42 protein-coding genes, 1 tRNA gene and 5 pseudogenes (1 of these 48 running past the window's edge) are annotated in these 57,671 nt (G+C 69.6%); 23 read left to right on the top strand and 25 right to left on the bottom strand.

The features are described 5' to 3' along the window. From AB0N06_RS21190 to AB0N06_RS21155, 8 genes and pseudogenes are all read right to left on the bottom strand, one after another. Nucleotides 1-325: the beginning of an SDR family oxidoreductase gene (locus AB0N06_RS21190; RefSeq protein ID WP_366136219.1), read on the bottom strand. The gene continues 431 nt to the left of window position 1, outside the view; only the first 325 of its 756 coding nucleotides appear in the window; it begins with the start codon at nt 323-325; its stop codon lies beyond the left edge, outside the window. 131 nt (nt 326-456) lie between these two features. After that, nucleotides 457-1,305: pseudogene (locus AB0N06_RS21185) on the bottom strand (fumarylacetoacetate hydrolase family protein); the annotation flags it as partial. Nucleotides 1,306-1,379: 74 nt separating this feature from the next. Beyond that, the gene (locus tag AB0N06_RS21180) at nt 1,380-1,703 is read right to left on the bottom strand and encodes an L-rhamnose mutarotase (RefSeq protein ID WP_366136218.1); all 324 of its coding nucleotides are present in this window, start codon (nt 1,701-1,703) and stop codon (nt 1,380-1,382) included. Next, nucleotides 1,700-3,244 carry a sugar ABC transporter ATP-binding protein gene (locus tag AB0N06_RS21175; RefSeq protein ID WP_366136217.1) on the bottom strand — a complete coding sequence of 515 codons (1,545 nt, stop codon included), beginning with the start codon at nt 3,242-3,244 and terminating at the stop codon, nt 1,700-1,702. The genes AB0N06_RS21180 and AB0N06_RS21175 overlap by 4 nt, the downstream gene beginning before the upstream one ends. Beyond that, nucleotides 3,241-4,317, bottom strand: coding sequence for an ABC transporter permease (locus AB0N06_RS21170; RefSeq protein ID WP_366136216.1), 1,077 nt, complete (start codon nt 4,315-4,317; stop codon nt 3,241-3,243). Before AB0N06_RS21170 ends, AB0N06_RS21175 begins: the two co-directional genes overlap by 4 nt. After that, the gene (locus AB0N06_RS21165; RefSeq protein WP_366136215.1) at nt 4,314-5,390 is read right to left on the bottom strand and encodes an ABC transporter permease; all 1,077 of its coding nucleotides are present in this window, start codon (nt 5,388-5,390) and stop codon (nt 4,314-4,316) included. Before AB0N06_RS21165 ends, AB0N06_RS21170 begins: the two co-directional genes overlap by 4 nt. Next, nucleotides 5,387-6,475, bottom strand: a complete 1,089-nt coding sequence (locus AB0N06_RS21160; RefSeq protein ID WP_366136214.1) for a mandelate racemase/muconate lactonizing enzyme family protein — start codon at nt 6,473-6,475, stop codon at nt 5,387-5,389. Before AB0N06_RS21160 ends, AB0N06_RS21165 begins: the two co-directional genes overlap by 4 nt. A gap of 38 nt (nt 6,476-6,513) precedes the next feature. Next, nucleotides 6,514-7,602, bottom strand: coding sequence for a substrate-binding domain-containing protein (locus tag AB0N06_RS21155; RefSeq protein ID WP_366136213.1), 1,089 nt, complete (start codon nt 7,600-7,602; stop codon nt 6,514-6,516). Between the two features lie 318 nt (nt 7,603-7,920). Here AB0N06_RS21155 and AB0N06_RS21150 point away from each other — a divergent pair, with 318 nt between their 5' ends. Further along, nucleotides 7,921-8,634 (top strand): GntR family transcriptional regulator, encoded by a 714-nt coding sequence (locus AB0N06_RS21150; protein ID WP_366136212.1) that lies wholly within the window; start codon nt 7,921-7,923, stop codon nt 8,632-8,634. Nucleotides 8,635-8,736: 102 nt separating this feature from the next. Here AB0N06_RS21150 and AB0N06_RS21145 read toward each other — a convergent pair whose 3' ends face one another. The 5 genes from AB0N06_RS21145 to AB0N06_RS21125 all read right to left on the bottom strand — a co-directional run bounded on the left by AB0N06_RS21145 (nt 8,737) and on the right by AB0N06_RS21125 (nt 18,263). Next, complete coding sequence (locus AB0N06_RS21145; protein ID WP_366136211.1) at nt 8,737-12,468, bottom strand: S8 family serine peptidase; 3,732 nt, start codon at nt 12,466-12,468, stop codon at nt 8,737-8,739. Between the two features lie 380 nt (nt 12,469-12,848). Next, nucleotides 12,849-13,148, bottom strand: a complete 300-nt coding sequence (locus AB0N06_RS21140) for a LuxR C-terminal-related transcriptional regulator (protein ID WP_366136210.1) — start codon at nt 13,146-13,148, stop codon at nt 12,849-12,851. A gap of 213 nt (nt 13,149-13,361) precedes the next feature. After that, complete coding sequence (locus tag AB0N06_RS21135) at nt 13,362-15,212, bottom strand: alpha-L-fucosidase (protein ID WP_366136231.1); 1,851 nt, start codon at nt 15,210-15,212, stop codon at nt 13,362-13,364. A gap of 133 nt (nt 15,213-15,345) precedes the next feature. Beyond that, the gene (locus tag AB0N06_RS21130) at nt 15,346-16,950 is read right to left on the bottom strand and encodes a right-handed parallel beta-helix repeat-containing protein (protein ID WP_366136209.1); all 1,605 of its coding nucleotides are present in this window, start codon (nt 16,948-16,950) and stop codon (nt 15,346-15,348) included. Between the two features lie 89 nt (nt 16,951-17,039). Beyond that, nucleotides 17,040-18,263 (bottom strand): glycoside hydrolase family protein, encoded by a 1,224-nt coding sequence (locus AB0N06_RS21125; protein WP_366136208.1) that lies wholly within the window; start codon nt 18,261-18,263, stop codon nt 17,040-17,042. Between the two features lie 667 nt (nt 18,264-18,930). Between AB0N06_RS21125 and AB0N06_RS21120 the strand changes: the two genes are divergently transcribed. The 6 genes and pseudogenes from AB0N06_RS21120 (at nt 18,931) to AB0N06_RS21095 (ending at nt 26,278) form a co-directional block, all read left to right on the top strand. Further along, entirely contained in the window at nt 18,931-19,860 is a 930-nt protein-coding gene (locus AB0N06_RS21120) for a MurR/RpiR family transcriptional regulator (protein ID WP_366136207.1), read from the top strand. Nucleotides 19,861-19,862: 2 nt separating this feature from the next. Further along, nucleotides 19,863-20,786, top strand: a complete 924-nt coding sequence (locus AB0N06_RS21115) for an N-acetylmuramic acid 6-phosphate etherase (RefSeq protein ID WP_366136206.1) — start codon at nt 19,863-19,865, stop codon at nt 20,784-20,786. Further along, nucleotides 20,783-21,796 (top strand): BadF/BadG/BcrA/BcrD ATPase family protein, encoded by a 1,014-nt coding sequence (locus AB0N06_RS21110; protein WP_366136205.1) that lies wholly within the window; start codon nt 20,783-20,785, stop codon nt 21,794-21,796. The genes AB0N06_RS21115 and AB0N06_RS21110 overlap by 4 nt, the downstream gene beginning before the upstream one ends. Nucleotides 21,797-22,118: 322 nt before the next feature. Next, nucleotides 22,119-24,422, top strand: coding sequence for a beta-N-acetylglucosaminidase domain-containing protein (locus AB0N06_RS21105; RefSeq protein WP_366136204.1), 2,304 nt, complete (start codon nt 22,119-22,121; stop codon nt 24,420-24,422). A 194-nt stretch (nt 24,423-24,616) separates the two neighbouring features. Beyond that, nucleotides 24,617-24,703 (top strand): annotated as a pseudogene (locus tag AB0N06_RS21100) (cysteine hydrolase); the annotation flags it as partial. 285 nt (nt 24,704-24,988) lie between these two features. Further along, nucleotides 24,989-26,278, top strand: a complete 1,290-nt coding sequence (locus tag AB0N06_RS21095) for a phosphodiester glycosidase family protein (protein ID WP_366136203.1) — start codon at nt 24,989-24,991, stop codon at nt 26,276-26,278. A 242-nt stretch (nt 26,279-26,520) separates the two neighbouring features. On the opposite strand, the gene AB0N06_RS21090 is transcribed toward AB0N06_RS21095, so the two are convergent. Beyond that, entirely contained in the window at nt 26,521-27,675 is a 1,155-nt protein-coding gene (locus AB0N06_RS21090; protein WP_366136202.1) for a PP2C family protein-serine/threonine phosphatase, read from the bottom strand. A 173-nt stretch (nt 27,676-27,848) separates the two neighbouring features. On the opposite strand from AB0N06_RS21090, the pseudogene AB0N06_RS21085 reads away from it, so the two are divergent. After that, nucleotides 27,849-27,990, top strand: a pseudogene (locus AB0N06_RS21085) (tetrahydrofolate dehydrogenase/cyclohydrolase catalytic domain-containing protein); the annotation flags it as partial. Between the two features lie 169 nt (nt 27,991-28,159). On the opposite strand, the gene AB0N06_RS21080 reads toward AB0N06_RS21085, so the two are convergent. Both AB0N06_RS21080 and AB0N06_RS21075 read right to left on the bottom strand, forming a co-directional pair. After that, nucleotides 28,160-28,366: a hypothetical protein gene (locus AB0N06_RS21080; protein ID WP_366136201.1), complete on the bottom strand. Its 207-nt coding sequence runs from the start codon at nt 28,364-28,366 to the stop codon at nt 28,160-28,162. 105 nt (nt 28,367-28,471) lie between these two features. Then, nucleotides 28,472-29,440, bottom strand: coding sequence for a winged helix-turn-helix domain-containing protein (locus AB0N06_RS21075; RefSeq protein WP_366136229.1), 969 nt, complete (start codon nt 29,438-29,440; stop codon nt 28,472-28,474). A 58-nt stretch (nt 29,441-29,498) separates the two neighbouring features. On the opposite strand from AB0N06_RS21075, the gene AB0N06_RS21070 reads away from it, so the two are divergent. After that, nucleotides 29,499-30,731 carry an MFS transporter gene (locus tag AB0N06_RS21070; RefSeq protein WP_366136199.1) on the top strand — a complete coding sequence of 411 codons (1,233 nt, stop codon included), beginning with the start codon at nt 29,499-29,501 and terminating at the stop codon, nt 30,729-30,731. Nucleotides 30,732-30,949: 218 nt separating this feature from the next. On the opposite strand, the gene AB0N06_RS21065 is transcribed toward AB0N06_RS21070, so the two are convergent. Beyond that, nucleotides 30,950-33,388, bottom strand: a complete 2,439-nt coding sequence (locus AB0N06_RS21065) for a SpoIIE family protein phosphatase (protein WP_366136198.1) — start codon at nt 33,386-33,388, stop codon at nt 30,950-30,952. Between the two features lie 202 nt (nt 33,389-33,590). Here AB0N06_RS21065 and AB0N06_RS21060 point away from each other — a divergent pair, with 202 nt between their 5' ends. Further along, the gene (locus AB0N06_RS21060) at nt 33,591-33,821 is read left to right on the top strand and encodes a hypothetical protein (RefSeq protein ID WP_366136197.1); all 231 of its coding nucleotides are present in this window, start codon (nt 33,591-33,593) and stop codon (nt 33,819-33,821) included. 453 nt (nt 33,822-34,274) lie between these two features. Here the strand turns inward: AB0N06_RS21060 and AB0N06_RS21055 are convergent, their stop codons facing one another. After that, entirely contained in the window at nt 34,275-35,261 is a 987-nt protein-coding gene (locus tag AB0N06_RS21055; protein WP_366136196.1) for an AMP-binding protein, read from the bottom strand. Nucleotides 35,262-35,288: 27 nt separating this feature from the next. Between AB0N06_RS21055 and AB0N06_RS21050 the strand changes: the two are divergent. The 8 genes and pseudogenes from AB0N06_RS21050 to AB0N06_RS21015 all read left to right on the top strand — a co-directional run. Next, a pseudogene (locus AB0N06_RS21050) lies at nt 35,289-35,420 on the top strand (acetaldehyde dehydrogenase (acetylating)); the annotation flags it as partial. Between the two features lie 148 nt (nt 35,421-35,568). Next, nucleotides 35,569-35,706, top strand: a complete 138-nt coding sequence (locus AB0N06_RS21045; protein ID WP_366136236.1) for a hypothetical protein — start codon at nt 35,569-35,571, stop codon at nt 35,704-35,706. Then, a complete protein-coding gene (locus AB0N06_RS21040) occupies nt 35,703-36,485 on the top strand; it encodes a crotonase/enoyl-CoA hydratase family protein (protein WP_366136195.1) in 783 nt (260 codons plus the stop codon). The genes AB0N06_RS21045 and AB0N06_RS21040 overlap by 4 nt, the downstream gene beginning before the upstream one ends. A gap of 48 nt (nt 36,486-36,533) precedes the next feature. Beyond that, nucleotides 36,534-37,577: a S66 peptidase family protein gene (locus AB0N06_RS21035; RefSeq protein ID WP_366136194.1), complete on the top strand. Its 1,044-nt coding sequence runs from the start codon at nt 36,534-36,536 to the stop codon at nt 37,575-37,577. A gap of 232 nt (nt 37,578-37,809) precedes the next feature. Next, a complete protein-coding gene (locus AB0N06_RS21030; protein ID WP_366136193.1) occupies nt 37,810-38,535 on the top strand; it encodes an FCD domain-containing protein in 726 nt (241 codons plus the stop codon). 137 nt (nt 38,536-38,672) lie between these two features. Then, nucleotides 38,673-39,440 carry a (Fe-S)-binding protein gene (locus AB0N06_RS21025; protein ID WP_366136192.1) on the top strand — a complete coding sequence of 256 codons (768 nt, stop codon included), beginning with the start codon at nt 38,673-38,675 and terminating at the stop codon, nt 39,438-39,440. Beyond that, nucleotides 39,437-40,975 carry a lactate utilization protein B gene (locus AB0N06_RS21020; protein ID WP_366136191.1) on the top strand — a complete coding sequence of 513 codons (1,539 nt, stop codon included), beginning with the start codon at nt 39,437-39,439 and terminating at the stop codon, nt 40,973-40,975. The genes AB0N06_RS21025 and AB0N06_RS21020 overlap by 4 nt, the downstream gene beginning before the upstream one ends. Then, a complete protein-coding gene (locus AB0N06_RS21015) occupies nt 40,972-41,604 on the top strand; it encodes an LUD domain-containing protein (RefSeq protein WP_366136190.1) in 633 nt (210 codons plus the stop codon). The genes AB0N06_RS21020 and AB0N06_RS21015 overlap by 4 nt, the downstream gene beginning before the upstream one ends. Before the next feature lie 150 nt (nt 41,605-41,754). Here AB0N06_RS21015 and AB0N06_RS21010 read toward each other — a convergent pair whose 3' ends face one another. Beyond that, complete coding sequence (locus AB0N06_RS21010) at nt 41,755-43,284, bottom strand: amino acid permease (protein WP_366136189.1); 1,530 nt, start codon at nt 43,282-43,284, stop codon at nt 41,755-41,757. A gap of 81 nt (nt 43,285-43,365) precedes the next feature. Then, a complete protein-coding gene (locus AB0N06_RS21005; RefSeq protein ID WP_366136188.1) occupies nt 43,366-44,373 on the bottom strand; it encodes a hypothetical protein in 1,008 nt (335 codons plus the stop codon). Nucleotides 44,374-44,758: 385 nt separating this feature from the next. Here AB0N06_RS21005 and AB0N06_RS21000 point away from each other — a divergent pair, with 385 nt between their 5' ends. After that, the gene (locus tag AB0N06_RS21000) at nt 44,759-46,192 is read left to right on the top strand and encodes an FGGY family carbohydrate kinase (protein ID WP_366136187.1); all 1,434 of its coding nucleotides are present in this window, start codon (nt 44,759-44,761) and stop codon (nt 46,190-46,192) included. A 501-nt stretch (nt 46,193-46,693) separates the two neighbouring features. On the opposite strand, the gene AB0N06_RS20995 is transcribed toward AB0N06_RS21000, so the two are convergent. Continuing rightward, nucleotides 46,694-47,080 carry a hypothetical protein gene (locus AB0N06_RS20995; protein ID WP_366136186.1) on the bottom strand — a complete coding sequence of 129 codons (387 nt, stop codon included), beginning with the start codon at nt 47,078-47,080 and terminating at the stop codon, nt 46,694-46,696. Nucleotides 47,081-47,162: 82 nt separating this feature from the next. Next, on the bottom strand, nt 47,163-47,657 hold the full coding sequence (locus tag AB0N06_RS20990; RefSeq protein WP_366136185.1) for a DUF309 domain-containing protein: 495 nt from the start codon (nt 47,655-47,657) through the stop codon (nt 47,163-47,165). Between the two features lie 107 nt (nt 47,658-47,764). On the opposite strand from AB0N06_RS20990, the gene AB0N06_RS20985 reads away from it, so the two are divergent. Further along, on the top strand, nt 47,765-50,389 hold the full coding sequence (locus AB0N06_RS20985; RefSeq protein ID WP_366136184.1) for an AAA family ATPase: 2,625 nt from the start codon (nt 47,765-47,767) through the stop codon (nt 50,387-50,389). A gap of 50 nt (nt 50,390-50,439) precedes the next feature. Further along, a tRNA-Pro gene (locus AB0N06_RS20980) sits at nt 50,440-50,513 on the top strand. 97 nt (nt 50,514-50,610) lie between these two features. On the opposite strand, the gene AB0N06_RS20975 is transcribed toward AB0N06_RS20980, so the two are convergent. Together AB0N06_RS20975 and AB0N06_RS20970 are read right to left on the bottom strand one after the other, a co-directional pair. After that, nucleotides 50,611-51,108: an integrase core domain-containing protein gene (locus tag AB0N06_RS20975; protein ID WP_366136183.1), complete on the bottom strand. Its 498-nt coding sequence runs from the start codon at nt 51,106-51,108 to the stop codon at nt 50,611-50,613. A 64-nt stretch (nt 51,109-51,172) separates the two neighbouring features. After that, nucleotides 51,173-53,419, bottom strand: a complete 2,247-nt coding sequence (locus AB0N06_RS20970) for a glycosyl hydrolase (RefSeq protein WP_366136182.1) — start codon at nt 53,417-53,419, stop codon at nt 51,173-51,175. A gap of 368 nt (nt 53,420-53,787) precedes the next feature. On the opposite strand from AB0N06_RS20970, the pseudogene AB0N06_RS20965 reads away from it, so the two are divergent. Continuing rightward, nucleotides 53,788-53,952: pseudogene (locus AB0N06_RS20965) on the top strand (IS1380 family transposase); the annotation flags it as partial. Between the two features lie 302 nt (nt 53,953-54,254). Beyond that, complete coding sequence (locus tag AB0N06_RS20960; RefSeq protein ID WP_366136181.1) at nt 54,255-56,120, top strand: CocE/NonD family hydrolase; 1,866 nt, start codon at nt 54,255-54,257, stop codon at nt 56,118-56,120. Between the two features lie 448 nt (nt 56,121-56,568). Here the strand turns inward: AB0N06_RS20960 and AB0N06_RS20955 are convergent, their stop codons facing one another. Next, entirely contained in the window at nt 56,569-57,573 is a 1,005-nt protein-coding gene (locus AB0N06_RS20955) for an aldehyde dehydrogenase family protein (RefSeq protein ID WP_366136180.1), read from the bottom strand. Nucleotides 57,574-57,671: the final 98 nt, after the last annotated feature.

Here is a 57,671-nt window from a genome sequence, read left to right as displayed (position 1 = left end):
CCATACCCAGGACGTTCACGTCGAGGACCCGGTGCCACTGGGCGTCGTCGTTGTCCTCGACCGTGCCCACGGCACCGATGCCGGCGTTGTTGACCAGGATGTCGATGCCGCCGAGGCCGGCGGCCGCGGCAGCGACGGCGGACCGTACGGAGGGGTCGTCGGACACGTCCGCGGTGTACCCGCGCAGGGGCTTGTCCAGCCCTGACGCATCGAGGTCGAGCACGGCGACGTCTGCGCCGTGTGCCGCGAGCAGGTCGGCGGTGGCCTTTCCGATGCCGGACGCGCCACCGGTCACCAGGGCCCGGAGCCCGGTCAGTTCGTTCATGGGTTGGTCCTCTTCTCCTCTTCGGCGACGTCGGTGAGGCCGGTGGCCCAGGAAGCGTCGTCCGGCCCGAGCCAGCGCAGCTGGCTGTCGCCGTTCAAGGCACGGCTGACCGATCCCGGATCGGCGCACACCGCGTCCTCGAACGTCTGCCGCTGGCTGCCGAGTCCGTCGATCTCCAGCTCCACCGTGTCGCCGGCGCGCAGGTAGGGGGTGTCCGGCAGACCGAGGGCCACACCGGCCGGTGTTCCGGTGTTGATGACGTCGCCGGGCTCCAGCACCATGAACCGGCTCAGGTACTGGACGAGGTACGCCACGGGAAAGACCATGTTCTTGGTGGTGCCGTTCTGCCTCGGCACGCCGTTGACACTCAGGCGCATGCCGAGCGCCTGCGGGTCCGGTACCTCGTCGGCCGTGACGAGCCAGGGGCCGAGCGGGTTGAAGGTCTCACACGACTTGCCCAGGTCCCACTGAGGGGACAGTTCGAGCTGGAAGGCCCGTTCGGACACGTCGTTGCTGATCGCGAAGCCCGCGATCACGCCGACGGTGTCGGCGGGGCTCTCCAGGTAGCGGGCCCGGCGGCCGATCACCACCGCGAGTTCCACCTCCCAGTCGGTCTTCTCCGAGCCGCGCGGCACGAGCACGGTGTCGTGGGGGCCGACGACGGTGCCGGGGTCCTTCATGAACACCACCGGCCGCTCCGGTACGGGGGCCCCGGTCTCCTCGGCGTGGTCGCGGTAGTTGAGGCCGATGCACACCACCTTGCCGGGACGGGCGACCGGTGCGCCGATGCGCAGTCCAGTGGGGTCCAGGACAGGCAGCGTGCCGGCCCGGAGGGCCGTTCGGACCCGGTCGACGCCGTCGGCGGCCAGGAACGCGCCGTCGATGTCGTCGGTCAGGCCGGTGAGATCGTAGGTGCGTCCGTCGTCGGCGAGGACGGACGGGCGCTCGTGGCCCGGGGCGCCGAGGCGCATCAGTTTCACGTGGTTCTCCTTGCGGTCGCGGTGCTGGGACACCGCGGGGGTGGGTCGGGGTCTTCTACGGGCGTCCCGGCGGCCTACTCCATGAGGAAGACCTGCTCCATGGAGGCCCACCACTCGCCGGGCGCGGCTTCGTCGACGGGCTGCTGGCAGGGGGCGGTGAGCTGCCACCAGTCCTGGGTGGCCGGGTCGGCCGCCATCAGGGCCAGGTCCGCCGCCAAGTCGTCGCCGTGGTACTCGAAATAGCTGAACAGCCGGTCGCCGAGCAGGTGGATCGAGTAGTTGGCGATGTGGCAGCGCCGCAGCCGGTCGAGGACGGGCTCGGGTACCTCGCGGTGCAGTTCGCAGTACTCGTCCACCTTCTCGGGGCGGACACGGATGACCTGCGCGACGCGTCTCATGCGGTGCCGCTTCGAGTGGGCACGGCGGAGACGGCGCCCTCGTGGATCATGCGGATGATCTTCCCGCTCATCCGTTCGTAGTCGTGGTCGTTCTTCACCTCGCCGCGGACGCGGTGATCGGCCATGACGACCACCCGGTCGGCCAACGTGATCATTTCGGCCAGGTCGCTGCTGATCAGCAGGATGGGCAGACCGCCACGGGCCAGTTCCCACAGCAGTTCGTGGAAGGCGTGCTTGGTGCGCACGTCCACGCCGACGGTCGGCTCGTCGACGACCAGCAGGCGGGTGTCGGCGGCGAGCCACTTCGCCAGGCTGACCTTCTGCTGGTTGCCGCCGGACAGTTCACCGGCATTCTGCTCGAGACCGGAGACACGGATGCCGAGGCGGGCGACGAGGTCCTCGGCGATCTCCTTCTCTCGGCGGGACGAGACGTGTCCGAGGGCACGGGCGAGCTTCTTCCACACCGTGACCGTGATGTTCCGGACGATGGGCTGTTCCAGGAAGACGCCTTCCTCCTTGCGGTTCTCGGTCAGATAGCCGATGCCGTACGTGTGGAGGGCCTCGCGCGGGGAGCCGATCTTCGCGGTCTCGCCGTACACCCGGATCTCGCCGCCCGTGACGCGGTCCAGGCCGAGGACGGCCTTGACCAGTTCGCTGCGGCCCGCGCCGACCAGGCCGTAGAGGCCGACGATCTCCCCGGGGCGGACGTCGAGCGAGACGTCCTCGTGGCCGGTGGCAGTGGAGACCCCGTCGAGGGAGAGCGCCGGGGCGGCGGACATGTCAACGGTGCGCGGGGTCATGTCCGTCACCGCGTGGGCGCGGCCGACCATGAGGGTGACCACGTCGTCCTGGGTGTGCTCGGCCAGTGGCGCCGACTCGAGCACGGAGCGGCCGTCGCGCAGGACGGTGACGGTGTCGCAAACGGCGAACACCTCCTCCAGCTTGTGGCTGACGAAGACGACGCAGGTACCGCGTGCCGTGAGCCGCCGCACCACGTCGAAGAGGCGCTCGGCTTCCTGAGGCGAGAGGGAGGCGGTGGGCTCGTCGAGCAGAAGCACCCGGCTCTCGGTGTAGAGCGCCTTGGCGATCTCCACCAACTGTTGCTGGGCCACGGACAGTTCCCGCACCGGTTGGTGTGGGTCGATGTCGAGGCCGAGCTCGGCCAGGCAGCGGAGGGCCGGGGCGGTCATCGCCTCCCGGTCGACCAGACCGCGGCGCGACGGCGGGCTCTGCAGTGTGATGTTCTCCGCGACGGAGAAGCCGGGGATCAGGTTGCGTTCCTGGTGGACGACACCGATCCCGGTGTGGGTGGCGTCCAGGGGAGAGCGCAGACGGATCGCCTCGCCACGCCAGGTGAGCCTGCCGCCGTCGGGCGTGTGCACACCGGTGATCACCTTGATCAGCGTGGACTTGCCCGCGCCGTTCTCGCCGAGCAGGGCGTGCACGGATCCGGCGGTGAGCCTCAGACCCACGCCGTCGAGGGCGCGCACACCGGGGAAGACCTTGACGATGTCGTCGCATTCCAGCAGCACGTCGCTCATGCGGCACCTCCGGTGGTCGGCAGTGCGGCGGCCGGCTGCCCGTTGCTCTGCGGCGGCGCGGGTGGGGTCCGTCCGGGCACGCCGCTCTTCTTGGCGAGACGGGTCTGGTGGATACGACCGCCCACAACCGTGCCGAGGACGACCACCCCGATGAGGAAGTTGACCCAGCTCGGGTCGAGCGAGAACTGGGCGCGTGCGGTGTCGATGAGTCGCATGACGAAGGCGGCGAGCACAGTGCCGAGGACCGCCACGGAGCCGCCGGTCAGCGCGACGCCGCCGATGATGGGCGCGGCGAAGCTGGGCAGCAGCCAGTCGCCGCCCACACTGCGGTTGACGCCTGGCAGCGACGCGGTGGCGGTCAGCGCGGCGATGCCGACGAGCAGTCCCGACAGGGTGTGGGCGAGCACGATCTGCCGGTCGGTGGAGATGCCGGACAGTCTGGCCGCGAGCGGATTGCCGCCGGCGGCGAGCAGCCGACGGCCGGCCACGGTGCGGTACATGAACGCGGCGAGCAGGGCCGCCGCGGCGAGCGCGGTGACGAAGACGAGCGGGATGTTAAGCGGGGCGGCGCGGCCGAGGTCGCGCAGCGTGGCGGAGTATCCGTCGATGGTGCGTGTCCCGGACAGCCGGTACTGCGCTCCGAGCAGGATGGTCATGGTGCCGAGTGTGACGATGAAGCCGTTGATGCGCGTGGCGACGATGAACACGCCCGTCACCAGGCCGATCAGCGTGGCGGTCAGCACGCCGACGAGGACGGCGACTCCCGCGGGCACACCGCTGTCGGCCATCAGCACGCCCATCAGACAGGCGCTGAAGCCACCCAGCGCGCCGACGGCCAGGTTGAGCTGACCGACACACAGGGCCACCATCTGGGCCAGTCCGATGAGGATCGGTGTGGCGAGGTACTGCAGGAAGGTACGGACGGAGGGGCCTTCGAAGAAGGAGCCGGACGAGGCGACTCCCATCGCCACGTAGCCCGCGAGAACCACGCACAGCAGGGTCATCGTTGTGGAGCGGGAGAAGCGCCGCAGTGCCGGCAGGGCCGCGGCTCCCCGTTCGCGGAGCGGGATCATGTGGAGCGCACCACCTTGCGATAGGACACGACCGTGCGCACCCGGTCCGCGGACAGAGCCAGCAGAAGTACGCAGCCGAGGTAGATGTTGAGACTTTCCAGACCGACACCGAGCAGGTCGAGGCCCTTGCGGATCACGCCGACCAGGGAGGTGCCGAGCAGGGCGCCGATGACGGAGACGACACCGCCGGTGAGCAGGGTCCCGCCGAGGACCGCACCCAGGAAGGAGGGGAGCATGAAGTCGTCACCGATGGAGGCGCGGAACGTGCCCGTGCCCACGGCGGCCATGAAACCGGCGAGCGCGGCGAGCAGGCCGGACAGGGCGTGCGCCAGGACGACCCTGCGTCCTGTCGGGATGCCGGACAGTTCGGCGGCGGCCGCGTTCGCACCGGTGAGCAGCAGCTCGCGGCCCATGCGGGTGCGGGCGTAAAGGAAGCCGAGGCCGATGAGCGCCAGCACGGTGAACTGGGCCATCTGCGGTATGGCCGGGGAACCGCAGACGGGCCCGAGGCAGATGTCGGCGAGCGAGTAGGAACGCAGCTCGGCGAGCCCGTCCGGACGCGTGGTGAACGCGGCGTTCTCGGTGAAGGCCGAGTAGAGCAGGGAGACCAGCCCCAGCAGGGCGAAGTCCATGGCCAGCGTCACGACGAAGGAACTCACGCCCGTGCGGGCGATGATCCAGCCGGTCAGAGCCCCGATGGCGCAGCCGGCGGCAAGGCACAGCACGAGGCCCATCGGGAGGGGCAGGCCGAGACGGTCGTAGCCGAATCCGGCGAAGAAGGCGCCGAAGGCTGCCATGCGCCCGACGGCCAGGTTCATGTGCCCGACGGAGAGCACGACCATCTGCGCGAGGGCCACCACCGTCAGTGTGGAGATGTCCCTCAGGAGCGGGAAGAGCACCAGCCGCTCGTCGAAGAACGCCGGGCGCAGGACGCCGAAGAGTGCGCCGAGCGCGACGATGAGTACGAGCAGTCCCAGCCGCTGGTTGACCCAGATGGGCAGCCGGTGCGCGGGGCGTACTCCGTCAGTGGGGCGGTCCGTCTCGCTGTCGGTGCCAGTGACGGCCGTCTTCATGACACCCTCCGGTCGTCGATGGCGTCCATGTCCCAGTCGATGCCGAGGCCCGGCTCGTCCGGGGCGATGGCCTGCCCGTCCCGCAGGGTCATCTCGGTGCGGGTCACGGCCCGCAACTGCGGGATGTACTCGACGTACGCGCCGTTGCTCACCGCCGCGACCAGGCTGACGTGCAGCTCCATCAGGAAGTGCGGGCAGACCTTGACGTTGAAGGTCTCTGCCAGGTGGGCGACCTTCAGCCACGGAGTGATACCGCCGACGCGGGCGACGTCGACCTGCACAACGGAGGCAGCACCGGTCTCCAGATAATTCCGGAACTGCATCGGCGAGTACATCGACTCGCCGACCGCGATCGGGATCCTGGTCGAGCGGGCCAGCCGGGCATGACCGCTGAGGTCGTCCGCGGGCATGGGCTCCTCGAGCCAGTACGGGTCGTACGGCTCGAGAGCGGCGGCCAGCTGTACAGCGGAGGACAGTGACTGCGACTGGTTGGCGTCCGTCATGATGTGCAGGGACGGACCGACGGCCTCGCGTACGGCGCGCAGGCGCTCCGCGTCCTCGGCGACGTGCGGTTTGCCCACCTTGATCTTGACGCCAGCCCACTGCGCGTTCCTGGCCGCGAGGGCCGACTTGACCAGGTCCTCGGTACCGAGGTGGAGCCAGCCTCCCTCGGTGTCGTACACCGGGACCTGGCGGCGGTGGCCGCCGGCCAGCCGCCACAGCGGTTCGCCCGCCCGCTTGCAGCGCAGGTCCCACAGGGCCGTGTCGATCGCGGCGAGAGCGAGCGAGGTGATGGCTCCGGTCGTGGTCGCGCGGGTCAGGCCGAACAGCTCCTGCCAGAGCCCTTCGACGTTGCGTGCGTCTTTCCCCGCGAGGAGCGGCAGGAGATGGTCGCGCAGCAGGGCCAGTACGGAGGTTCCGCCGGTGCCGATCGTGTAGGCGTAGCCGGTTCCCTCGATGCCGTCCGCCGTGGTCAGCCGGACGAGGATCGTTTCCTGCTTCACGAAGGACTGCACCGCGTCGGTGCGGTCGGTCTCCACCGCGATGTCGGCCAGCAGGGCCGTGGCGTTGGTGATGATGCTCATGATGTGTGGCGGCTTTCTGTGGTCCGTGGCCGGGGCGCTCAGCCGCAGGAGAGGAACTCGTCGGCGAACTGCTTCTTCAGCTCGGCGGTCTTCGCCTGCCGCGCGCTGTCGTAGTCGGCGACGTTCTCCTTCGTGACGACGAAGGAACCGGAGTCGATGATCTGTCCGGGCTTCGTCATCGTGCACTGCTTGGTCTGCAGCAGCGCGAGAGCCCAGGCACCGATCTCCGCCTGACCAACGGGGTTCTGCACGACAGTGGCACTGACGGAGCCGTTCTTGACCGAATTGAGGATCTTGGCGTCGTCATCGATGGCCACGACCTTGGCCTTCGAACCGGACTCGCGCACGGCTTCGGCCGCGGCGACCGCCGGGTTGTAGGCAGTCGAGACGATGCCCTGGATCTGGGCGCCCTTGGCGGCGAGCAGGTCGGAGACCGCCTTCTGCGCGGTCTGGAGGTCCTTGTCGATGTCGGTGATGGTCTGCAGGAGCGTGACCTTGCCGCCGGTCTCCTTCACCGCCTTCTCGACGCCCTTCCTGCGCAGTTGCGTATTGGCGTCGACGTTGTTGCCTGTCAGATGGACGAGGGCGCCCTTGCCGCCCATCGCGCTGATGGCGGCCTGCGCGGCCTTGTAGGCGGCGAGTTCGACGTCCGTGGACAGGCAGAAGTCGGCCTCGTTCTTGCCGCCGGCGGGGCAGGAGGCGAGCGACGCCACGGCGAAGCCCTGGGACTTGAGGTCGGCGAAGGTGGTGTTGATGTCGGTCGGGGACACCCCGAAGATGCCGAAGGCGTTGTAGCCGCGGGCGGCGAGCGTCGAGACCAGGTTGTTCTGCTTCTGCTGGTCCCATTCGGCGGTCTCGTCGAAGGTGACGTCGCCCAGCCCGAGCGTCTTCTTGGCATCCGCGCCGGCTTGCTTCCAGGGCTGGAAGTAGGGGTGGGCACCGCCGGGTACGAGTGCGACCTTGGTTCCGGAGCCGTCGGCGAGCTCTGCCGTTTTGCTGCCGGGCTTGGCGGAAGCGGCCCCGGCCGTCCCTGGTTCGTCCGAATTCTTGACGGTGCAGGCTGCCGAGGCGGTGGCGAGAAGGGCGAGGGTGACGGCGGCCGACAGCAGTGATCTACGACGGGTCATGGTGGTTGCCTCAGTCGAATCAAATAGGATTTCGTTGCCCGTGATCCTGTGGGAGGGTTGACCGCCCCGTCAAGACCTGTACGGCAACTATCCCGGAAAGCTCCGTCGGCGGAGGGTGCGAGCATCTCTCCCAGTTGGCGTGGCAAGCGATCTGACGTGCTGAGATGTCGTGAAGCTCAAGCGTCGCGACCCCCTCGGGGTTCCGGAGATGCCTGGTGTGGAGGCCCCCCTGGGCTTGGATGTCTGGGAGCCGAAAGCTTCAGTCAATCGCATAGGATTTGCTGGAGGTGGAGGGAGATCGAAATCATGCCGTCGAACATGGATGCTGTCGGAGGAGCCCCGCTGACCGGCGCATCACCCAGCGCCCCTGCGTCCCCGAGGCGGGAGGTCCTGACGGACAGCGTCTACGAAGCGGTCAAGGCCATGGTGATGGACCACGTGATCCAGCCGGGTGCCCGGGTCGGCATCGAGGCGCTGTCGCGCTCGCTCGGAGTGTCGGCCACCCCGGTACGCGAGGCCCTCGCCCGACTCGAGGCCGACGGCCTCGTCGTCAAGCGGTCGCTCTCGGGCTACCGCGCCACCGAACTCCTGACCCGCCAGGGCGTCGAGGAGCTCTTCGAGATGCGGCTGCTGCTGGAGAGCAGGGCTGCCGCTCTGGCCGCCGAGCACATCGGGGAGGCCGAGCTCGACCGATTGGAGTCGTTGGTCGAGGAGATGCAGGGCCTGCCCGACAAGGGCCACAGCTACGCCGTCTACGGGCGGTTCGCGGTGCTGGACCAGCAGTTCCACGATGTGCTCGCCGCCGCGTCGGGGCGCACCATGCTTGCCGCAGCGGTGGAGCGGCTGCACACGCACCTGCATCTTTTCCGTCTCAGTGCCGTCACGGGCGGCAGTCCGGCCACGGCCATGGAGCACAGCCAGATCCTGAGAGCGGTGCTCCGGCGCAGCCCCGAACGCGCGTCACAGGCCATGCGCGACCACCTGGAACTCAGCCTGCGGCGCCAACTCAGCCGGTACAACGACAACGCCTGAGCTTGTTGTCGTCGTTCGCCCAGGTTGACCCTAGGGCTGCGCCCCTGGCGCAAGGGCGTGCCTTGTGCCAGGGGCGCGGTCAGGAAAGGGCTGCGGTGAGGGTCAGCGCACGGCGTAGGCCTTGATCAGGGTCTGCTCGATCTTGCTGCCGTTGGTGTCCTGCGCCTTGACGCGCAGGGACACGTGGCCCTTTGCGGGGTTGCGGACGGACACCTTGTAGTGGCCGTCGCTCTTGGTCTTGACCGTTGCGGGGTTCCAGGTGGCACCGTTGTCGGTGGACATCTCCACCTCGACCCCGTCGATGTCCGGGGTGGCGCCGGTCTGGAGGGCGAACGCCAGGTCGAAGTGGTAGGTGTTGCCGCCCGGAGTGGAGTTTTCCGCGTCCAGGTCCAGGCCGTACTTCGGCCAGAGCAGTGCCAGGTTCTCCTTGCCGCTCGCCGGCCGGGCGGACTTGAAGGTCCACGCGGTGCTGGTCTGAGTGGACAGCGGCAGCCACGCCGGACGCGTCGTGTCCAGGGTGATGCGGTAGGTTGCCGGGTCGGGGCTGACCGGCACCTTGGTCACCAGGAGTTGGGGCGCCTCCTTGAGGAGCTGCCCGTCCTGGTACACCCGGGCCGTCGCCTTGTCCGCATCGTGCGAGAACATGTACCAGTGCCCCGGTGTGCTGTCACCGAACTCCGGGACGGTGAGGGTGAAGTTGTCACCCTCGCGAACCGTCTGGGTGACCTCCGGGCCGACCGGGCCGAACGCCGCGCCCAGCCAGGTCTCCTCGCGCCGCTCGCCCGGCTTGTAGTTGCGGATTGCGTCCTTCACGTTGCGGCCGATGTAGCTGCGGTCCGGGTAGACCGTGTGGAACCACCGCATGTCCTTCATCGTCGGCCACCTGCTGCCGGTGGAGTACCACTCCTCCCGGTCCACCGGCGCGTCGAAGAAGTCCACCACCTGGAAGATGCTGCTCTCATTCGGGCGGATCGGCGAGTCGGTCTCGCCGAGGTAGGTGCCCTTGGTGCCGCGGTAGTGGGACTTCACCACGGCCGAGTTCTCCGCGGTGACCGCGTCGACGGGGTCGGCAGGGATTCCACCGGGGACCATCATCGCGATGTTGTACACGTAGGGGTGGTTGTCGATGCCCTGCAGGTTGATCTGCGTGGGACCGTCGGCCATCCGGTCGAAGAGCACCGCGCCCTGGTCCTGGGTGAGGGACCAGGCCGGGATGGTGGTGCGGGTGACGAGCGGCACGCCGGTGGCGAAGGGGCCGGGCCGGTCGTTGACGATGATCACTGCCTTGGCGCCGGCACCGGTCACCGCGGCGATCTGGTCGGGAGTCTTCCGGGTGGCATCGCGGGTGACGACCGCGAGCTTGCCGGTGAGGTCCTTGCCGGCCAGGTCTTCCGGCCGTGCCATGCCTGCATTGACGGCCTGGAGCGTGCTGGGGCCGTACAGCCGGGCCGCGTACACCACGGGCTCGAGCGGGAGCGCGCCTTCCTGCCCGGCATAGGACGCCCGGATCGTCGGCGAGTACCTGCGCTGCTGGAAGTTGAACTCGAACGTGCCGTTCGTGACCGGCTCGGTGGGCACCACGTAGGCGTGGTCCCAGAGCGGGCTCGACGCGCCCTTCATGAAGTCCATCCCCGGCTTGCCGGGGAGCTGCTGGCGGTACCCGAGCTTGTAGCCGTTCGGCTCGGACTCCTTGGGCGTCGCGACCTTGACCTCCTTGCCCTGCCGGGCGTCCAGCGTGATCGTCTGATCCGCCTTCAGCTCCAGCATGGGCTTTCCGGCGAGGGTGTGGTTCAGGATCTGGTTCGAGACCTGGTCCATCGTGTAGAGGACACCCATGACGGAGTAGCGTCCCAGCGGCAGCGCGACGGTCTTGGTTCCGCCCTGGGGGAAGACCTGGCGGAGAACCCCGTTGTCCAGGTCGAACACCGCAAGCTCGGCCGACGCCGGGGCTCCGTTCCGGTCGATCGTGTTGACGGTGAGGTCGACGGTGGGTACGTCCTTCGTCGCTCCGACGGTGGTGCGGATCGCGGTGCCGTCGGCCGCGGTGGCGGTGATGATGCCGGTGTAGTCACCCAGGGCGCCGAGTTCGGGGTGATAGGTCACCGTCACGCTTGCCGTGGAGTTCGCCGGGACCGTCACACTGTCGGCGCTGAGCGTGAACGTGCCATTCGGCGGGGGCGCGGTCTCCCCGAGGGTGAACAGGCTGAGCGACAGCGTCTTGTCCGTGCCGGCGGTGTTGACGTAGTTGACCGTCTTGGTGACCGGCGCGCTCTCGGCCGTCGACTTACCCATGCTGACGACGGCGGGGCTGGAGTAGACCGTGGCATCGATCGCCTTGGGCACGTCGACCCGGCCACCGCCGCCCTGGTAGGCGTTATACGCGCCCTGCTTGGCGGTGCTGACCAGCACCTGCTTGAGCCGGTCCGCGGTCCAGTCCGGGTGGCGCTGGACGAGGATCGCCGCAGCGCCGGACACATGCGGGGTGGCCATCGAGGTGCCGCTGGCGGTGGTGTAGTTGGCGTCGACCGGGGTACCCATCGTGGTGCCGGCGGCGCGCGCGGCGACGATGCCCACGCCCGGTGCGGTGATCTCCGGCTTGACCGCGAAGGTCTCCTTGAGCGGGCCGCGGCTGGAGAAGCCCGCGAGCTGGTCCTGCTTGTTCACCGCGCCGACGGTCAGCGCGTCCTTGGCGGCACCCGGCGAACCCACTGTCCCCTTGGCCGGCCCCGAGTTGCCGGCGGCGATGACGAACAGCGTGCCGGAGGACTCGGTGAGCTCGTTGACGGCCTGGCTCAGCGGGTCGTTGCCGTCACTGCCGGCCGCCGAGCCCAGGCTCATGCTGACGACGTCCGCGCCCTGGGCCACGGCCCACTCCATACCGGCGATGACCCCCGACTCGGGGCCACTGCCCGCGTTGTTGAGGACCTTGCCGATGTACAGATCGGCGCCCGGCGCCACCCCCTTGTACTTGCCGCCCGACGCGGCGCCCGAGCCGGCGATGGTCGAGGCGACGTGTGTGCCGTGACCGTGGTGGTCGACCGCGTCGGGGTCGTCGGTGAAGTTCTGCGCCGTCTTCACCCGCCCGGCCACATCGGGGTGGTTGGGATCGATACCGGTGTCGAGAATGGCCACCTTGGTGCCGGTGCCGTCGTACCCGGCCGCCCAGGCCTCCGGAGCGCCGATCTGCGGCACACTCTGGTCCAGCGTCACCTTGACCGGCTTGTCGAGCCAGAGCTTCTTGATGCCGTCGGCAAGCTTCGGCGCCTTCGTTGCGGCGGCGCTGTCGTCGTCGACTGCCTCCCAGAACGTCGCCGCCTTCTTCTTGCTCGCACGCAGCGCCACGGCGTTGGCGCTGGGCAGCTCGTCGGCCTTCACCGAACCGGCCGGCGCGGCCTGATCGAGGGCCTTGCCCGCCTTGCCCGGCGCGCCCGGGTAGGTCGCGATCAGCGGCACGGCGGGGCGGTGCGCGTCGTCGTAGCCGTACTCGACCAGCTTGGTGACGTTGAACAGTTCGCGGTCCAGCTCGTTCGCGGCGAGGTACGGCTGAGCCTTGTCCGGGATGACATAGAGCTCGTCGCCCACCTTCATGCTGGAGAACGCAGTCTCGGTGCCGTCCTCCGCGGGCGCGACCGTCGCCGCCTGGAAGCCGCCCGCGTGACTCTCCAGCGTCACCACGTCGCCCGTGACGAGAGTGAGCTTGTGCGTGGCGACAACGGGGCCGTTCTGCTGCGGCTGTTCGGCCTGGGCCGTCGGCGTCGCTGCGGCGGCCACGGGGAGGACGCCGAGCGTGCCGACCACACAGGCCGCGGTGAGCATCCCCAGAGCCGTCCGCACTGGACGGCGTGTCAGCCGGTAGGCTATGGGGAGGGTCGGGCTGGCTGAGGATCTGGTCGACCCAGCCGGTTGTGACTGTCTCATCAAGGCGTTGACCTTCTCTGAGGGGGAACAAGGGCGCGTGAAAGCCACGCGGTCGCGGGAATTCGACGCCACGTCGGATCACTGCGTTTGACGGTGTGTGTGGTTGTGCTGCTCTTTCATGGGTAAGCGGTGGCAGCACCAGGTCGGTGGACCGCGCGCCGTGTTGATGCGGCGGCCGTGCGCCGCCGGTATGTCAGGCACGGGAACCTCGCTGCGCTGTGGAGTCGGAAACTCGGGCCGGCCGGACGGATTGGGCGGGTCGGCCAGCGGCGTGGGGCCGGGCTGCGGTTCGGGGATCAGACCACGGTCAGTGCAGCGGTCACGGCGCCGGTGCGGCTGTCCACCCCGAGCTTGCCGAAGGTATGCACCCGATGGGTCTTCACCGTTGCCTCGCTGATGAACAGCGCGCGGACACCTGCCGGTTCGACAGTCCCTTCGCGAGCAGGACGAGAATCTCCGTCTCGCGCGGGGGCAGCGTCGACTGCGGTGCTCGTGTTCGACCGAGCAGCCGGGTGGCGAAAGGCAACGACCGCACTCAGCGCGGCGGCAAGCAGGCGGCCCGGAGCCCGGACACGTATTCGGTGTACGCGGGTCATCTCAGGGGTTCCTCCAAGAGTCGGCACCGGGGTACGCCAGGGGGCGGCCAGGTTCGTGTGGCGCCTGTCGGGACGCGCGGTGCGATGGGAGAGCACTGGGACTCTTCCACGGCCAGCCGGCGGCAACCCCGGATACCACGGCGGGACACCGACATGACGGCGATCCGCCAAGTGGCAAGACATTCGCGCTCCGCACCCCGGGGATCGCTCCCCCTAGTTTTTCCTGGCCTCGGAGAGGTAGAGGCCGAGGGAGGTCAGGCGCGGTGTTGCCCGCGACTGCTCGATGCGGATTCGCAGTTGGCCGGTGGTGACCGGGGGAGTGAGGGTCAGGATGCGGCTGTATCCAATGGTGCTTCCGGCGGTGATCTGCTGCCAATCGGAGCCGTTCCACGCGTCGACGGCGAACTGTTCGACGTGCTGGCCCTGGGTGATGTCCTCGCCAAGACGGATCTGGTCGAACGTGCGGGACTGCGGGAGATCCAGGGTGAAGCTGCCGGTCAGGGCGCTGTGTCGTGGGGTCCAGGACGTCTTGAGGTGATCATCGGTCAGACGGTGGGTCAATCCGACCGGACTCGCGCCAGTGAGCAGGTTGCGGGCGTAAGTCTGCTCGATGGCGTTGCCGAAGGAAGTCAGTGAGGCCACGTCGGCGTCTGCGATCCGGCCGTCGGGGCCTGGCGGGACGTTCAACAGCAGGGCGGCGTTGCGTCCTACGGATGACTGATACAGGTTCACGAGCTGCTGCGACGTCTTGGGCCGCTGGTCAGGGTGGAAGAACCAGCCGGGCCGTAGCGAGACATCGGCCTCGGCCGGATCCCACTGGAGGTATGTGACCCGTGGGTCGAGGAGTTTGGCCCGTGATCCGATATCGGGGGCCGTCGGGCCGTCCGGGAGAAGCCCATGGCTGTGGCTGCTCATGGGATCCGCGGTTTCGGGGACGACGCTCCACTCGGTCTGGCGGGCGATGCCGCTCTCGTTACCCACCCAACGGACGCCCTGTGGGCCATTGAAGATCACAGTCGACGGGGACAGCGCCTGGATCAGCTTGAACCAGGCGGTGAAGTCGTATTTCTCGGTGATTCCCTCACCGGACCACGGGTTGGCGCCGTCGAGCCAGAACTCGTCGATCTGTCCGTACTGGGTGAGCAGCTCGTACACCTGGTTGAGGTAGTAGGCGTTGTAGTCGTCGGTGGTCACCTGGAACGACGGCAACAGCCCGGTGGAGACGGCGTCCGCCCGGTCATCGTTTTCCACCAAGGTCGGGATCGTGCGCTCGACAACGGCACTGCCGTTGCCATACCTGCCCATACCGCTGGGAGCCCGGTCGCGATCGTCATAGGTCGCCTGCTCCACGATACTCAAGGGGCGTCCCGCGTCGTGCTTGGCGACGATCTTCTTGACCCAGTCCGCGTGCCACGCATGCGGCAACTCCGCGCCATCGGACGGCGACAGGTAGATTCCGACCTTCAGGCCGGCGTTGCGCGCGGCGCGTATGTAGGCGCCGAGCACGTCGCTGTCGAGGTTTTCACATCCGGCGTTCCGGCCCTGCCAGAAGGCCGAGGCGTCAGTGTCCCGGACGGCCGCCGCTCGGGCCCGGGCAGCCTTGACGGCATCGGCGTTCGAGCATCCGTCAGCATGTATCCACCAGGGACTCGCGATGACCGAGTGGTTGCTGTAGCGCGTGGGATAGAGCACGAACCCGTCATGGTGCTTGACGGTGAGCATGACCTCCTTGGCACCGGCGGCCTTATAGGCGTGCATCCACTGATCGACGTCGACCTGCGGAGGGTTGAAGGTGGCCTCATTCTCGGCGCCTGAGCCCCACTCGCGATTCGTGAATGTGTTCATGCCGAAGTGGGTGAAGACGTTGACCTCGTTACGCTGCCAGGCGACCTGAGCCGGGCGAGGCACGATGTGTGCGGCCTTGTCGATGATCCGCGTCGCATCGTCGCAGGACTCGATCTCCATGACAGAAGCCGTCCGGATTGGGGATGTGCAATCGGACTCGGCGGCCTGGGCGGGAGTGCCGGTGAGTCCGGGAGCCAGTGCAGCAGCGGAGATGGACATGCTGACGAGCATCCGCGTGATCTTCATCACTTGTGCTCCTGTGGGTTGGAGGATGGTGCGCCGCGGAGGCGATATGGACGGGCTACGCGGTGCGGAACAGGCCGGGAAGCGAATGTCGTAGTGTCAGATCCGTTCACTGTTGTGCCGCACCGATGGTCGGTGGTTCGTTCTGCGGTACGGGGGTGTGGAAGAAGTCGTGTGCTGCGGTGTCCAGCACGACGGCACCCGCACCCAGTGCCGGGGAGGTGGCGCGCAGGTGGTAGCCGGCCGGAGCATTGGTTCCGGGAGCCTCGAACAGCGGGTCGGTGAGCACGCTCGCGGTCGCGCCAATTGGTTGTGGCACGCCGTAGAAGAGGTTGTGGTCGAAGGCGAACCGACCGGATCGCAGCCGGAAGGAGGCGGTGCCTGTGCCTTGCTTGTGGATGATGTTGTTGGCGAAGTCCACTTGGCGGGGCTGACTGTTGTTCTCGTTGACCACGACTTGGGAGACGCCGTCGCCGATGTAGACGGTGTTGTTGTGGACGGCGCCGGAGGAGATGTGACCGGAGCAGTTCTCCACCCCGCGGAAGCGGTCGTTGATGCTGATGTTGTAGCGGACCACGAAGTCCCGGATTCCGGTCGAGGTCGGGCACAGCAGCAGCCAGCCGCCCTCGTTGTCATGACTGAGGTTGTACTGGTAGACGATGCCGCGGGTGGCGTGATCGACGTCCCAGGCCATGCCGTCGAGTGTGGTGTGGCCGCCTGACGCTTCGTTGTACTGGAAGGTGACATCCTCGCTGTTGGCCGTCCACATGCCGGCATTGTAGGTGCCGGAGCGCATGTTGAAGCCGGCCAGTGTGTTGTGCTCGACCAGCGCGTTGTTGTTCATCTTGACGGCGATCCCGTCGCCGCCGATGTCGGACAGCCTGTTGCCGCGGATGATCGTGCCTCGCGAAGGTGCGTAGGGCGCGTCGCACACGTCGTCCCAGAAGTTGCCGAGCTCTGGCCGGCGGCACCAGTTGGACCAGGTGTAGATGCCCTCACGGTCCACTGCCCGGAGGTTGTTGTCCTCGATGCGCAGGTCCTCGTACCACGTCGGTGTCGTCGTGCCCTGCGCCTCGACGACGATGCCGCCGGATGCGGCACCGAACTTGCCGTTGCCGGTGCGGGGCCCATTGAGGACGCCGCGCACGTCGTGGATGGCCAGTCCCCGCAGTTCGATGCCGTGGATGGGCCCGCTGTCCTTCGCGAGCACGTACACGCCCCGTCGCGGAGCGGAGTTGTCGCCTGGGGCGGTGAGTTCGAGGTCGGTGACGTGGACGTACTCCGCGTCGGACACCAGCACGGCCTGCTGGGCACCGGCCGCGTCGATCCGCGGTGCGGGCCGGTCCGGATCGCCATAGGCGTCGACCCGGACCGGCCGGACCGCGGTCCCCGAATCATTGAGCACCAAGGTGCCCTGACAGGTTGTTCCGCGCGCGAGATAGACCTCACTGCCCGGACGCAGCGTGCGTTGGTTGATCTGTTCCAGCGAGGTGAACGGCCGGGCGCGCGTGCCCGGTTGTGCGTGCTCGTCGGCGACCGACTCCCCGGAGCAGTCGACGAAATACTTCTGCGGTACAGCCATCGGCCTCGCGAGAGCCGTGCCGGTGGTGAGGATCCCGGCGGACAGGGCGAGCGCGCAGACCATGGTCAGCGGGCGATGCCCGAAGCGGCGGCGGTGAAAACCCATGCGTATCTCCAGTGTCGTAGCGATCACAGAGGGAAGGTGTGCTGAAAGCAGCCCGACCGCATTCATCCACGCGGGTGGTCGAGTACCGGTGCGGTCTCGCGTCACGGACTGCGTTCTTACGGCCAACTCAGCGGGATGGCGACGTTCTGGGTTCCAGCGGAGTTGCTGCCGCGGGCCATGGCAGCGTGCAGTGTGATCGGGCGGCCGTTGTGGTCGAAGAGGAGCTGGGGTCGCTCCAGCGAACCGAGACTGATGAGCGAGCCGTCGGTGAGCCTCAACTGCTTCAGCGAGACCACCGGGTGCTCGGCCGGCTCCCATGCGAGGCCGTCCGTCGAGGTGACCAGGCCGAGCGCCCCGTACTGGGGAGTGAGCGCCTTGGACCGGTCGGCTCCCTGATAGAAGTCCTTGACGATCGCGTAAAAGCGTTGGTGGGCACGGTCGTACCAGAGATACGGATCCTCCGCCTGGGTCTCGCGCGTGCCCAGGGCGGTGGCGGTGTAAGGGAAGGGGCCCTCGGGACGGTCGGACTGGCCGACGACGGTGATGTAGACGCCCTTGGCGTCCCAGGTCTTGTACGTCATGAGGAAGCGGGGCCGGCCGTCCACAGCGGGGGCCTCGGTGACGGACGGGTTGACCACCATCTGGAAGGTGTTCACGTAGTCGGGGCCGGCGATGGGGAAGTCGCTGCGGGTACCGCGGCCGGCGATCAGCTCCTCCAGAGTGCGGGCGCTGATCACACCGATGCGCTGGCCGGCGTGGTACTGCAGCCAGAGAGTGGGCTGCTTGGAGAACCACGGCTCGGGGGTGTTCGCCGGGTTGTTGGCGATGAAGTACAGGTAATAGCGGCCGCGGAAGCGGCGGATGTGCGGGTTGTGCGCGTTGTAGCGGTCCCAGCGGCCGGGGTCTCCCGTCCCCTGCACGACGGTTCGCACGTGCCGGTACGGACCCTGGGGGCCCGGGGAGACCGCGACGGCGATCTCGCTGTACTTCAGCCAACCGCTGAAGCCGTAGAAGATCTTCTCCGAGGGGTCGGTGCCGCGGCCGGCCGAGCCGTGCTGCCAGCGTGAGTAGAAGAGGTAGTACGCTCCGTCGCGGCCGCGGATGGGGGTGCCGCCCCAGGTGTACCAGCCGTCGGTACCGAAGATCTGCACCGCTGGGTCGACCGGTTGGATCGCTGCCTGGAAATCGGGGGAGGACGGGCCGGTTGAGTCATTGGCGGCCGCCGGTCCACCGAGCGAGGTGGCGGCCAGGGCCGCCGGTCCGCTGAGGGAGGTGGCGGCCAGGGCCGCCGGTATCGTCATGAGCGCCCTGCGTCGCGTCATGCCATTGCTGCTGGTCAAGGCCAGCTCCTTTCGGTTCTTGGGCTCTTCATCGTGCATCGGCCCCTTTGAGATTTCTCAACTTGCCCTGGGCCGTTACCTGTTGCTGGAGTTGAGCAGTGGGGGAGAGTCGACACCGAGGTGTAGCTCCCCGATCATCCGTAAGGCTCCGAACCGGGTCGGTTGGGGGCCTCACGCGTGTGTCAGTGGGAGTGCGGTCTGACTCGCAGTGCAGTGATGGGTGACGTGAACCGCGACGGCAGGCCGGAGCGGTTCTGGGTTTTGCCTATATGATTTTCCGCCTATCGGGAGCACGTCAAGATGTGAGGCGGGAGAGATCCGTCCGGGAGCATGAGAAGTCCGCCGTCCTGCAGGCATCGACGCACGGGCCGCGCCCAGGCACCCTCGTTGTACTGGCTGCGGGAGCGTACATGGCTTGTATAGCAGGGATTTGAGGGCTTCGTGACGGTCGGCCGGTGCTCGCTGCCGGGGGAGCCCGGGAGCCACTGAGGGGCGTCCGAGCCGGCCTCGTGAATGCAGGGTGCACCTTTGTCGGCATGCCCACCCTTCCTGCCGGTCGAGGGAATCCTATAGCGTTTTTGGTAACTCCTCCCGCTGGAGACCTTGACAGCCACGCGCCGTGCGTTGAAGATTCACGCCAACTTGGTTTGAGATGGGGAACTTCCACATGAGCGAAGAGGACGTGCTCCCGGACGACCGCACCGCCGGTGTGCTGGTCCGGCTTCGCGGACTACTGCCCTCGCTGTCCGCGAAGGAGCAGGCGATAGCAGAGGCGGTGCTGGAGGATCCGGCCGGCATCGCCCAGCTGAGCATTTCTCAGGTAGCCCGACGCGCCGAGGTGTCGGACACCTCGGTGACTCGGTTCTGTCGCCGACTGGGACTCTCCGGATACCCCGAGCTGCGGCTGGCTCTCGCCGCGGCGGTGCAGCACGCGCACTCCGGGTGGCGGCTGCGTGTAGGCATGCGGGGCGATATCGAGCCCGAAGACACAGCCGCCGAGGTCATTGTCAAGATGGCGCACGCGGACGCCGGCGCCATCCAGGACAGTGTGGAACAGCTCGATGCCGCAGCTCTGGACGCGGCGAGCCGGCTGCTTGCCCGAGCCCGGCGGATCGAGGTGTACGGCGTCGGGTCAAGCGGACTCGTGGCCGCGGACATGGAGTACAAGCTGCAGCATCTGGGGTTGCCCTGCTCCGCGTTCAGCGATGTGCACCGTGCCCTGATGAACGCAGCGCATCTGCGGCCCGGCGATGTGGCTGTCGGAATCTCGCACTCCGGCCGCACCCAGGAGACTCTCGACCCACTGCGCGAGGCAGCCCTGCGCGGTGCGACAACCCTCGCGCTCACCAATGACAGCGGTTCCCCCATCACCGCACTGGCCGATCTGGTGCTGTGCTCTGCGGGACGGGAGGCGCCCTTCCGCAGCGGGGCCACCGTCAGCCGCATCAGCCAACTCTTCGTTGTGGACTGCCTGTACGTGCGCCTTGCTCAGACGAGCGGTCCAGATGCCACCAACTCGGCGCTGAGCCGCGCCTACCGTGCGGTCGAGCGGCACCGGACCGTGAGCGAGCACGACACCAGCAAAGGGAAGGAATGACCATGACTGAGAAGGACACCGTCCCGCCGCCACTGACCGAGTCCCGCAACCCGGCGACACACGACCTGGACTGGCTCAGCGTGCCCGAGCTCGTCGACCGTATTACCGACCAGGACCGGCAGGCGCTGCAAGCCGTCCGCGCCGCCCGCGAGGATATCGCGCACTTGGTCGCCATGGGCGTGGACGTCCTGCGGGGCGGCGGCCGGGTCCACTACTTCGGGGCCGGCTCCTCCGGGCGCTTGGGGGTGCTCGACGCTGCCGAAGTGATACCGACCTTCGGCGTCGGTCCCCGGGTCTTTGTGGCACACCTGGCCGGCGGCCCCGCCGCTATGACCGAGGCGGTGGAGGAGGTCGAGGACGACGCGGACGCCGGGGCGCTGGACGCGACCGAGGTCACCGGGGCGGATCTCGCCATCGGGCTCAGTGCCAGTGGTGTCACCCCCTACGTCGGCGGCGCGCTGCGCCGGGCCCGTGCCACCGGTGCCGCCACCGCGCTGGTGTCGGCGAACCCGAGCGCACCGCTGGCAGCCGACGCGGATCTGCACATCGCGTTGGCGACCGGTCCGGAAGCGGTCACCGGATCCACCCGGATGAAGGCCGCCACCGCCCAGAAGCTGGTGCTCACCACTTTCTCCACCGCGGTGATGGTCCGCCTCGGGCGCACCTACTCGAACCTGATGGTGTCGCTGACCGCGGTCAACGACAAACTGCGGCGCCGCAGTGTGCGCGTCCTGTGTGAGGCCGCCGCAGTGGACGCGGACGCCGCCGGCCGGGCGCTGGCCGCAGCCGGCGACGACACTCGGGTAGCCCTGGTGGGCCTGCTCGCCGATCTGCCCGCGGACCGCGCCCGGCACCTGCTCGCGCGCCATGGAGGTTCGGTCACGGCTGTCCTCCGCTCAGCCGTGAATCCGGTTCCCGAGCCGTGACTGCGCTGCGGGTGGCCGGCATTGACGTGGGCGGCACCGGAGTGCGGGTCGGCATCCGGGAGTTGGGTTCGGACGCGCCGGCCCGCTGGACGGACCGGTCCGCCCCCGCCAGGATCGGTGCGGCCGGCCTGGATGCCGCTGCCGTACTGGAAGTGGCTGTTCCAGCGTTGGAGACACTGCTGGCCGAATCCGCGACCGGCATGCTCAACACGGTCGACACCATCGCGGTGGGCGCGACCGGATTCGCGTTGCTCGGCGGCGACCTGCGTAAGCGGCTGCCGCATGCGCTGGCCGACCGCTTCCGCGCGCGCCGCGTGGTGCTGGCGAGCGACGCGGTAACCGCCTACGCCGCGACGATCGGCACCGAGCCGGGGGCGGTGATCGCAGCCGGAACCGGTGCCGTCGCCCTAGGACTTGGCCCTGAGAGAGGCTGGCGCCGAGCCGACGGCTGGGGACACCTCCTCGGCGATGACGGCGGCGGTGCCTGGATCGGGCGTGAGGGCCTGGCGGCGGCGCTGCGCGCCTACGACGGCCGTCCGGACGGCTCCCCTCAACTGCTGGACGCGCTCGTTCGACAGTTCGGACCGCCGGCGCAACTGCCTGGGCTGATCCAGCCCAGTCCGCAGCGTGCCGGCCTGTTGGCCGGCTTCGCTCCTGCCGTCGCCGCCTGCACCCGCGACGGTGACGCGCGGGCGAACTACATCCTGGTCCGGGCCGGGGCGGCCCTCGCCGAGACCGTGCATGCCGTGGCCCCCGACGATGCCAACGCGCCGATCGGGCGCACCGGCAAGCTCTTCCGGATCGGCGACGCGCTGCTCGCCGCGTTCGAGACACGGCTGCGCGAACTGCGCCCCCGCGTACGCCTCGTGGCGTCCCACGGCGAACCGCTGGACGGCGCCCTCGGCCTGGCCGCCTCGGCAGCCACCGGCACCTGGACGCTGCCCACGGACGAAGCACTGCTCACACTCACCCACTTCGACCACGTCGACGGACGACAGAGGCAGTCATGACAAGTACAACGGCCTCCAGCGGGCCTCGCGGCGCCCTGCACGGCCGCCGCCGGCCATCGTCAGCAGCGTCGCCGAGATCGGTGTCATCCACGATCGGCTGATCGCGGACACCACTGCGATGTCGTCGCACTGATTCCCGCGGCCCGCTCTCCACCGTCCCGTATGTGGCTGTCCGACGTCGGCCAGGGCATCACGGTCGGCCAGCAGCCATACACGTCTTCGCCATCGCGACCGGTTGAACACTGTGGTCGGCGTCGCCACCACGACAGCCGGCTCCCCACTCCGCCCGCATCCATGGGGCGGGCCTTACGAGGAGGTAGGCATGCAACGCTTCTTGAGATCAGCCCTCATAGGGATGACCACGGCGCTGGTGACGGCGGTGGTCACCGTCCCCGCTCAGGCGGTGCACGACCCGCAGCCGACGTTGCCCGCGGGGCTGCTTGCGCCGCCGCCGGCCGTTGCGGCGGAGGCGGAGCAAGCGGCAGGCAGGGGCGGTGACCACACACCGGCCGTCTCACCCGTCCCGCACGAGATTTCGTACGGGAAAAGGTTCCCGGTGCCGCAGCGCGCCGTGGTGGTACGCGACGCGGCGAGCGATCCGCAGGCCGTGGCGACCGTGGCCGAGGCCCTGCGGGCGGCAGGCGTGCGCGAGGTCACTCAGGCATCGGCGGCCCGCCCGGGTGCGTACCGGGTGTATGTCGGCACGCGGCCCGCGTCGCCCGCCGCCGAGGGCCTGAAGCCGGGCGGGTATGTCGTCTCCGTCTCCCGGCACCGCACCGTCCTGGACGGCGTGGACGACGCCGGCACGTACTACGCCGCCGAAACCCTTCGGCAGCTGTTCACGGGCCGCAAGGTCGTCTCCGCCACCGTCCGCGACTGGCCGGACTTCGCGACCCGCGGCGGCCAGGAGTCCTTCTACGGCGCGAAGTGGTCGTACGAGGACGAGCTGCGCGAGATCCGCTTTCTCGGCGCGCACAAGCAGAACACGTTCCTCTACCACCCGCGTATCGGCGATCCGCACAACGCGGCGCAGAAGTGGCGCGAGCCGTACAGCGGTGCGCGGCTGGAGGAGCTGCGGACGATCGTCGCGGAGGCGAAGAAGCGGCACATCAGGTTCATCTACCGGCTCGGACCGGAGGCGCCGACCGCGCCCGGATACGGCATCTGCCACGCGGATCCCGAGGAGTTGAAGCTCGTCCTCGCCCGCTTCCAGCAGCTGTACGACATCGGCGTCCGCGATCTCTCGCTCGGCTGGGACGACGTCTCCAACCCGATCAGCTGTGCGGCGGACCGCGCGAAGTTCGGCGGCGACGTGAACCCGAAGGCGGCGGCCCAGGCATACGTCACGAACCACGTGTACACAGACTTCATCAGGTCCCACCCGGGCAGCCGGCTGATCACCATCCCCACCGAGTACTGGAACGCGACGCCGTCCTCGTACAAGAAGCGCTACAACGAGCTGGTGGAGAAGGACACCTCGATCTACTGGACCGGCCCGGAGGTGGTCTCCCCGCAGATCACCAACGCGCAGGCGACGGCGGCGAAGGCAGCGTACGGCAACCGCAACATGCTGATCTTCGACAACTACCCCGTGAACGACTACGCACCCAACCGCCTCCATCTGGGCCCTCTGACCGACCGCGATCCGATGCTGACCGACACGGTCGAGGGCATCACCACGAACCAGATGAACCAGCACGCGCCGTCCCTGATCGCCCTGTTCACGGCGGCGGACTTCACGTGGAACACGGCCGCGTACGACCCGGAGGGGTCCTGGGACCGGGCCCTGCGCGAGCTGGGCGGGAAGGCGTACCCGGCGCTGAAGCTCTTCGCGGAGAACTCGCGGAGCGGCCCGCTGACGTCGACGGCGGACGCGGGGCGGCTGAAGGCTCTGGTGGCGGCTGTGTGGGACAAGCCCGGCGACACGGCCGCACTGACCGAACTGGACCAGTACTTCGGTGAGTTGGTGGAGGCGCCCGGCCGCATCGAGCGCGACATGGGTGACCCGGCGTTCGCCGCACAGGCCGGACCGTGGCTGGAGAAGCTCGGCGCGTACGGGGAGGCCGGCCGTACAGCGATGGGGCTGCTGCGGGCGGAGGCGGCAGGCGACACGGCAGAGGTCGCGCGTCTCGCGGACGTGCTGCGCGAGCAACGGGCCGCGCTGGCGGCGATCCCGCAGCAGCTCACCGACGGTACGGCGGACAGCTTTCTGTCCCGGGTGCTGAACATCGGCTTGCCCGACCTGGCGCTGAACCGCCCGGTGACCGCCTCCGGGCAGATCTCGGCGAGTCGGGCGGCCGCGTACGCGGTGGACGGCGACGCGTCCACCCGCTGGGAGAGCCAGGCGTCCAACTCCCAGTGGCTGCGCATCGATCTGGGCGAACGCCGCACCATCGGCAGCGTGCGCCTGAACTGGGACGCCTCGTACCCGAAGTCGTATCGGGTCGAGGTGTCGGACGACGGTACGTCCTGGACGACCGTGCACACTGCGGCGACCGTGGACGGCGGCGCGGACGAGCTGCGCGGCCTCGCTGCCGAAGGGCGCTATGTGCGCCTGAGCGGCGAGGGCCGGTCGAACACGGGCCGCGGCATCGCGCTCTGGGAGGTCAGCGTCTACGAGCGCTGAGCCGCCGCCCGGAACTGCGCGAACGCCTCGTGGAATCCGGGGAACGTTGGGTGCCGGCCGGGGTGACGACGGCAGGTGGGCTGGTGACGGGTGAGGAGGGCACCGGCACGGCCGGCTTGGACAGGGGAGGGGCCGCTACGGCGTGCGCCGCGACTCGCTGAGGATGGCGACGGCGAGTCCGCCGGAGGCGAGGGGCTCTGACTGCCATTGCACGGGCTGGCCTCTACGTCGAGGGCGCCCCAGGCACCGAGATCCACCCCGAGGTCGCGCCCCGGCCGGGCCTGAACGCACGAAAGGTCGCCCCATGGGGGGACCGCCGAACCGCCCGCCCCGCGATCTGGCCGTCTCCACGTCGGGCCGGCACTGATCGACGTGGGCGGGGGCATTCGGCTACCGCCGGCTCACCGTCCGACACGAACGCAAGGGCTCACACTTCCCTGCCTTCCTCGCCTTCCTCGGACTCGCAGCCGCCCTGACTTAACCGGACTGGATGATTAATCCGCCTGCCGCCAATCGATCAACTACCGACGCCGTAAAGTTTTCCCAGGCCGAAGAGGCTCGTCGGCATGACTTCCCACTCCCGATATGCTTTCCGGCCGAAGCGTGCCGCAGCGGTCGCGGCAGCTGCGACGGCCGCTTTGTCCCTCATTCTCGTCCCGACCAGCCACGCCGCAGCCGCTGACGCGTCCCTTCCGCTGGGCGATGCCAATCTGGAAGAGACTCGCAGCAGCCAGACCTTGGCCGACGGTGTCACACTGACCCGCATTGTCCGTGGGACCGAGCCCGCTCAGGCCGGCCAGATCAACACCACGACGCGCGGCCCGTGGGTGGTCAACGTGCTGACGATCGACCCCCACAAGACCCGGGGGCACCTGGAGGCCACCTACGGGCCGGATCTGGCCAAGACCGAGAAGACCACCGACCTCGTCCGCTCCTCCGGCGCCCTGGTCGGCGTCAACGCCTCCTTCTTCACCTTCACCGCCAGCGCGCAGTACCCCGGCGACCCGGTGGGCCTTGGCCTGTACGGCGGGAAACTCCTCAGCGAGCCCACCCGCGGCCGCGACGAGGCCGACTTCGTCGTGGACGCCAACAGCAACCGGGTCCTGATGGGCCAGCTGAGCTGGTCCGGTAGCGTGCAGAACCGGCAGACCGAGGCCACGTTGCCGCTGGAGTACACCAACCACCCGCCGGTGGTTCCGGGCGCTTGCGCCGGCCTCACCGACCAGACCCAGTGCACCTTGCCCGGCGATGTGGTTCAGTTCACCCCTGAGTTCGCGGGCGCCACCCCGTCCGGAGTCGGCGTGGAGGTCGTTCTCGACCGGCACGGCTGCGTGGTGCGTACCTCGACGACTCGTGGCACGGAGCTGACGGATGGCCAGACGTCCTTGCAGGCGACGGGCCGGGATGCGGCGTCCCTCCTGCAGGTCGCAGGACAGGGATGCCTCAAGGTGACCTCCACCCTGGTCAACGAGCAGGGTGAGGAACTCCCCGCACGCAAGGGGCTGTTCGGTGTGAGCGGCCGCTTCCGGCTCACGGAGGACGGACAGATCGTGGTAAAGCCCGGTGCGGACAACTCGCGCAACCCCCGCACCGTCGCCGGCACGACGCGAGACGGACAGATCATGCTCGCGACGATAGACGGTCGCATAACCACCAGCGTCGGTACCACCATGGACGAGACCGCTGCTGTCGCTCAGGCACTGGGCATGCACGACGCGGTCAACCTCGACGGCGGCGGCTCCAGCACCATGTCGGTCGAGGGCGCACTGGTCAACCAGCCGAGCGGAAAGACCGAGCGGGCCGTCGGCGACGCCCTTGTCTTCATGAACACTCCGTACCGCGGCGGCAAGGACTGACGCTGCCACCACAGTGGCGACTGGCCCGGGCCAAGGGGCCCGGGCCAGTGTCTTGTCCAGCGCTCTTGCCCACCGTTTCGGCGTGGCGGTCAGCGCGGCCCACCAGCCGGAGGACTCCGCGGACACCCGCACGCAGCTTCACTGAAGCGCATTCGCGAGGATCTTGTGCCGATCGAAACGTCATCGCCGCTGGTCGCAGCGGTGACGGTCCTTTGTCAGGTGTCCACCCGACACGGGCCACCTCAATCGCTCACCTTCGGCGTCGCCTGGCGGCTCGACGAGCGGTCGCTGGGGTGCGGGGTGGTTGCGCGGCGGATGGCGATGAGGGCGATGTCGTCGCCGAGGCTCCCTCTGGTGTGGGCGAGCAGGTCCCGCTGGATGTGGTGAAGCAGGGCTTCGGGGGTTTTGTCGGACCACTGGGCGGCGCGTTCCGCGAACGGGTAGAAGGCGCCGTCGCGGTCGCGGGCCTCGATGACGCCGTCGGTGTAGAGGAGCAGGGTGTTGTCGGAGTCGAAGGGCAGCACGTCGAGGGTGTGGTCGTCCGGGTCGGTGATGCCGACGCCCAGTGGGGGTGAGGGGTGCAGGTTCGGGACGGTCACGGTGTTGTCCGGACCGAGCAGCAAGGGCGCCGGGTGGCCGCAGCTGGTCATTTGGATGACAGGTTCGTCGTCGGGGATCTCCAGCAGGACAGCGGTGACGAAGCGCTCCCCGGCCTCATCCGCCGGTTCGAAGTCGGCCAGGTAGCGGGTCACGCTGCGTTCCAGGGCAAGGGCCATTTGGGGCAGGGCGGCGTGCTGGTGAGCGGCCTCACGGAAGGCGCCGAGCAGGAGGGCGGCCTCGCCGATGGCGGGCAGCCCCTTGCCCTGTACGTCGCCGATCATCACACGCACTGCGCTGTCGGTACGGGCGGCGGCGTACAGGTCGCCGCCGATCTCGGCCTCCTCCTCGGCGGACAGGTAGAGGCAGGCGAGCTGCAGCGGGCCGAGCCTGCTGGGCAGTGGCCACAGCAGGGCGTGCTGGGCGGCCTCGGCGACCGACCGCACCTGGGCCAGCTGACGTCTGTGCCAACGGCGCACCACGGTGAAGAACACGATCAGCAAGGAGAGCACCGTGAGTGCGAGCACCTGCACCAGCAGGCTCTGCGAGTACTGCAGGCCGAGTTGCCAGCCGATGAACACCTGCGCCGCCACGGCCAGGGCTCCGATGCCGCCCGTCGTCCAGGGCCCGGCGAATGACGCGGTGATCGCGGGCGCGATCACCAGCAGGGGGCCGAGGACGATGTGGGGGGTCGCTACGTCCACGACCGTGATCAACACGATGAGCGCGACCGGGAGCACCAGCAACGCATGGGCCGGCCGTAGCTGCCCCATCCCGGCAAAGCGCCGCCTGGAAGCCATGTCTTCCACAGTGCACCCACCCAGGGCGGTTTGCGAGAGGAGCCAGCAGGCCGCTTCCGAAGGTGACCGCCTCGGCGATCGAGGAACTCCTGCGCCACCTGAACATCCTGCACAGCGGAGGCGTCCACGGCGTGCACATCGCCTTCGTGCGCGTCGCGCTCACCGAGGCACGGCGATACGGGGAGCGGCCCTGCCTGGCGACGGTGCTGGTGGGAGAGGACCCCGCTCCGTCACTTCATGCGCATGAAACGGGCCCGGTGCGCGAGGGCAGGCATCCAGTCCCGGCGCATCGGCCTGCCCGCCGCCACCACGACCACCGACCCGGCAATGAGCCATCCCGCTTGCGGGGAGCGCTGCACGGTGATCGCGCCTGGCGATGACGATCAGTGTCGCATTCGGCACTGACAGTCCCATGCGTGCGGGTCGAGTCGCTGTCCCTGGGGTACGGCAGGTGAGCCGGGCAGGTCGAGGGTCTGCTTCTGGTTCAGGGCGTCCAGTGCGGTGGTGGGTTCGTCCGCGATGACCAGACGGGGGCGGCGGCGAGCGCGAGTGCGATCATCAGGCGCTGCCGCTGGCCTCCGGAGAACTCGTGCGGGTAGTCGCGACAAGCCGCGCCCACCGTGCCGTACCGTGAGTCGATCCGGCTCACCGAGGACGCCCCGTGGGCCGCCGTCCAGGACCGCCAGAACACCCACGGCTTCGCCGCCTTCGACGTCGACCCTGGCGACCGCCGCAGCGGCCGGACCCGGATGCGGGTGATGGCTACGCACCGGACAACGGGTTTCCGGATGAGGACTCATCCGGATTCCTGGGCTTCCAACAAGGCCTCCCCGACGGCCGTTCGGTAGTAGAGCACGGACCGTCCGGCACGTCTGCGCCGCACAAGGTGAGCGCCAAGAAGGATCTTCAGATGACGGCCCACCGATCCCAGGCCCTGGCCGGTCAACGCCACGAGCTGTGTCGTGCTCTTCGGAGTGTCGAGAAGCACGAGGACGCTCGCCCGCGCCGACCCGAGCAGCGCGCGCAGAGGCTCGGGCACCGGAGCTTGGCCGGTGTCGGCCAGGGTGCCTGAACACGGGTACACCACGGCGTACCGGTGGGACTCCCATGAGACCCAGCTCTGGCGCGGCGTGACGGGCACGAACATCAACTGCGCCCCGGAGAGCTCTCGTGGTGGCGAATCATGCGCAGTGACCTGCAAGCGGCTCTCGCCGAGCCAGCGCATTCCCGTGCGCATATCCTCCAGGGCTGTGATCCAGCCGCCTTGGCTCAGCTGCATCGTCCGCCCGATGACATCGGCCTCGATGATCCGTCGACGACGCGGCCAGTAGGGCAGTACCGTCTGCGTCCATACCCACTCCAAGAGATCCGCTGCGCGTTCCGGAAGATCCGAGCGGCACAGTCGGTCCGGGAGCGGCCCGCCCGACGACACCGTCAGGTCGGTGCGGGCGGTCTCGGGCGGTGTTTCGCGTATCCGCGTCAGTTCGTCTTCGAATGCCTGCTCGCCCTCGCCCGTCGGTGTGGGGGTGAGGAAGGTCGCGTTCCAGGTGCGTCCCAGAGCGGCCCGGACAAGCAGTGCGGTGAGCGGGTCGTCGGCTTGCCGTGCCCGGTAGGCGGGCAGATGGGCGTCGAGCCATATCCGCTCGTCCGGATACGCGGCCGTTCCCCGCTCCAGTGCTTTCAGGCTCGCGGTGGCCTCGGCCAGCGGCGAGACGACGAAGCGGCTTTTCGCAAGCGTGTCCGCGTTGACCTGCCACCAGCTCATCTTTCGCCTCCCTGCGAAACAGTAACGTCCCGGCATCGGCGCCACTGAGACTCCGGTCATGCGTACCTATCGCGAACTCTTCCGGACACCGGAGTTCACGCCCCTCTTCCTGGCGTCCACGGGGCAGGTGGCGGCCCAGACGGTGAGCGGGCTGGCCCTGGGAACCCAGGTCTACACGGCGACCGGCTCGCCGCTGCTCTCTGCCCTCGCGATGTTCGGCCCCTCACTCACGCAGGTGATCGGCGCGGCGACGCTGCTTTCGGCAGCCGACCGGTTGCCGCCACGTGCCGCACTCACCGGTCTGTCAGTGCTCTTCGGCCTCGGCACAGCCGCCCAAGCCGTACCGGGCCTGTCCGTCGCGGCGGTCTTCGCCATCGTCCTCGGCCTCGGAGTCGTCTCCGCCCTCGGCGGTGGTGTGCGCTACGGACTGCTCAACGAAGTCCTCGACAAAGAGGGATATCTGCTCGGTCGCTCCGTGCTGAACATGTCCACGGGCACCGTGCAGATCTGCGGCTTCGCCGTCGGCGGCGTACTGACGACGCTCGCGTCACCACGCGGCACGTTGCTCATCGGTGCCGCTCTGTACCTGGTCGGCGCGACCATCGCCCGACTCGGTCTCAGCCGCCGGATGCCTCGGGCCACCGGACAGCCGTCCGTTGCCGAGACCTGGCGGAACAACGGGCGGCTCTGGTCCTCGAAACCACGACGCTACGTCTACCTCGCCCTGTGGGTGCCCAACGGGCTGATCGTCGGCTGCGAGTCGCTGTACGTCCCCTACGCGCCCCGGCACGCGGGGCTCCTCTTCGCCTGCGGCGCACTGGGCATGCTGGTGGGAGACACGCTGGCCGGCCGCTTCGTTCCTCAGCGATGGAGGGAACAGCTCGGCGTACCGCTGTGCCTGCTGCTCGCCGCTCCCTTCCTCGTGTTCCCCCTGCACCCGGCACTTCCCCTGGCAGCGGCGGCCGTGGCGCTCGCCACGGTCGGGTACTCAGCGAGCCTGCTGCTTCAGGAGCGCCTGATATCCCTGACACCGGACGAGTTGAGCGGACACGCCCTTGGGCTGCACTCCTCCGGCATGCTCACCATGCAGGGCGTGGGCGCCACCCTTGCGGGCGCTGTCGCAGAGCGCACCTCACCGGCAACAGCGATGGCCGTGATGGCAGCGACCTCCCTCGCAGTCACCCTGTCCCTGGCACCGGGTCTGCGGCCGCCCGCTCGCAGAACCTCTGAGCCTGTTGGCCTCCGAAAGCGAGCGTCCCCAGAACTCACCCATGAGGACGCCGGAAAATAGCCGTCGGCATCGAAAAGGACGAGGGCTGTAGCCGGTCCGCCGGTCATCCCACGCGTGGTCGACGCCGACATGGTCCGCGTGTCACGCGTGCGCCGGCGGCTCGGGCCGCCGGGAATACGTCCACCCGGTCGTTGGCGGCGGACTGCGCGGCAACGACTCGGTGGGTTCGTCCGGGATGCCGATGCGCGGTCCGTGTTACGGGGGCTTCTGCTTGGGCGTCACATCGCCGGAATCGGTGCTCCGACAGGAGAAAGAGCTTGCTCGGCCCATATGGTCTTGCCGTCGCGGTTGTAGCGGGCGCCCCAACGGGAGGCGAGCTGGGCCACGAGGAACAGACCGCGGCCGCCCTCGTCGCCGGTGCGCGCGCGGCGCAGATGCGGGGCGTTGAGGCTGCCGTCGGAGACTTCGCAGATGAGGCCTGTGGCGTGGATGAGACGCAGGGCGATGGGGCCGCGCGCGTGGCGGATGGCGTTGGTGACCAGCTCACTGACCATCAGTTCGGTGGTGAAGGTGAGTGGTTCCAAGCCCCAGGTGGCGAGCTGACGGGTGGTGAGGGTGCGGGCATGGGCGACCTGCGCAGGGTCGACCGGCAGCTCCCAGGAGGCGACCTGGCCTGCTTCCAGTACGCGGGTGCGGGCAAGGAGCAGGGCAGCGTCATCGGATCGGTGCTCCGGCAGCAGGGGGGCCACTACCGCATCGCAGAGCTGTTCCAGCGGTCGGGTGGGGCCGGCCATGGTGCGGGACAGTCGGTCGAGTCCGGCATCGACGTCCCAGCCCGGTGGTTCGATGAGGCCGTCGGTGTAGAGCGCCAGGACAGAGCTGTCCGCGAGACGGCGTTCAGCGGTTTCGAAGGGGAGACCGCCCAGCCCCAGGGGCAGGTTCGGCGGGATGTCGTCGAGGACCTCCACCGCACCGTCGGGCTGCACCAGGACGGGTGGGGGATGACCGGCGCGCGCGAAAGTGCAGATGCGGGAGATGGGGTCGTAGACGGAGTACAGACACGTGGCGCCCTCGCAGTCGGGATCCTCCTCGGTGAGACGGATGACGAGGTCGTCGAGCTGGGTGAGGACCTCGTCGGGATGGAGGTCGAGGCCGGCCAGCGTGTGGACAGCGGTGCGCAGCCGTCCCATGATGGCCGCCGCGTGCAGGCCGTGGCCGGTGACGTCTCCGACGACCAGGGCGACGCGGGCTCCCGACAGGGGAAGGACGTCGAACCAGTCCCCGCCCGCTCCGGCGTGGGCGGCAGCCGGCAGATACCGGTGGGCGGTCTCGACGGCGGGGAAATGGGGCAGATCGTGCGGCAGCAGGCTGCGCTGCAGGGCCAGGGCGGTGTTGTGCTCGCGGGTGTAGCGGCGGGCGTTGTCGATGCATACCGCGGCGCGGGACGAAAAGTCCTCGGCGAGGGACAGGTCCCCTTCGTCGTAGGATCGCGGATCCTGGTGGCGGCCGAAGGTGGCCACGCCCAGCGTGATGCCGCGGGCCCGCAGCGGCACGGTCATGTACGAGTGGAAATGGAACTCGCGGATCTTCTCGGCCCGCCGGGCGTCGTGGGTGAACCACTTGTCCGCGTCCAGATTCCGCACCAGTACCGATTGCCCGGTGGCCAGGCTCCGGACCTGTGGCGTGCCCGGGTGGAGCGCCACCGGCTCGCCCACCACGAACACGGCCTCCGGGGCGTGCTCGCGTACGGAACGGAGTCCTGAGCGGAGGGCATGCACCTCCCCGGCCACCGGCCCGGGGGCCGGTTCCTCGCCCCGCACCGTCGCCTCCAGCAGGTCGATGGCGACGAAGTCCGCGAGTCCGGGAACGGCCGCGTCAGCCAGTTCCTGCGCCGTGCGCAACACGTCCAGCGTGGTGCCGATGTGCACGCCGGCCTCGGTCAGCAGCGCCAGCCGCTGCTGGGCCTGATGGCCGTCAGTGACATCGATGTACATCTGGCACATCCCCAGGACCCGGCCGGCCGGGTCGGTCAGCCGGAAGGAGGAAGCGGAAAACACGTGCTCGCGGTCCGGATCGGACGCCAGGCGCCTGTGCACCTTGAAGTCGACCACCGGCTCGCCGGTGTCCCGCACCTGCCGCAGGATCCGGTCGACCGTCGAGGCCGATTCCGGTGAGTCATCGCCGATGCGCCGACCGATGAGCCGTTCGGCGGGCAGAGCGGTCGCGCGCTCCATCGCGGCATTCACCCACAGGTACCGCAGCTCGGTGTCCGTGACGGTCACCGGGATCGGGGACTGGCTGAAGAGCGCCTTCAGGATCGCGCGGTCGACATCCTCCCGTTCCATCTCTCGCGCGCCGGCGGCGCTGACGAACCAGCCGGCCTGGCCCTCCCTGCTGAGCACGGGCCGCACACGCACCGCTACCGACACCTCGTGCCCGTCGCGGTGCCGCATGCCCAGTACGCCGTCCCAGCGCTGCCCGGCTGTATGCCGTACCTGGGCACCCAGTGCCGCTTCCCGGTACTTCCGGGTGGTCAGCAGATCCACCGCCGGCTTTCCGCAGACGTCTTCCGCGGGGTATCCAAGGAGTGCTTCCGCCTGCGGGCTCCACAGGGAGATCGCGCCGTTGCCCGCCACGTATGCGATGGCCGTGCACGCACCCGGCAGTGAGTCTCCCGCCCCTGCGTCGAGGCCCCCGGAAACCTTGGTTACGCGCACCGGCACCACCTCGTCCCAGGCCTCTCCCTGCCCATGATAGGGACCGGGGTGGTGCCTGACTCCTTGAGCGCGCCGTGCCCGGGGGGAACGCCGGAACCGGATCGGGTCCTGCGGCCCGCGTGTCGGCCAGGGCCTTGTGTGCGCCGTCGGGGATGCTGCTGAGTCTGCTGATGTCTCCGTGGACGTGGTGCGTCAGTGCGGCATGTCGGACAGAGCCGTGGCGATGGTGGTGACCTGCGCAGGCTCGATCACCATCAGCAGCACAGTTCCTCCGCGCACATCGGCCTCGGCCACCGGCCGCGTACTGCTCCTGAGCTGCGGTGTCCTCGACGGCGGGGGCCGTCATGATGCGGCGGCAGGACGGATCGGCGGCGAAGAGGGCGGCGACCAGGGAGTCGAGCAGCGCGATGGTGTCCGGGCCGTCGGCGGTTGATGGGGGCTGCGGCGCCGTGGTGACGAGCTCCAGCAGCAGATCGTGTGCGCCTACCGGGTAGCAGCCGCGTAGCGGATGGTGAAGCACCCGATGGATCGTCACGCGGGCGACGGGCGGCCCGTCGTGGCCGGTGCTCGCGGTGTACGCGCGGACGGCGCCTGCCGGGGCCGGGCCGAACGGGGCGGCGCCGGAAACGGGCTTGGACCCGGTGGGGCTGAGTGACCATCCGGCGATATGGCCGGGGAGCGCCGGCACAGGCAGCGGGCGGTGGCCGACGGTGGCGAGTGTCATGGGCGGCGACCCTTCGTGGTGGCAGGATTCCCGGCGTGCGGTGGGCTCGGGACGGCCCCGGGCCGGGGGAGAGCCCGCCCGTCCCTTGGCCGGGGGAGAAGGGCGGGCCGTGGCCCGGGGGAGGAGGGGTTCGGGCCGGTTGGTGGGTGCCAGGGGGATGGATCAGTCGCCGGTCGGCGCGGCCCGGTGGGTGACGATGTCTCGTACCTGGCCCTTGACCAGCTTGCCGCTCGCGTTGCGCGGCAGTTCGGGGGCGAGGACCACCCGCGTGGGCAGCTTGTACCGGGCGAGCCGCCCGGACCCGAAGTCGCGTACTTCCTCGAGCGTCGGCTCGACCCCCGGCTCGCAGGTGAGTACGGCGACGACGGTCTCGCCCCACTTCGGGTCGGGGATGCCGACGACCGCCACCTCGTGGACTGCGGGAAAGGAGCTCAGGACCCGTTCGACCTCGGCGGGATAGACGTTCTCCCCGCCGCTGATGATCATGTCCTTGAGCCGGTCGACGACGTAGTAGTGACCGTCCTCGTCGCGGTAGCCGATGTCGCCGCTGTGGAACCAGTCCGCGTGGTCGAACGCCTCCTGGGTCGCCTGCTGGTTGTTCCAGTAGCCGGCGACGACATTGGGACCGCGCACGCAGATCTCACCGCGCACATGGGGCTCGTCGATGACGCCGCGCCCGCCCGGGACCATCAGGCAGACCTCGGTGTACGGCATCGGCAGACCGGCCGAACCGGTCTTCTCCAGGGTGCGCGCGGCCGGCAGATATGTGGCGAACGGTGCCGTCTCGGTCAGTCCCCACGCCTGCTGCAGCAGCACCCCGTGCGACTCCGCGTAGTCCCGGATGAGCTGCGGAGGTACGGCGGCGCCCGCCACGATTACCGCGCGCAGCGCGGACAGATCGGCTTCCCGGAACCCGGGTGCGCGGGTGAGCGCCGCGAACATGGCGGGGACCGCGAAGATGCTGGTGATCCGGTGCGCCACCAGGTCCGCCAGGCACTGCTCGGGGTCGAAGGAGCGGCGTACGACGACGACGCCGCCGCGAGTCAGGGTGCGCAGTGTGAGAGCGTTGAGCCCGCCGATGTGGAAGAGCGGGGCGACGGCCAGGTTCACGTCGCCGGGACGGGTGTCGACCATGGTGTCGACGTTCACCGCGTTCCACCATTCGGCACCGACCTCATGATCAAGGTGCTGCGGCTCTCGGACCGGCTGGAGATGGCCGCGATGGTCGGCATCGACCCGGAATTGGACGGCCTGGCCCGCGCCCGCCGACTGAAGGTCGCCACCACACACGAGGGTGTCGACGGGCTTCGACCTGAAGGCCGCAGTGGAGGCCGGAACGGCGAGCTGAGCCGACCGGGCGGGGACACCCGACGGAGGCCGGATTCCGACGCGGGGTCCGGCCTCCACCGGTGTAGGGCCATGCGAGACGTGGAACTGTCGTGCTTCCGAAGCGGCCGTGCGCGACCATGGGCGCGCACAGCCGGCCGGCTACAAGGTGCCCAAGACCGTGCACTTCGTCGAGACCATCCCGTACTCGCCGGTCGGAAAGATCCTCCGCCGGGCCCTGCGTGACCCTCTCTGGGAGGGAAAATGACGACCGAACACCCCGCCGTACGGATCGAGCGCGACGGCCCCGTCTTCACGGTAATTCTCAGCCGCTCCGCGGTCCGCAATGCCGTCGACGGACCGACCGCCCGCCAACTCGCGGCCGCATTCCGGCAGTTCGATTCCGACCGGGATGCATCTGTGGCCGTGCTGTGGGGCGAGGGCGGCACCTTCTGTGCCGGAGCGGACCTCAAGGGCATCGGAACGGAGCGCGGCAACAAGGTTCTCGCCGAGGGCGACGGACCCATGGGTCCCACCCGGATGCGGCTGAGTAAACCCGTCATCGCCGCGGTCTCCGGCCACGCGGTGGCCGGCGGCCTGGAACTCGCAGTCTGGTGCGATCTGCGCGTCGTCGAGGAGGACGCGGTCTTCGGTGTCTTCTGCCGCCGCTGGGGGGTGCCCCTGGTGGACGGCGGCACGGTGCGGCTGCCGCGCCTGATCGGTGAGAGCCGCGCGATGGACCTGATCCTCACCGGCCGCCCGGTTCCGGCGGCCGAGGCGTACGACATCGGGCTCGCCAACCGGCTCGTCCCGACCGGAGAGGCCCGCCGTGCGGCGGAACAACTCGCGAGGGAGATCGCCGCGTTCCCGCAGCTGTGCCTGCGCCACGACCGGCTCGCCGTGCGTGAGCAGCACGGCCTGAGCGAGCCGGACGCGCTGGCGGCCGAATACCGGCACGGGATGGTCCCGCTGACTGCGGGGGAGACGCAGGCCGGTGCCGACCGGTTCGGCAGTGGCGCGGGCCGCCACGGGTCGTTCACCGACTGAGTCGAAACCCGGCTGACACCGGGAACGGGCTGGTCCTACGCTCGCCGGATGACGACCCTCAGCTACCCCGACAAGCCCCGCCCCGGCGACCGCGTCGCCGTCATCTCCCCGTCCTCCGGACTGCCCGGAATCCTGCCCCTGCCCTACGAGTTGGGGCTGCGCCGGCTCCGCGAGGAGTTCGGGCTCGAAGTGGTGGAGTATCCGGCGACGCGCACCATGGGGTCGACTCCGGCCGAGCGGGCCGCCGATATCCACGCGGCATTCGCCGACCCCGAGATCAAGGCGGTGCTCGCCAGCATCGGCGGTGACGACCAGATCACCGTCCTTCCGCACCTGGACCGCGAGCTCCTGCGCGCCAACCCCAAGCCGTTCTTCGGGTACAGCGACAACACCAACCTGCTGGTCCTCCTCCGGAACCTGGGTATCGTCGGCTACCACGGCGGGTCGGTGATGGTCGAACTCGGACGCCCCGGCGCGATGCACCCCCTGACCGCCGACTCCCTGCGAGCCGCCCTCTTCGCCCGGGGAACCTACGAACTGACTCCCGCCAAGGAGACCGACCACGTCAACCGCCCCTGGGAGGACCCCCGGACCTTCGACTCCGAGCCCGAGATGCGACCCGCCGACGGCTGGATCTGGCACAACGCAGACCGGGTCGTCGAAGGGGCCGGCTGGGGCGGCAACCTGGAGATCCTGTCGTGGCTGCTCATGGCCGACCGCGAGATCCGGCCGGTCGACGAGTACGTCGGCAGCGTGCTCTTCCTGGAGACGTCCGAGGACATGCCCTCCGCCGACGACGTCTACAGGATTCTGCGGGGCATGGGAGAGCGTGGACTCCTCCAGCAGTTCCCCGCGCTGATCATGGGGCGGGCCAAGTGCTGGTCGTTCGCACAGCCGCTCGGCGTCGAGGACGGTGACCGGTTCCGCGCGGAGCAACGGAAGGCGGTCCTGCGCGCGTTGAGCGAGTACGCCCCCGACACGATGGCCGTCCTCGACGTCGACCTCGGCCATACGGACCCGCAGGTGGTGATCCCGTACGGCGGACACATCCGCGTCGACGGGACCGCCCGCCGCATCGTCGTCACCTACTGAGGCCTCACCTGCCGTGCTGGGCTCCTTCCCGGTCGGCGAAGTATGCCGAAGGGGGCGAGCCCGGCGTCCGGCGGAACATCGCCGTGAACGCACCGGGTGTCGCGGGGTCGAGGCCGTCCGCGTCCCAACCGCGGCGGGAGGCAACCGGGGCAGCCACGGTGCGCCGCATCTTTGGTCCGACCACATGGCGTGTGTGACATAGTGGGAGGAAATTCGAGGCAGGGGGTGAACGGTGCCCGTCGAGTGGCAACCCGTACGGCAGTCCCGTACGCATGAGCTCGTGCTCCAGAGCATCGAGGAGCGGGTGTTCGCGGGAGAGCTCAAGGCGGGGGACCGGCTGCCGCCGGAGCGTGAACTCGCACCGGTGCTCGGAGTCAGCCGATCCGCCCTGCGTGAGGCGTTGCGGGTGCTGGAGACGATCGGGGTGCTCGTCGCTCAGCCCGGGCGCGGCCCGGACGCGGGGGCGCGGATCGTACGCAACCCCGACGACGCCCTCGGGCGGCTGCTGCGGCTCCACTTCGCCCTCGGCAGCTACAGCCTGGAGGACGTCCTGGAGGCGCGCGTCGTGCTGGAGCGGTCCAGCTTCGAGGCGGCGGCCACACACGCTTCGGCGGAGGATCTCGACGAGGCGGAGCGCCTGCTCGTACGCATGGGGGAGCCGGGCGTCGGCGTGGCCGAGTTCAACGATCTGGACACCCGGTTCCACGTGCAGATCGCCCGCAGCTCCGGCAACGAACTGACCTCCACTCTCACCTCCGCCGTCCGCGAGTCCGTACGTCCGCTGATTCTGCGGGCGCTGGAGGCGGCCGAGGACTGGCCGGCCACGGCGGGCGGGCTCAACGCCCAGCACGCCGAACTGCTGCGGCTGGTGCGCGCGGGCAAGGGGGTGAAGGCGGCCGATCTGGTCGAGCGGCACATCCGCAGCCTGCACGGCACGCTGGTGGACGAGAGCGAATAGCCCGCAGGGCGTCGAGGGGTCAAGGGGCGGTGTGCAGGCGCACCGCCCCTCTCGCATGTCGCGTCCCCTTCATCTTCCGGACCGAGGCTAGTATGGTCCGACCATACAAAGGCCAGAGAATCGATCGGAGAGGCTCCATGCGTATCGGACTCTTCGCCACCTGTCTGGGAGACACGCTCTTCCCCGAGGCGGTGAAATCCACCGCGGTCCTGCTCGCCCGGCTGGGACATGAGGTGGTGTTCCCGCCGGAGCAGACCTGCTGCGGCCAGATGCACGTCAACACCGGCTACCAGCGCGAGCCCGTCCCCCTGGTGCGGAACTTCGCCGAGCAGTTCGGCGACCCGTCCATCGACGCCGTCGTCATGCCCTCGGGATCGTGCGCGGGATCGGTCCGCCACCAGCACGAGATCGTCGCCGAGCGGTACGGCGACGCGGCCCTGCGTGCGGGCGTCGCCACCGTGAAGGCCAAGACGTACGAGCTCTCGGAGTTCCTCGTCGACGTCCTCGACGTCACCGAGGTCGGCGCCTACTTCCCGCACCGTGTCACCTACCACCCCACCTGCCACTCCCTGCGGATGCTCCGCGTCGGTGAGAAGCCGCTGAAGCTGCTGCGCGCCGTCGACTCCATCGACCTCGTCGAGCTCCCCGAGGCGGACTCCTGCTGCGGGTTCGGCGGTACCTTCGCCGTGAAGAACGCGGAGACGTCCACCGCGATGCTCCAGGACAAGATGCGCGCCATCGCCACCACGGAAGCGGACGTGTGCACTGCGGGGGACTCGTCCTGCCTCATGCACATCGGCGGCGGACTCTCCCGTATCAAGTCGGGCACGCGCACCCTGCACCTCGCGCAGATCCTCTCCTCCACCCGCACCTCGCCGTACGTCCTGACGGAGGCCGTCCGATGAGCAGCACCTTCCTCGGCATGCCCGCCACCCCGCCCCGTTCCCCGTACGGGACCGGAAATCTCCGCGGCGACCGGGCGTTTCCGGCGGCCGCCCATGACGAGCTGCGCAACGAACAACTGCGCCGCAACCTGGGCAAGGCCACTCATACGATCCGCGCCAAGCGCCTGAACGTCACCGGCGAACTCCCTGACTGGGAGCAGTTGCGCGACGCCGGCTCGGCCATCAAGACCGACACCATGAACCGGCTCCCCGAGCTCCTGGAGCAGCTGGAGCAGAAGGTCACCGAGCGCGGCGGCACCGTCCACTGGGCGCGCGACGGCGTCGAGGCCAACGAGATCGTCACCCGGCTCGTCCGGGCGGCCGGATCCACGGAGGTCATCAAGGTCAAGTCGATGGCCACCCAGGAGATCGGTCTCAACGAACACCTGGAATCGGTCGGCATCACCCCGTACGAGACGGACCTCGCCGAGCTCATCGTGCAGCTCGCCCACGACAAGCCGTCACACATCCTGGTGCCCGCGATCCACCGAAACCGCGACGAGATCCGGCAGATCTTCCTCAAGGAGATCCCCGGCGTCGACCCGCGGCTCGACAACGTGCCCGCCCATCTCGCCGCCGCGGCCCGCGCCTATCTGCGCGAGAAGTTCATGACGACGAAGGTGGCGGTCTCGGGCGCCAACTTCGGGATCGCCGAGACCGGCACCCTGTCCGTCGTCGAGTCCGAGGGCAACGGCCGGATGTGCCTGACCCTGCCCGACACCCTGATCACCGTCATGGGCATCGAGAAGGTGCTGCCGCGCTATCAGGACCTCGAAGTCTTCCTGCAGTTGCTGCCACGCTCATCGACCGGGGAGCGGATGAACCCGTACACCTCGATGTGGACGGGTGTGACGCCCGGCGACGGACCGCAGAACTTCCATCTGGTTCTCCTCGACAACGGACGGACCGCCGCGCTGGCCGACCGGATCGGGCGCGAGGCGCTCAACTGCATCCGCTGCTCGGCCTGTCTCAACGTCTGCCCGGTGTACGAACGGGCCGGCGGTCACGCGTACGGATCGACCTACCCCGGACCGATCGGCGCGGTCCTCACGCCGCAGCTCGCCGGGATGCACGCCGCCAAGGGCGACCCCAACAGCTCCCTGCCGTACGCCTCCAGCCTCTGCGGCGCCTGCTTCGACGCCTGCCCCGTCAAGATCGACATCCCGTCGCTGCTGGTCGAGCTGCGCCACCAGCACACCGAACAGTCCGGTACGACAGCGGAGAAGCTGGCCATGAAGGCGGCGGCCGGCGTGATGAAGCGGCCGAAACTGTTCACGGCCGCGCAGAAGGCCGCGGGGCTCGGCCGGGTGCTCGGCGGGCGGGACGGGAAGATCTCGCATCTGCCGCCGCCGTTCAGCGGATGGAGCGAAAGCCGTGACACCGCGGCGCCGCCGAAGCAGTCCTTCCGGTCGTGGCTGGCGTCGGAGGAGGGTGCCGCGACCATGCGGGCCGCCGCCGACGAGTACGACAGGAACCAGCAGGAGGAGGAGAAGTGACGACCGCTCGCGCCACGGTGCTCGGCCGGGTCCGGGACGCCCTGGCTCTCGCCCCCACCCCGGACACCACCATCCCGCGCGCCTACCGGACCGGCCGCACGCTCCCCGACGACGAGCGACTCGCACTCTTCACCGACCGGCTCGTCGACTACAAGGCGCAGGTGCACACCTGCACGGCCACCCGCACCGCCGAGGTGATCGCGGAGGTGCTGGACGGGCTCGGTGCGCGGAGGATCGGGGTGCCCGCCGGGCTCGACGAGCAGTGGCTCGGCGCGTACGACGGTGACGTCCAGCAGGACTCGGCCGGTATTCCGGCGTCCCGGCTCGACGCGCTGGACGGAGTGGTCACCGCGTCGGCTGTCGGCTGCGCCGAGACCGGCACGATCTTCCTCGACGGCTCGCCCGACCAGGGGCGGCGGGCCCTGTCGCTCGTCCCCGACCTGCATGTGTGTGTCGTCGATCTGTCGGCCGTCGAGGTGGGGGTGCCGGAGGCGGTCGCACGGTTGGTGCCGGAGCGCCCGACGACGCTGATCAGCGGGCCGTCGGCCACGTCGGACATCGAGCTGGAGCGGGTCGAAGGGGTACACGGTCCGCGCACGCTGGTGGTCGTTATCCGCGTCGACGCGTAGGGGCGTCCGCCGGACGGCCAGGAGGCCGTCCGGCGGGGCCCGCTCCACCAGCGGCCGCTCCGCATCGGCCGGGCATGACGAGACCCTCCTGGACCGGACGGTCCAGGAGGGCTCGAGGAGAAACCTGAAGAGAGCGCGGAAGCCGTCGTGTCAGACGATGTCCGCGGCGATCTCCGCCTGCTCACGGGCGTTCCCGTACGCCGACGGCGTGCTGTAGGAACGGCGCGCGACGAACCACCAGACGGTGGCCAGAACCAGTACGGCGACGAGCGCGACCGACGCGTAGTTCATCGAGTCGATGGTCACCGGCGACGACTGCGGAAGCAGGAACAGTACGGTCACGATGGCCACCCACACCACGGCGATCCAGCCGATCGGCTTGGACCAGCGGCCCAGGTGCCAGGGACCCCGCTCGAAGCGGTCTCCGGCGCGCAGCTTCAGGAAGATCGGGATCGCGTAGGCGGGCGTGATTCCGATGACGTTGATCGCGGTCACCGCACCGTAGGCGGTGGCCGAGTACAGCGACGGCAGCGCCAGCAGTCCGGCGACGGCGACCGACAGCCACACGGCGGGGACGGGCGTCTGGGTGCGGGTGCTCACCTTGCGCCACAGCGCCGAACCCGGCAGCGCGTTGTCGCGGCTGAACGCGAACACCATCCGGCTCGCGGCGGCGACCTCGGCGTTGCCGCAGAACAGCTGGGCCGCGATCACGATCAGCAGCAAGGCGGTGGCGCCCGAGGTGCCGAGCGCGTCGATCAGGATCTGGGCCGGAGGCACACCGGTGGCGCTCTCCTGGGTGCCCGCGTAGTCCTGGATCGCGAACGTCAGACCGGCGAGCAGCACGAAACCGGCGATCCAGGAGACCCAGATCGCGCGGACGATGCCGCGGGCCGCCGACACCGAGGCGTTCGAGGTCTCCTCCGACAGATGGGCGGAGGCGTCGTAGCCGCAGAAGGTGTACTGCGCCAGCAGCAGGCCGATCGCCGCCACATAGAGCGGGTTCTCCCAGCCCGTGTCATTGACGAACTCGGTGAAGACGAACGAGGGCGACTGGTGGTGGGAGGGAACGATTGCCAGCACGGCGACGATCACGGCGACGCCGGCCAGGTGCCACCACACGCTGATCGAGTTGAGCACGCTGACCAGACGGACCCCGAAGAGGTTCAGCACGGCGTGCAACAGCAGGATGCACAGGAAAATGATCATGGTCTTGCCGGGGGTGGGGGTGAAGCCCCACTGCAGGTTCATCAGCGCGCCGGTGAACAGCGCGGCACCGTAGTCGATACCCGCGATCGCACCGAGCAGGCCGAGCAGGTTCAACCAGCCCGTGTACCAGCCCCACTTGCGGCCACCGAGCCGGTCGGCCATGTAATACAGCGCCCCGGACGTCGGGTACGCGCTGGTGACCTCCGCGAGGGCCATGCCGACGCAGAGGACGAACAGGCCGACACCGGCCCAGCCCCACAGCATCACCGACGGGCCGCCGGCCGACATGCCGAAGCCGTACAGGGTCATGCAGCCGGACAGGATCGAGATGACGGAGAAGCTGATGGCGAAGTTGCCGAAGCCGCCCATGCGACGGGCCAGCACCGGCTGGTAGCCGAGTTCGCGCAGCCGCTGCTCCTCGTCCTTCTGGGGAGCGGCCTGCGCTCCCGGCTGGGGCGAGGTGGATATGGACATGAGGGGAAGCCTCCGTGAAGGGGAAGGGGGAAAGGGATGGGGTCGGGGACGGTTTGTGGTCGGGGAGAGAACGTGCCGGGGTCAGTCGTGCGGTCCCCGGCCCGGTTCGGGTGCCGCGGCGAGACAGCGGGTCCGGGCACGCAGATATACGTCCTCGGCGCCCGAAGGGTCGCGGGGGTCGGGGACGCGACAGGCCCAGGGAAGCGTGGTGTAGTACGGGCCGAGTGCCCGGAACACCGGTGCCGCGTCAGCGAATTGCAGGGCGCCCCACAGGGCGTGGGCGAGATGGTTGACGTCGAGCAGGGAGTGCCTGGCCGGATCCGTGCGGTGGAACCAGAGATGGAGGGCCCGTTCGGCGTCCCGCTCGGCGTCCTCGGTGACCCAGTGGAGATCCAGCGCCTTCTCGTGACCGTGCTCTCGGCGGTAGCGCTCGACCCGCACGTACAGCGGAAGAACATTAAGCGCGGATCCTTCGGGCGCCGAAGATGCCGCCCACTGAGCGAAGTTGACCGCCTCGGAGAGGGTTCCGCCGGCCCTTCGCGCGTACACGAACTGGAGCATCCGGTGGTAGGCCTCGCGGTTGCCGGGATCGCGCCGGTCGGCCTCCGCCAGCAGCCCCCACGGGCCGGGAAAGAGCATGGGCCCCGGCGGATGCAGCCGGTGCTCCTGCAGTTCCTGCCGCTCGTCCAACTGGGACAGGGCCAGCAGACACACCCAAGGGACCGGGTCGGCGGGGGTGGCGTGGGCGGCCGACCGGCAGGCCTCCCAGGCCTCCCGCCACAACTCCTGCGCCTGGTGATGTCCCTCGCGGTGGGCGCGCATGGCACGCTCCACCACGACCCGTGCGTGCATCACGGCAACCGCGACACTCCGGGGTTCCTCGGTCCGCCAGGCCTGCACCGCGTCGGAGCCTGCGGCGACGGCGCCGAGCACCTGGGTGCGCTGGGTCCACAGCGTCCAGTCCGGGGTGCTTTCCAGCAGATTCCGCATGGATACCCAGCGGCCTGTGCGCAGGTCCTGTAACGCCGTACGTAATTCGTTGTCGTGCCCGGCCGGGTGATAGACCGGCCGGAAATCACTGGTCGCCATGGACTCGCCCCGCCCCCGTGCGCGGCAGCGTATCCGGGCATAAGCGGATGGCCCGGGACGTGCGATGTCGGCGCACGCGGGATGGTGTTGGTCTCATCAATCCTCAAGGACGGGGGTGAAGCGGCTGTTGAAAGGTGAACTGCTCGAATGCGTCCGGTTGTTGCTCGGCGGTGAGTGTAGAGCGCGCTTCGTCGATCTCTCTGCTGATTCGCGGATCTTACTCAAGTCTTATGAGATGGAAGGATGTTGACCATCATTTGGCCATTCCGCAAGGTGTGGAATGCGGGCGCTTGACGTGCGCGGTGGTCTGCACCAGTCTGTGCGTCAGCGACCGTTGATCACGATTCCGTTCAAGCCGTAGAGCTTCCGCACAGCAGGAGTGTCGATGACAGGCCCGGTGCTCGCCGTGGACCAGGGCACGTCCGGCACCAAGGCACTGGTGATCTGCCCGGAACGCGGCGTGATTGGTTCCGGTGCGGCCCCGGTGCGGCCTCGGTACGGGCCCGGGGGAGTGGTCGAGGCCGACCCCGCCGAGCTGTTCGGATCGGTCGTCGAAGCCGGACGGCAGGCGGTGCACGAGGCAGGTGAATCGGTGGTCGCCGTCGGGCTCGCGAACCAGGGCGAGACCGTGCTCGCCTGGGACCCGGCAACCGGAAAGCCGCTCACCGACGCAATCGTCTGGCAGGACCGCCGGGCCGAATCGGTCTGCAGTGAACTCGCCACACATGAAGACGAGTTGAGACAACTCACCGGGCTTCCGCTCGACCCGTACTTTGCCGCACCGAAGATGGCCTGGATCCGCCGTGAGTTGACCCGTGAGGGTGTTGTCACCACTAGCGACTCCTGGCTGGTCCACCGGCTGACCGGCGCATTCGTCACGGATGCGGCGACCGCCGGCCGTACCCAGCTGCTCGACCTCGACCGGGTCGGCTGGTCACCCGCGGCTCTGGACATCTTCGGCCTCTCCGGCGAACGGCTCCCCACTGTCGTCGACGCCGCCGGCCCGGTCGGTACGACGACGGTGTTCGGCGGCGAACTCCCCCTGACCGGACTGCTCGTCGACCAACAGGCCGCCCTGCTCGCCCAGGGCGCCTTGCAGGCCGGCACCGCCAAATGCACCTACGGCACCGGCGCCTTCCTGCTCGCCCAGACCGGTCCCACGCCCCGCCGCGGCTCCACCGGACTGGTCAGCTGTGTCGCCTGGCGGCTCGACGGCCGTGCCAGCTACTGCCTCGACGGGCAGGTCTACACCGCCGCGTCCGCCGTCCGCTGGCTCACCGACCTCGGAGTGATCTCCGGTGCCGCTGAGCTCGACCCCGTCGGCGCGGGCGTCCCCGACTCCGGCGGGGTCACCTTCGTACCGGCGCTCGCCGGACTCGCCGCACCGTGGTGGCGCAGCGATCTGCGCGGCTCGGTGACGGGGCTCGGACTGGACACCACCGCCGGCCACCTGGTGCGCGCCCTGTGCGAGGGCATCGCGGCCCAGGTCGTCGAACTCGCCGACGCCGTCGCCACCGATCTCGGCGGACCGCTGACCTCGCTCCGCGTGGACGGCGGCCTGACCCGCTCCGCGCTCCTCATGCAGACCCAGGCCGACCTGCTGCAACGGCCGGTCGAGGTGTCCGCGTTGCCGGACGTCACCGCGCTCGGGGCCGGGGCCGTCGCCCGCCTCGGCGTCGACCCGAAGCTGTCGCTCCAGCTGGCCGTACCCGCGTGGGAGCCGGCCGCCGTGTACGAACCGCGGATCGGCGCGGACGAGGCCGCCGAACGCCTCGCCCGATTCCGCACCGCGGTGGAGACCCTGCTGGACCGCGCGTGACACCGCCGGTCACCATGGCCGGAGACCTGATCCACAACCTGCCCGACGGCGGCCTACGACGTCACCGTCATCGGTGCAAGGCGTCGTCGGCACCGCCCTCGCCCGTGAGCCGGCCCGCCACCCGATCCGTACCGCCCTTGATGCTCGACCCCGACGGCGCCCGGGCTCCACAGCCGCTTTCATCCTGCGCACCCCCGGTGACTGCCCCGTCCGCACCGCGTCGCCGGCCAGGACGGACACGCAATCCACCGGCAGTGGCTGCTGCTGCCCGCCGACCGGGTCGACCGCGTGGATCCGCACGGCGGAACCGTGCGGATCACAGCAGCCTGAGACCGACCGGCACATGGGAGGCGGCGTCGCGGGGCTGGGTACGCACATCTGCCGCGTTGTCGTCCATCACCATGGCTCCGCCATGGCTCAGTCCTCCGCCTTGCAGCTGCCCGCACCCAGCCCCGCTCCTACTCCCACCCCCCATGTGCGGTCGGTCTGAACCGACCGACGTCAGGGGATCAGCAGCCAGTCCGAACCGATCGCCGCCACCAGGCCGACGGTCAGCAGCCAACTGCCCAAGCGCGTACGGCCGTTCCGGCTGAGCTCGATCACGATCCCGCACAGGATCAGCGCCAGCCCGTACACCCCGACCACCAGAACGGACGACCGGCTCGCGATCCGCAGCGCCAGCACGACTGCCATCGCCGCCATGCCGACCGAGGAGAGCACGACCCGCAACCGTCTGGCCTGACGCGGCGTCAATCTGCGGTCCCCGGACCCCGCCCCCTCGACCTCGGCGTCGGCCTCGGCCCCGGCGTCGGTCTCTGTGTCGTTCGTGTCGCTGTCGGGGGAGGCTATCGGGGTGTCCACGGACTGGTCCTGGTCAGAAGTGCTCATGACGCGGGATGGTAATAGTTTCGGGGCGCGCTGTGGTCACCGCTCCGCCCCCGGTTGCCGAAAACGGACGCCGCCATCCGGCTCATCCGCCCTCCCGTCGCAGCCGGGGCGCCTCCTCGGCCGCGTCCACCGTCCGCCCGCCGCCGCTCTCCACCCGCCCGGCCAGCTCCTCCGCCCAGCCGGTCAGCGCATCGATCCCGATCCCGTGCGCCGACGCGTCCCCGTACGCCGAGAGGGCCACCGCGCCCCGACGCAACAGCCGCGCCCCACCCGTCGCATTGCCGCGCGCGGCGTGCGTCAGCCCCACCGCCAGCTGCGCGAGCCCGCGCCACAACTCCCGTTCCGCCTCCGGGCCCGACTTCCACGCGTCCTCGAACACCTCGTGCGCGTGGAACGGCATCCCCGCGTCCAGCAGCCGCTGTGCCTCCCGCAGCGTCTCCTCGGGGGAGCGCACCACACCCTCCGGCTGTCGCGCCACCCCCGGAACCCCGTACGGCAGGGGGCGCCCCAGCCCGTCACGGGGGCGCGCACTGCGCGCCCGGCCCTCGGCATCGCGGTCCCTATGAGTCTCGTCCACCCGTCGATTGTGCCCCGCACCTGCGGCGAACTGTGCGAACCACTGTCCGTGGGCCGCCGCGCACGACTAGTGTCGGCAATGATCCGTACCACTAGGGGAGGGTAGGCATGAAGCCGTCCCGGCCGCTGTACGAGCGCGAACCGGAACTCGCTGTTGCCGCACAAGCCGTGGACGCCCTGTGCGGCGCCCCGGCAGTCGGCGGGCTGCTGATCTTCAGCGGTGAGGCAGGCCTCGGCAAGACAGCTCTGCTCACCGAGATCCAGGCCATGGCCGCGGACCGCTGCACCGTCTGGTCCGCACGCGGCGGCGAGACGGTCACATCCGTGCCGTTCCACGTCGTACGCCAACTCCTGCAGCCCGCGCTCGACCAGTTTCCGCCCGACGAGGTACGCGATCTGTTCGGCGCGTGGTTCGAGATCACCGCACCCGCCCTCGGACTTGCCGAACCCAGCGGCCCGCAGCCCGACCCGCAGGGTGTGCGCGACGGACTCGACCACGTCGTGTCGGAGCTCGCTTCCCGGCTGAGTCACCGTCCGCCGCTGCTGATCATCGACGACGCGCACTGGGCGGACGGCGAATCCCTTGCCTGGCTTGCCTCGTTCACCGCACGCCTCGGCGAACTGCCCGTCCTCGTCGTCCAGGCGCACCGCCCGGAGGAACTGGCGGCGCGCGAGGGGAGCGGCGGCAGCCACCCCGCCCAGGCCCGGGTCGCGCTGCGCGCGCTCACCCCCGAGGCCACCGCGGAACTGGTCCGGGCCATTCTCGGCAACCACGCCGACGACCCGTTCTGCCGCGAGGTGTGGGCCGTCACCGGCGGCAACCCGTACGAGGCGGTCGAACTCGTCGCCAAGGTGCAGGACCACGAACTGGCACCCCTGGAGGAGTCGGCCGGGCTGCTGCGCGAACTCGGCGCCTCGGCCCGCGGCAGCGGACTCGTCGCCCGGCTCGAACGGCTCGGCACCAACGCCAACCGGTTCGCCTGGGCCGCCGCCGTCCTCGGCACCGAGATTTCCCAGGACCTCGCCGCCACCCTCGCCGGAATGAGCCCCGCGGAGGCCGCCGACTGCACCGCGCGGCTGCGCGACGCCCGTATCGTCAGCGGCTTCGACCCACTGGAGTTCGTCCACCCGCTGATCGCCACCGCCGTGTACCGCTCCATCCCGCCGGCCACCCGCACGGCCATGCATGGCCGCGCCGCCTGGGCGATCACCCGCGCCGGACTCGGCGCCGCCGCAGCCTCCCGTCATCTCCTGGAGGTCCACCCGGACGACGACCAGGAACTGGTCGAGCAGCTCCGCGAGGCAGCCGGCCAGCATCTCGCGGTCGGTGCCCCCGAAGCCGCCCGCCGCTGCCTGGAACGCGCCATGCAGGAACCGCCGCGTCCCCAGGTGCGGGCCACGCTGCTGTACGAGCTGGGCTGCGCCACGCTGCTCAGCTCCCCTCCCACCACAGTCCAGCATCTTCGGGCCGCCCTCGATCTGCCTGGGCTCGCCGACGAGGTGCGCGTCGACGCCACCTTCCGGCTCGCCGCCGCCCTCTCCCACAACAACCAGCTGAAGGAAGCGGCACTGGCTCTCGCCGCCGAGACCGGGCGCACCGCCCCCGGACCGGGCCGGATGCGGCTCCAGGCCGCGCACTTCATGTGGGAGGGCATGCAGGCCGCTGAGGACGACGGACCCGGCCGATCCCGCAGGCTCGCCGCCAACGCCGACCACCTCACGGGCCGCAACAACGCCGAACGCGCCCTGCTCACGCTGCGTGCCTTCGACGCCATGCTCCGGGGCGAGGACTGCCAGCTCGTCGTCGATCTCTGCGAACGCGCCCTGGTCGACGGCCGCCCGGCCCGCGGCCTCGGGTGGACCGATACCGAATGGGGCTTCGAGTTCCCCACCACGGTGGGGATCACCTATGCCTTCACCGACCAGCTCGACCGGGCCGAGGCACTGTTCAGCGAGGCCGTCCGAGCTTTCGAGATCTCCGGCTGGAGCGGCGCGCACCTCGCCTTCGCCCACACCCTCCTCGGTCTCGTCCACCGGCGTCGCGGCAGGCTGGTCGAGGCGGAGGGCTTCCTGCGCGAAGGACTGCGGCTCGCCGACCGTGTGGGCAGCGGCCTGCCCGTCAACTGGATCGCCGCCTGCCTGCTCATCGACACAGTGCTGGCCCGGGGCCGGGTCGCCGAGGCCCGCACGATTGCTGACCGGTACAACTTCGGGATGCCCTATCCCAGCGCGATGGTCATGCCGGACGCGCCGTGCGTCCGTGGTCGTCTCCTGCTTGCCGAAGGCCGTACGAAGGAGGCCGTCGCCGAACTCGAAGCAGCCGGCCATGCTCTTGAACCGCGCGGCCGGTTCAACGGCATCTGGGCTCCATGGGCGGGCGACCTCGCCCGCGCCCTGGCCGAGGAGGACCCGGGCCGCGCAGCCCATCTCGCCACCTCGGCACGGGTGCACGCCGAACGCTTCGGTACGGACACCGCGATCGGCGAGGCCCTGCGCTGCGTCGCCCTGTTCGCCCGCCCTGAGGAAGCCCGCCAGCTGTTGGCCGACGCGGTCCGGCACCTGGAGGCGTCCCCGTCCGCGTACGAACACGCCCTGGCCCGTGTCGACTACGGCATCGCCATCCGCTCCCGGCGCGAGCTCGCCCGGGCCCAGAAACTGGCCACGGCGTGCGGAGCCGAAGCACTCGCGACCCGGGCCCATCAGGCACGGGCGTCGATCCGGTCCGCGGAGTGAGGTAATGTTTGTCCTGCGCAGCCGCCCGGGAACACCGGGAGGAAGCGCATCGGGACGTGGCGCAGCTTGGTAGCGCACTTGACTGGGGGTCAAGGGGTCGCAGGTTCAAATCCTGTCGTCCCGACGGAAACGTCGCAGTTCAGGGGTCATCTACGGATGGCCCCTGAGTCATATCCGGGAGCAACCGGGGAGCCCTGTGCGTGCCGACAACCTCCGTCACCCTATGCAACCTGCGCGTACTGATGGATGAGGCCGCCGAGTCGGTTGCGCCGGAGGATGCGCGATGGTCCGTCGATGGCGGGCGGCTCGGGCGCGTCGACACCATCGGGGCATCGCTGTCCGAGTGATCGGTGAGGCCGATGTTCGTTGGAGTGGTCGGCGTACTCGTCGACGACGAGGCGCAGGTGCCGCTCTCCGGTGATCAAGACGCGGTCGGTGGCCTCGCGGCGACACGAGCCGACCCAGCGCTCGGCGATCGCGTTCATCCGAGGCACGCCCGGCAGGATGGGCACCACGCGGGCACCGACGGCAGTGAAGACCGCGTCGAAGCCCTCGGTGAAGTAGCCCGCGTCGTCCCGGATCAGGTACCGGATGCCGGCGGTGCGTGTGTCGTCCCGGCTCATGAGGAGGTTTCCGGCGTTCGCCGGGCGGGGCGGCGCAGTGCCGGCCGCGAGCCGGTGGACGCCGCCTGAGGTCGCGCCCCGGGGGTGGAGAGGCACAGGCCCCTCCCCCTGCGCGGGAGCGCAGGTGGAGGGGCCTGCCCCTTTGAGAGGAAAGTCGGAACTACTCCGGCGTGCGGATCGCGTAGAACCCGCGCCCGAACGTCGCCGCCACGAGACGTTGGTTGACGGCGTCGTACTCGATGTCGTCGACCGGGACGAGCGGCAGTCCGTCACCTACGCGGTACCAATGGGCGGCACTGCCCGGCCGGCTGGTGAACACGCCCTGGTCGGTAGCGGCGTACAGCCTGCCACCCTCGGCCAGGACGACGTCGTTGACCGGCGCCTGCGGCAGGTTGCCCGACAGATCGTTCCAGGTTGCCCCTGCGTCGCGGGTGCGCAGCACATGGGGCTGCGCCGAGCCCGAGCGGTACCCGGACAGCGTGACGTATGCGGTCGCGGGGTCGACGGGGTCGACGGCGATCCTGGTGACCCAGGGCTGCCCCTCCAAGACCTTGGTCCAGTGGGCGCCGAGGTCGCGGGTGACCCAGACGCGGCCGTCGTCGGTGCCGACCCACACCGTGCGCCCGTCCGTCGCGGCGGCGACCGTGCTGAGGGTCCCGTACGGATAGGTGTCACGGCTGGGGCCGCCGGTCAGGTCGGGGCTGATGACCTGCCAGGTGATGCCGCCGTCCGTGGAGCGGTTGAGCCGGTTACCCCCGTAGTACAGGACCTTCGGGTCGCGGGGGTCGAATTGAAGGGGCGTCAACCAGTTGCGGCGGTCAGAGACGGTGGCCGAAGTGAAGTACTTGTTCGCGTTGCCGCCGTTGGTCGAGCGGAAGCAGTTGCCGTACTGGTAGCACGCGAAGACGTTGTCCCGGTCCGTCGGGTTGATCAAGTTCTGCAGGCCGTCGCCGCCCACATAGCTGTTGTAGGTCACGCCACCCCAGGAGCGCAGGGAGCCGTTGTCCTGGGCGCCTCCGGAGATACGGGAGGTGTCCTGGGGTGTGGTGGCGACAGTGTAGAGCTGCGTCCACGGCTGCTGGGTGCCCTTGCTCCAGGCTCCGTCGCCGTCGGCCTCGGAGCGATAGAGGCCGCCGTCGTTGCCGAGGTACACGCGCCCGCTGCGGCGCGGGTCCCATGCCATGGCGTGCTGGTCGGCGTGGATCGCGGAGCCCTCGCCGGTCCAGGTTCCGCCGCCGTCCTTCGTGGTCATCAACTCCACGCCGGCGACGTGCACATGGCGCGCGTCGTCCGGATCGACCCACACCTTGCCGAACCACCATTGGAAGCCGCCCTGCGACTCTTCCAGGTCCTCGTTCCGCGGAAGCTCCGTCCAGCTGTCGCCCGCGTCCTTGGAGGTGAGGAATCCGCCGAAGCCGCCGGATGCGTTGCCCCAGACAGCGTAAAGCCGCCCTGGCTCGGACGCCGAGATGCCGAGGCCGATGCGGCCGACATCGGAACCCGGCCCCGGCAGACCGCCGTCGAGCCGGGTCCACTTCACCCCGCCGTCATCGGAGCGATAGACACCGGAACCGACGCCTCCGTAGGTACGCTTGTCGGGCTCGCGCCGCCGGTCCCACAGGACGGCGTACACGCGCCGGGGGTTTGACGGGTCGAACTGGACGTCGACGGCCCCAGTGGAGCCGTTCGGCACCCGCAGGATCCGGTGCCAGGTCTTCCCGGCGTTCCGGGTCTCGTAGACACCGCGGTCGCCGCCGTCCGTGTAGAGCGACCCGGCGGCGGCGACGAGGACATGGCGCGGATTGCGCGGATCGGTCCGGATGGCGCCGATCGTCGCCGAGTCCCGCAGCCCCACGGACTTCCAGGTCTTGCCGCGGTCAACCGACCGGTAGACGCCCGTGCCCTCGTACGTCACGCTGCCGCCGCCCGGATTGACCTCGCCCGTCCCTGCGTACACGGTGCCATCGGCGGCCGACGCAACCGCGCCCATGGCCTGGGTCTGCCCGTCGGGCCAAGCCTTCTCGAAGGTGCTGCCCGCATTCGTCGAGCGCCAGAGGCCACCGCTCGCCGCGGCCACGTACACGGTGTCGGAGCGCTCAGCGTCCAGCGCCAGATCGACGACCCGCCCGCCTATGTTGCTCGGCCCCAGCGACTCCCACGTGCCCGCCGTACGTGTCAGTCCGGCAGCCTCGGCCGCCGCGTCCTCGTAGGCGTGCGCGGGCAACGTTCCGCCCGGCACCGCCTTTTGCAGATAGCTGTACTCGGCGGGCGCCGCGGGACCCCCCATCCCGTCCTCGCCCTCCTCGGCACCTGCGCCCTGCGCCCCAGGCACCAGCAGCACACCGGCCGCCAGCGCGGCCACCGCCACCCAGCGCGACCCCGTACGTCTAGCTCGCCACCCCTGCATGCGCGCTCCTCTCGCGGGCGCACGCGGCAACCCGCGTCGGCTCCATGGCATGTACGGGACATAGATGCCCAACAACAGCATCCTTGACACCAGTTGGCCACACAGGCCCCACAACCACCGCCCTCCACCCCCACGGCGGCCAGTGGCCTGACCCACGCTTTCGTCCATGGCTGCCCGTACGAACCCCCCAAGGACCACCCGTCCTACCGCCGAACCGAAGCCGGTTACCCACCTCTTCGGTGACCTCATCACGGGCGGCCTGCTCCGGCCCGCCGTGCTGGTCGACAAACGCGCACGCCGGGTTCGGCGAGCGGCCCGCAGAGACGGACCGGTGGTGACACCGGCAGCGCGCTGCGAGCCGACTCAACCACCCCGGCGCCCAGTTGCCGATCACCGACGCCGACGGTCTGCGGCTGACCGCGTTCGCCACCAACACCGCCGGCCTGCCCATTGCCGAACTGGAGCTGCGGCATGGCCGGCGCGCGAGGGCCCGCATCCGGGCCGCCAGCCGGGCAACCAGCCTGCCCATCCACAGGAAACGCTGCCCCGAACAAGCAGAAAGGGCCCGCCAGCAAGCTGACGGACCCTCATGCAAGAACGACGCTAGCCCGGACATCGGCCGGGCCACACCGCTAACACGCTGAATGCACCGCCCCGTTGACGCGTTTCAATGATGATCATAGGCTCCCTCACCGACGGCTCCCGTCGGCGCCCGCGATCCAGCTCCCCGCGTGCGCGCGGCCGCCCATCGTCGCGCCGCCGACGGCGGGCCAGAGGCCGCTGCTCGACCGCACCACCTGCACCGCCCCCGTACCTGACACTCCGGGAGGAGCACGTGAAAAGACGTCGCGCGGCCGCCTGGGCCGCCTCGGCAATCGTCACGACCTTCGCTTTGACCTCCGCGCTCGCCGGCCCCGCCACCGCAGCGCCTGGCGTGGCGTCCGAGCCCGCCGCCACCGCGACCGACCCCGTCACCCACAAGGAGAACGACCGCGTCCCGGAGGGCTCGGTCTGGACGCAGCACTACTTCCCGTCCTCGGACGACTCCGGCACCGAGCTGCACGCCGACGTCCTGATGCCCGAGGGACTGGCTGAGGGCGAGAAGATACCCGTCATCCTGTCGACAGGCCCGTACTTCGGGCACTCTGGGCAGACCGGTATCGAGGGCTGGAAGCACACCGGCCCCTCGTCCCGCTTCCAGGACTTCATCGAGGGCACCGACCTGTTCGCCAACGGCTACGCCTTCGTCATGGTGGACCTGCGCGGCTTCGGCGGCTCCACCGGCTGCCTCGACTGGGCCGGCCCCGGCGAACAGGCCGACGTCAAGGCCGCGATCGACTGGGTCGCGAGCCAGCCGTGGAGCACCGGCGCGGTCGGCATGTACGGCAAGTCGTACGACGCCGTCACGGGCCTGATCGGCAATAACCTGGACCAGGACGCGCTCAAGGCCGTCGTCGCCCAGGAGCCCGTGTGGGACATGTACCAGTACATCTACTCCAACGGTGTGCCCCGCCCGAACGTCACCGGCACCGCCAACGCCTACAACTCCATCGCCACGCTCAACGCGATGGCGGACGACGACGCGCACTACCAGGCCAACGCCCGGTGGGAGAAGACCCACCCGGAGTGCCTCACGGAGAATTCGGCCGGGTACCGGATCGCCGACCAGTGGGACAAGCACTGGACCTCCCGCGACTTGGCGAAGATGGCCGAGGGCACCGACACCCCGCTGTTCGTCACCCAGGGCTTCATTGAGAACAACACCAAGCCCGAGGAGATGCAGGAGTACCTCGACAACCACGTGGGCCCCGAGCGCGGGTGGCTCGGCCAGTGGGAGCACGTGCGCGGCGGCGACCGCACGCGAGACGGGCGCCTGTCCATGGGCCGCGAGGGCTGGTACGACGAGACCCTCTCCTTCTACGACGAGTACCTCAAGGGCATCAAGCCGACGGTCAACTACCCGGCCTACGCCATGGAGGACTCCACCGGTGCCTGGCGCGCCCAGGACACGTGGCCGGTCGTGGAGCGGTCCGTCACCCTCCCGCTCGGCGGCGGTTCGTACGTGGACGACGGCGGCGCCTCGGCCCGCGCGGCCCTGGCCGCGTCCGGCGAGCCGGCGCCGCAGGCACTCGCACCGCCGTCCGGTGAGTGGGACATGGAGAACGCGCCCGCGACCGACCAGGCCGCCCCGAAGGGCCTGGCCAAGGGACTGGCGAAGCTCCAGAAAGCCGGTAAGGTCACATCGAGCTTCTTCGTGTGGTCGAAGCCGGTCGACGAGGCCGTGCGCGTCACCGGCACCCCGCAGGTCTCCCTGACCGCCAAGGGAGAGGGCAACGTCATGCTCAAGCTGTACGACGTCGCTCCGGACGGCACCGCCGTCATGTTCGACGAGCAGGTCTCCCTGCTGCACTCGGGGCGGATGACCGTCGACCTCAAGGCGACCGACTGGACCCTGGCAGCCGGGCACGTCCTGGCCGTGGAGATCGGCTCCATCCAGACCGGCTCCTGGCGCGACACGCCCTCCGGCGAGACGATCGCGGTCAAGGGCGCGCAGATCAGGCTGGCCATGGACGAACCGGCCGACGACGCCGCCACCGCCGGCGACCGCTCACCGTTCCTGGACACCTATCTGCGCCAGTACACGGTGGATCTGCCGGCCGGTCCCGCGACGTTCATGGTGACCCCTGGCGGCCACCTCTGACTCCAGGGCCGGCGTTGGTTGTTAAGGCTTCCGGGAACGGCCCGGAACGCCGGCTGACGCCGGCCCTGTGCCGCTCGAAAAGTCATCGCTGCTGGTGGCTACGGTGTGTTCACCGACCCGGGAATGGGCCGTGCAGCAGGCGCTGCGGACGCGGCTCCTCGGCGGCCTTACCCACTCCTCGGGCACCTCAAGATGCAGCTGGCCAGCGTGCGTGCGCAGGGCCGCGGTCTGCGAGGCGATCGTCTGGTCATTCTTCTGCCGGGCCGACGACACCCGGGCGTAGATCGCTGCACTGCTCACCACTCGGCCCTCCCTCGTTGCTGCCGCCGCGAAGCCGGCCCCGGGGCTGGGGCACCAGCAGCGCGTAGGCCGCGGACAGATCCGCATCCACGTGCCGGTTCACGGCGGCGGCCGGTTCGCTGCACGAAGGCCGGTCGCCGCCGCTCCGCTACTCGCGTACCTGCTGGGTCACGCCCCAGGGGTTGTCGTCGCGCAGCGGCGGGGGCAGCAGCAGCTGCGGCCACGACTGGTAGGCCACCGGCCGGAGGAACCGCTCGATCGCAGCGGTACCGACCGACGTCGTGGTGGGTGCAGTGGTGGCGGGGAAGGGGCCGCCGTGCTGCATCGCATGTGTGACTGCCACGCCTGTGGGCCACTCGTTCCACAGCACCCGGCCGCTACGCTCGACCAGTGCCGCGGTCAGGCCGGCGACTTCGCCGGCTTCCTCCGACTCGGCGTGCAGGCTGGCAGTGAGCTGCCCCGGCAGCTCCGCCACCACGGCAGTCACGTCATCCAGCCGCTCGTACGTCACCACCAGGCCGAGCGGGCCGAAGCATTCCTCGGCCGCCGCCGTACCGTCGGTTACGAACTCGGTCAGCTCCATCGCGAGCAGCCGCGGCGCCGTTGATGCCTCATCATCCGGCCACACCACCTTCCGTGTGCCCGCTCGTCGGGCGAGCCGGCGCGCGCCGTCGAGGTAGGCGTCGGTGATCCGCTCATTGAGCATGGGGGCGGCCGGGACGTCGCGCAGCAGCCTGGTGATCTCGTCCAGGATGCCGTCCCCGGCCGGGACGAACAGCAGGCCGGGATTGGTGCAGAACTGGCCCGCCCCCTGCGTGAGCGACCCGACGTAGCCGTCGGCGATCTGCACGCCGCGTGTCTGCGCCGCACGTGGCGTAACCACCACAGGGTTGACGCTGCCCAGCTCGCCGTAGAACGGGATCGGCTCGGGGCGTTCGGCAGCGATCCGGGCAAGCGCCACACCACCACGCTCCGATCCGGTGAAGGCAGCGGCGCGCAGGTCCGGGTGGCGCAGCGCTTCGATGCCGGCCTGTTCTCCTTCGATGAGGCCGAACACCCCGGGCGGGGTTCCGGCCTCGGCCAGCGCCTGATGGGTGATCGTGGCTGTGGAGCGGGACAGCTCGGGGTGGCCGGGGTGCGCTTTGACCACCACGGGGACTCTGCTGCCCAATTCACTGCGGGGATGAGGGCGGGTCCGCGATGATCGTTCCTGAGGTCGCTTCTCCGTCGTGCGGCCGTGGAGGCGGTACG

It is taken from the genome of Streptomyces sp. NPDC051020, from assembly GCF_040683105.1.
GTDB lineage: Bacteria > Actinomycetota > Actinomycetes > Streptomycetales > Streptomycetaceae > Streptomyces.
Note: the sequence above shows the minus strand (reverse complement) of the source record. Positions and strands in the feature narration are given on the sequence as shown.

Excerpts from the sequence above, each read along its gene's own strand:
- AB0N06_RS21180 (WP_366136218.1), bottom strand. The coding sequence starts at position 1,703 with ATGAGACGCGTCGCGCAGGTCATCCGTGTCCGCCCCGAGAAGGTGGAC.
- AB0N06_RS21175 (WP_366136217.1), bottom strand. The coding sequence starts at position 3,244 with ATGAGCGACGTGCTGCTGGAATGCGACGACATCGTCAAGGTCTTCCCC.
- AB0N06_RS21170 (WP_366136216.1), bottom strand. The coding sequence starts at position 4,317 with ATGATCCCGCTCCGCGAACGGGGAGCCGCGGCCCTGCCGGCACTGCGG.
- AB0N06_RS21165 (WP_366136215.1), bottom strand. The coding sequence starts at position 5,390 with ATGAAGACGGCCGTCACTGGCACCGACAGCGAGACGGACCGCCCCACT.
- AB0N06_RS21160 (WP_366136214.1), bottom strand. The coding sequence starts at position 6,475 with ATGAGCATCATCACCAACGCCACGGCCCTGCTGGCCGACATCGCGGTG.
- AB0N06_RS21155 (WP_366136213.1), bottom strand. The coding sequence starts at position 7,602 with ATGACCCGTCGTAGATCACTGCTGTCGGCCGCCGTCACCCTCGCCCTT.
- AB0N06_RS21150 (WP_366136212.1), top strand. The coding sequence starts at position 7,921 with ATGGATGCTGTCGGAGGAGCCCCGCTGACCGGCGCATCACCCAGCGCC.
- AB0N06_RS21140 (WP_366136210.1), bottom strand. The coding sequence starts at position 13,148 with ATGACCCGCGTACACCGAATACGTGTCCGGGCTCCGGGCCGCCTGCTT.
- AB0N06_RS21135 (WP_366136231.1), bottom strand. The coding sequence starts at position 15,212 with ATGTCCATCTCCGCTGCTGCACTGGCTCCCGGACTCACCGGCACTCCC.
- AB0N06_RS21120 (WP_366136207.1), top strand. The coding sequence starts at position 18,931 with ATGAGCGAAGAGGACGTGCTCCCGGACGACCGCACCGCCGGTGTGCTG.
- AB0N06_RS21115 (WP_366136206.1), top strand. The coding sequence starts at position 19,863 with ATGACTGAGAAGGACACCGTCCCGCCGCCACTGACCGAGTCCCGCAAC.
- AB0N06_RS21105 (WP_366136204.1), top strand. The coding sequence starts at position 22,119 with ATGCAACGCTTCTTGAGATCAGCCCTCATAGGGATGACCACGGCGCTG.
- AB0N06_RS21095 (WP_366136203.1), top strand. The coding sequence starts at position 24,989 with ATGACTTCCCACTCCCGATATGCTTTCCGGCCGAAGCGTGCCGCAGCG.
- AB0N06_RS21090 (WP_366136202.1), bottom strand. The coding sequence starts at position 27,675 with ATGGCTTCCAGGCGGCGCTTTGCCGGGATGGGGCAGCTACGGCCGGCC.
- AB0N06_RS21075 (WP_366136229.1), bottom strand. The coding sequence starts at position 29,440 with ATGAGCTGGTGGCAGGTCAACGCGGACACGCTTGCGAAAAGCCGCTTC.
- AB0N06_RS21070 (WP_366136199.1), top strand. The coding sequence starts at position 29,499 with ATGCGTACCTATCGCGAACTCTTCCGGACACCGGAGTTCACGCCCCTC.
- AB0N06_RS21060 (WP_366136197.1), top strand. The coding sequence starts at position 33,591 with ATGTCGGACAGAGCCGTGGCGATGGTGGTGACCTGCGCAGGCTCGATC.
- AB0N06_RS21040 (WP_366136195.1), top strand. The coding sequence starts at position 35,703 with ATGACGACCGAACACCCCGCCGTACGGATCGAGCGCGACGGCCCCGTC.
- AB0N06_RS21035 (WP_366136194.1), top strand. The coding sequence starts at position 36,534 with ATGACGACCCTCAGCTACCCCGACAAGCCCCGCCCCGGCGACCGCGTC.
- AB0N06_RS21025 (WP_366136192.1), top strand. The coding sequence starts at position 38,673 with ATGCGTATCGGACTCTTCGCCACCTGTCTGGGAGACACGCTCTTCCCC.
- AB0N06_RS21020 (WP_366136191.1), top strand. The coding sequence starts at position 39,437 with ATGAGCAGCACCTTCCTCGGCATGCCCGCCACCCCGCCCCGTTCCCCG.
- AB0N06_RS21010 (WP_366136189.1), bottom strand. The coding sequence starts at position 43,284 with ATGTCCATATCCACCTCGCCCCAGCCGGGAGCGCAGGCCGCTCCCCAG.
- AB0N06_RS21005 (WP_366136188.1), bottom strand. The coding sequence starts at position 44,373 with ATGGCGACCAGTGATTTCCGGCCGGTCTATCACCCGGCCGGGCACGAC.
- AB0N06_RS21000 (WP_366136187.1), top strand. The coding sequence starts at position 44,759 with ATGACAGGCCCGGTGCTCGCCGTGGACCAGGGCACGTCCGGCACCAAG.
- AB0N06_RS20995 (WP_366136186.1), bottom strand. The coding sequence starts at position 47,080 with ATGAGCACTTCTGACCAGGACCAGTCCGTGGACACCCCGATAGCCTCC.
- AB0N06_RS20985 (WP_366136184.1), top strand. The coding sequence starts at position 47,765 with ATGAAGCCGTCCCGGCCGCTGTACGAGCGCGAACCGGAACTCGCTGTT.
- AB0N06_RS20970 (WP_366136182.1), bottom strand. The coding sequence starts at position 53,419 with ATGCAGGGGTGGCGAGCTAGACGTACGGGGTCGCGCTGGGTGGCGGTG.